The sequence below is a fragment of the Nonomuraea sp. NPDC049714 genome (assembly GCF_044465295.1).
Classification (GTDB): Bacteria; Actinomycetota; Actinomycetes; order Streptosporangiales; family Streptosporangiaceae; genus Nonomuraea.
Map to the genome: position 1 here is coordinate 1 of NZ_JBITLM010000012.1, position 55669 is coordinate 55669.

A 55669-nucleotide genomic window follows, 5' to 3' on the forward strand; every position below is an offset into this window, starting at 1 on the left:
ATGTCGCGCTACGACCCGGAACGGATGGAGTTGTCCACCCGCGACCGCGTCGCACTGGCCGCCTACACGGAGATCAAGGAAGGCCGCGGCACCCCCAACGGGGGTGTGTGGCTGGATGTGTCCCATCTCCCCCGCGAGACGATCATGACGCGGCTGCCCCGCGTCTACCAGACGCTCCTCGAACTGCAGATGCTCGACATCACCAAACAACCGATCGAGATCGCGCCGACCGCGCACTACTCGATGGGCGGCGTCTGGGTACGGCCCGAGGACCACGGCACGGACGTCGACGGCCTGTACGCGATCGGGGAGGCGGCCAGCGGCCTGCACGGCGCCAACCGCCTCGGCGGCAACTCCCTCATCGAACTCCTCGTCTTCGGCCGCATCGTCGGACAGGCCGCGGCCCAGTACTCGGCGGGCCTCGACGCCCAGCGCCGCTCGGCCGAGGCGCTCGACGCGGCGCGGGCGGAGGTGGACGACCTCCTCGTCGCCGACGGCCCCGAGAACGTACGGTCACTGCAGCGAGCCCTGCGCGACATCATGACCGAGCACGCCGGCGTGGTCCGCGACGAGACCGGCCTGCGGCAGGGCCTGGCCGCACTCTCCACGGTGGAGGCGCGCATCGACGACGTCGGCGTGCACCCGGACATCGCCGGCTTCCAGGACCTGGCGCACGCCTTCGACCTGAAGTCGGCGGCGCTCGCCGCACGGGCGACCGTCGAGACCGCGCTCGAACGACGCGAGACCCGTGGCTGCCACAACCGCTCCGACTACCCCGACCTCGATCCCGCGCTGCGGGTCAACCTCGTATGGTCCGGCCCCGGATCAGTGGCCAGGGAGACGATCCCCCCGATCCCCGACGAGATCACGGCGCTCATGCGCGAGGTCTCCAGCGTCGGAAAACTCGTCGAATAACACCACCTGTGAAGTTTCCCCCGAAAGGACGACGATGAGCCCTGTAGTCGTGGGCGTGGACGATTCCGACGAGAGCCTGCGAGCCGTGGAGTGGGCCGCCGGCGAGGCCGAACGCCGGCGGCGGCCGTTGCGGATCCTGCACGCCTTCATCTGGCCGCTGCTGAAGGCACCCCTCGGACCGGCGCCGGGAGCGCCGCCCGAAGCCGGTCTCCGGCACGCCGCCGAACGTGTCCTGGCCAAAGCGCTGGACCGTGCGCGGGCGGTCGCCCCCGGCGTCGAGGTGACCACCGGCCTGCCGGAGACCGAGCCCGTCATCGCCCTGCTGCGCAACTCGCACGAGGCGGAACTGCTCGTCATCGGCAGCCGTGGGCTCGGCGAGGTGAGCGGCCTGCTCCTGGGCTCGGTGGGCGCCCGGCTGGCGGCCGAGGCCGCCTGTCCCGTCCTCGTCGTACGCGGGCCCGCCACGCCACACGGACCCGTGGTGGTCGGCGTCGCCGAGCACGACGAGAGCGAGGCGTTGCTCGACTTCGCGTTCGCGCACGCCGCCCGGACGGCGAATCCCCTGATACTCGCGCACGTCAGCGCCGGGAAATCGGCCGCCCCGAATCGCACGGCCCTGCCGGAGCACGTCCTGGCCCGGTGGCGGGAGCGCTTCCCCGCCGTCACCATCGACCACGAGTCACTCACCGGCCGCCCGGGTAAGGAGCTGACGCACGCCGCGTCCCAGGCATCCCTCCTCGTGGTCGGCTCTCATCACCGCCACGAGCTCAGCGCGCTGCTGCACGGCTCGGTCAGCCAGACCGTCCTGCACCACGCCACCTGCCCGGTGGCGATCATTCAGGTCAGACATGCCGGTTGAGCTCGCGGGCACCTCTCAGCAAGGAATTTCGGCTGCTGTCACGAGTCCTGAGGGCTGTCCGGTCTCAGCTGGCGAGTGGGGCGATCGATTCCCCCAGACGGCAGGAAGAGCGCCATCACCTGGCAGCTCGCTCGCCGCCGGACGCGGTCAGCTCCGGGCGGAGAGGTCATCGACGTGAGCCGGCCCGCCGGGAGATCGGGGAAGCGAGCACCGAATCCACCAACCCTGGCCTGTCCGTTTTCACCGCCAAGGGTCTCGCGAGCCGATCACGGAGTGTTAGGCCGTAGCCACCGTGCCTTCGAGCAGCGTGCTGCGGATCTGTTTGCGGGACACGATGCCGAGCTTCACGAAGATCTTGCGTAGGTGCCATTCGACGGTGTGCGGGCTGATGAAGAGCTGAGCGCCGATCTCGGGGTTCGTCAATCCGTCGCCTGCCAAGCGTGCTATCTGCGATTCCTGGGCGGTGAGAGTGATGTGCACCTCGACGGAGCGCTTGCGTATCGTCTCGCCGGTGGCCTGGAGCTCACGCCGGGCGCGTTCCGCGAACGCCTCAGCGCCCATCTGGCTGAGCATCTCGTAGGCGATGCGCAGTTGCTCGCGTGCGTCGGCGCGGCGGTTCTCCCGGCGCAGCCACTCGCCGTAGAGCAGCCGAGTGCGGGCGAGTGCCATCCGGACCTCGGTGCGGCTGAGCCGCTCAATCGCCTCGCGGTACAGGGCGTCAGCGGCCGGTCCTTTGCTCACCTGAGCGCGCACGCTCGCCGAGATGCCGAGGGCCCAGTCGGTGCCACTGGCCTGTGCCATCTCGTCGAGTAGCTGGGCGGCGGCCGCGGCGCGGGCCGGCCTTCCGCTCCGGGCGGCGGCCTCGACGAGCTCGATCATGGACCAGGTGGACAGTCCCAACTCCTTCGGGTGCTTGCAGCCTCGCTCGGCCGCAACATAGGCCTCCTCGTAGCGGCCGAGGCCGTTATAGAGCACCGCGTTCGCCCATTGGGTAGCGGTCGCCACCTTTCCTTCCCCTTCGAGGACCGTATCTCGCGTGATCGCTTCGATCACCTCACGTGTCGCGGCTTCCCGGCCTCTCCACGGCTCGAGCACCAGGGCCCCGTACTGGGCGTTGAAGCGGCTGCCCGTCACGTCACCGATCGTCATCGCCTCGGCGACCAGCGCATCCGTGAAGGCGAGCTCGCCAGCGAGTACCCGATTCGACAGGAGCAGCAGAAGAGCCGACGGCAGTACCGACAGATCCCCCGTTTCGCGCGCCAGATCGACCAGCTTCGCCGAAAGCACATACCAGCTGTCGAAGTCCCAGGCGTTATGGGCCATGCGGCAGGCAAGCGGGAGCCAGCCAAGGCCCTCTTCCCTGGAGAGTCCTTCGGTATGGCGGGTGGCGCGATCCGTCATCTGCCCGGGCTGACGACGTTCTCAGCAGCGGGAACGTTGTACGCCGTCCCGTCCGGCATGGGTCCGACGACCCCAAGCCGCTCGGGGTGTGTACCGCGCCGGCCGACGGTTCACCGGCCCGTTGAGCCACGCCACGTTGGCATCCCCAGATGCAGGATGGTGGCCGCCCCGGCATTGACCGGGGAGTCGCTGCCCGTGGCGAGTCCGCCACGGCGATCGACCGAAAGGTCTCTCGCCGAGCGGAGTGCTGGTGCCCACAGTCACGGGCGCACGCAGCTCGCCGCCGCCGCAGTTTCCGTAAATGTGCGCGTCCGGATACGGGATGAAGAAATCCAAAGATCCGTCACGAACAGGCCCGGCCGTCCTGTCATAGCTGCAGAACCGTCCGTCATCAACGCGACGGATGCAGGAGCAGGTGCGGACATGGAAAAGGGGCCTGACCCAAGACCCTGCGATACGTGGTCATTGGGGGCGGCCCGGACGCCATCAGCTGAACGCACGCCGGCCAGGTAAATGTCACCCTGCCCGATTTCCCCAGATGACCACCTCTTCGTGGCGCCGTTCGGAGGGGGACGGCGCCACCCTCACTCTCACACGATGAAGAAAAGGACTCCCCCAATGTTCCGACGCTCGAACACCGCCTTCGCCGCCGTCCTGGTCGCCCTGACCGGCACCCTGGCCGCCCAGCCCGCGAACGCGACCGTCACGCACGGCACCAAACCCACCGTCGTCCTCGTTCACGGCGCCTATGCCGACGCCTCCGGCTGGAACGGAGTCATCGCCCGGCTCAGCAACGACGGTTATCCGGTGCTCGCCACCGCCAACCCGCTGCGCGGCCTGGCCTCCGATGCCGCCCACCTCAAGAGCCTGCTCGCCACCGTGGACGGGCCCATCATCCTGGTCGGCCACTCCTACGGCGGCGCGGTCGCGACCAACGTCGCGGGCGACGATCCCGACGTCAAGGCCCTGGTGTACGTCTCAGCCGTCATCCCCGACCAGGGCGAGAGCGTCTTCGACCTGTCCACCAAATACCCGGGCAGCCAGATCGGCGACAGCACGATCAAGACCGTACCCCTGACCTCTGGCGACGCCGACGTCTACATCAAGACCGAGAACTTCCCCGACATCTTCGCCGCTGACCTGCCCCGCTCCACCAGCGCTCTCCTGGCCGCCACCCAGCGGCCGATCACCTACGGCGCGCTGACCGAGCCCTCCGGCGCGCCCGCCTGGAAGACCGTACCGTCCTGGGCCCTGATCTCCCGCGAGGACCGCATCATCCCGCTCCAGGCCCACCGCTTCATGACCGCACGCGCCAAGTCCCGCACGGTCGAGGTTTCCGGCTCGCACGCCGCGCTGACCTCCAAGCCCGACACGGTCGCCCAGCTCATCAAGACCGCAGCCCACGCCACTAACTGATCATTTCTCGACGGCGTCGCTGTCACTGTGCTGCGGCGTTCGCCAAGTCCTGGCACCCCGATGATCCTGGCCTTCGCCCTACCAGTACATGCATGTCACATTTCGTCGCCCCGTCCGGTCGTTAGTAGGAAATGTAACCGAGCATGGCGCGCCTTTGCGGTCGCCCTGGTAACCGGCGTCTTCCCCCATCTTCTCCGTCAACCCGTCCGTGACCCGCGCAGTCGTCCTCGACTCCAGAGAATGAGGCAGAAATGTCCGAACAGCCGCTAGACGGAGCCGTCGCGCTCGTCACCGGCGCCAGCAGCGGTATCGGCGCCGCGACCGCGCGCCGTCTCGCCCGCGAGGGCGCGGCGGTCGCCCTGGTCGCCCGTCGCCGCGATCGCCTGGACCAGGTCGCGAGCGACATCGCGAAGTTGGGCGGACACGCGGTTGCGGTTGAGGCCGACATCACCGAGCCGGAACGCGCCGAGGACGCGGTGCAGGACACGCTGGACCGGCTCGGGCGCCTGGACATCCTGGTCAACAACGCCGGGATCATGCTGCTCAACCCGGCCCTGCACACCACCATCGAGGAGTGGGACCGGATGATCTCGCTCAACGTGGCCGCGCTGCTGCACATCACGCACGCCGCCGTCCCGCACCTGATCTACGCCGCGTCGACATCGCCGCGGCAGGTGGCTGATCTGGTGAACGTCAGCTCGACCGCCGGGCGAGCCTCCCGGCCTGGGAGCAGCGTCTACGCCCTGACCAAGTCCGGCCTGAACGCGTTCACCGAATCCCTTCGCCAGGAACTGTTCAGCGAGCACGTCCGGGTCAGCGCCGTGGCGCCCGACGTCGTGGACACCGAACTGGTGAACCACCTCAGCGACACCATTCGGGACGCGGCCCGCCGGCAGATCGCCGGAATCGAAGCGCTGCGGCCAGAGGACATCGCGGACGCGATCAGCTACATCGTCACACGAGAGCGGAGGGTCGCCGTCAACGAGATGCTGATCCGTGCCGGCGACCAAGCATGGTAGCCGTTCCCACCCGAGCGCGAGCTTACGAAGGCCAATGCCGGCGCGCTTCGTCGCCGTCGCCGCTGAGAACGACCGGACAACCTGCTCAGCCATGAACACCCCGACGACACCCCCTTACCGAAACAAGCAGGAGGCAGACAGATGAGCAGCAACTACGACGTCATCGTGATCGGCGGCGGATCGCCTGGGGAGCACTGTGTCGGCGCCCTGGCCGAAGGCGGACTGCGCGTCGCGCTCGTGGAACGGGAACTGGTCGGCGGGGAGTGCTCCTACTGGGCCTGCATCCCGTCCAAGACGCTGTTGCGTGCGGGCGAGGCGGTCCACGGCGCGCGGGAGGCGGCCGCCACCGCCGAGGTCGACGCCGAGCAAGCCCTGGCCTGGCGGAACTTCATGGTGTCCGACTACTCCGACGCGGGCCAGCAGCGGTGGCTGGCCGCAGGCGGCATCGATCTGCTGCGCGGCACCGGCCGGCTCGCCGGGCCGGGTGTCGTGGAGGTGAGCGGTGTCCGCTACACCGCCGATCACATCGTCATCGCCACCGGCGCGTCACCCGTCATCCCTCCTGTCCCGGGCCTGCGGGAACTGCCGGGCGTCTGGACCAGCCGCGAGGCGACCAGCATGAGGGCGGTCCCGCGACGGCTTCTCGTACTCGGCGGCGGTGCCGTCGGTGTGGAGATGGCCCAGGCGGTACGACGTCTGGGCGGCGAGGTGGTCCTGACCGCGCGGGGCCGGCACGTCCTTCCGCGCGAACCCGCACCACTGGGCGAGGCGCTCGGCGAGGTTCTGCGCCGCGACGGGATCGAGGTCGTGCTCGGCCCGCAGGTCGTCGGCGCCCGGCGCGACGATGAGGAATACGTTCTCACGCTCGACGACGGTCAAGAGCTGCGCGGCGACAAGCTGCTCGTCGCCGCCGGGCGGCGCCCACGCGTGCACGACATCGGCCTGGAGACGGTCGGTGTGAGCGCCGACGGCCATGGCATCCCGGTCGATCGGCGTTCGCGCGCCGCCGAGAACCTCTGGGTCGTCGGCGACGCCACCGGCCTTTGGATGCTGACCCATGTCGGCAAATACCAGGGCGAGGTCGTCGCGGACAACATTCTCGGCACGCCCCGCGAGGCCGACTACACGGCCGTGCCCCGCGTCGTCTACACCGACCCGCAGGCCGCATCGGTCGGCGACGCCGAGGCACGCTTCAGCGCCACCGTCCCCCTCTCCGAGGTGGCCAAGACCGCTACGTACACCCGCGCCTATGCGGAATCCAACGGATTCCTCACGCTGCTCAGCGACGGCCGCGTGCTCACCGGCGCCTACGCTCTCGCCCCCGAGGCGGGCGAGTGGCTGCAGCAGGCGACCGTCGCGATCCGCGCCCGGATCCCGCTGGACGTGCTGCGCGACACCATCCAACCGTTCCCCACCTTCTCGGAGATCTACGTCGCCGCGCTCAAAGGCCTGCACAACAAGATCACAGGGGCCGGGGAACCAACCCGGCAGGAAGCGTCATAGACCTTACGACCCGCACCCGGTGCGTCAGCAGTGGAAACCTAAGGATCAGGACGGCCTGCTCGACGACGTGATGCTCAAAAGCGAGGCACACGCCCAGTGGCCGACGATCAAACTCAGAACCGCACCCGGCGCGAGTGGAGCCGCTGCGACCCGTACGGCATTTTCCGCGCTTCCTGGAGCCGAGACCCAGGGGGCGCCGCCCCCACAGAGAACAACACGGTCGAGCAGGTTGTCGCCGCCGTTGTGACTGTCGCCCGGACCCAACTGAAACATCCCGCTCATATCGACCTGTCGTTCACGAGGTGAAGATCATGACCGTTCATCAGATTCATCAGCACCGGGAGCTCCGATCCCCTCTGAGCTGGACCGCCCACGCCGCCTGCCAGGACGCGGACCCCGGCCTGTTCTTCCCGATCACCTGGGACGCCCGGCCGAGCCTGCCCACCGATCAGGCACGGCGCATCTGCCAGGCCTGCCCCGTACGGCCGGCCTGTCTCGACTGGGCCCTGAGCACCGGTGAACCGGACGGCATGTGGGGCGGCACAACCCCGGAGGAGCGCCGCCGGTTACGCGCCCGCCAACGGCGGGCCACAGCCTGACGACGTCCGAGTCGAAGCTGATGGATCGCAAAGAAGCTCCCTGCGGCTGTCACGAGTCCGGAGGCTGTCCGGTCTCAGCTGGCGAGTGGGGCGATCGATTCTCGCTCGTCCACGCGACGCAGTTCTTCGAGTTCGCCCACGCGATCGCGGATGAGGCCACGGTCGATGGCAAGGTGCACATCGCGCCCGTGCGCTTCCAGCCCATGGCGGGCGACGACGTAGCTCAGGCGGTCGCCCGGGTCGCGGTGGGGTCGCCGCTGAACGGCCGGGTGGAGGTGGCCGGGCCCGAGCAGTTCCGGATGGACGAGTTCTTCCGCATCGCCCTGGCCGCCTGGGAGCCCGGTGACGGCGCCACCCTCGGCCAGATCCGCTACCGCGACTGGCTCGACCGCGCCACCACCGGCAAATAGACAAAGACCGCCCTGCGCAAGGCGGTTCGATCTGTGACACCCGCCGTCTTGTCCTGGCCGCAGGACCGAACGTCGCGGTCGTGAGACACCGTTGAGCGGAGGAACCTCATCACCCCTGGCTCGCCCGCCGGCCCTTCGCGCTTCGCACCTCATTCGCCCGGTGCGACGAACCCATCCCCGCAAACACGCTCGGAGGAGAGATGAGCAGCCCCACCGATGAGAACAACTTCCTGCACGAGCTCAAGGTCGTGGTCGCGATCGCACTGACCACGGCCGAAGCGAGTCATTCGCAGAATCCCCGTGATCTATCCGTCACCGAGTGGCTGTTCGATCCCATCGAGATCGAGCGCGAGCGGGTGGGACTGCGCGGCATTCTGGCCGCCATCACGGAGCTGGAGAACGGGTCCCTGTTCCGGCCCGCTACCGAAGACAGGCGCAACCGACCGTCTCAGCCTTCGCCCACGGACCTGTCGATCCGCCATGAACAGGCCAGAAAGCTGCACCTGTGACCGACCACGGACACCCCCTCGAACCCAATCCCGAAGACGGCGGGCAGCCCGCCAACCAGAGCACGACCCAGGGGCGGCGATGACGCCGAACCTGTCCACGGCCCCGCCCGAGTTGACCGACCCGCAGGCGCCGCACTTCAAGCACTTGTTCGTCCTGGTGGACGACGAAGAACCAGCCCAGCGCCAGGACCACAGCTCCTCCTGCGTCCGTCCTGACCGCGGCTGGCCATCCGAAAGGGGCCGCGGGCGATCATGTTGCGCGAAAACACCCCTTCTGACAATCGTCGAGCAAGGCGAGGGCACGGCTCGGGGCGAGGTCTGGGACGGGAACCAGGACATTTCCCACCCCGATCGGGACGAGGTCGCCCACTACTACCGCTTCCAGGAACTCAACCTCGGCCGGCGCTACCAGCGCGGCGACACCCCGCAGACCGGGCCCACCGGCGAGCCGATCTCCATGAATCCGGACGGCGTACGTCCGATGCGGCCCAACCCGCGGCCAGCCGATCATGCCCCGGGCAGCGCCATCCGTACCGCGCGGGAAGAGTTCAACCACACCTACTGCACCCTGTTGAACCAACTGGAGCAGACCTTCAACGGCAACCCGAAACTGCTCGGGGGCGCCGTCGGCACCATGTACGCACCCAAGGCCCAGGCACAGGCCCTGATGGTCATGCCTGTCAATCCCCTGAAATCGTGGAGACGTTCTATGCCACAGCGGTCCTCAGCAGGGCCGATGAAGCTTGTCTCTTCTCGATCATGTGACGTTCGAAGGTAATGGGCGGCAGGCCGTCATTGGCGCTGTGCCGCCGGATGGTGTTGTAGAAGTCGGCTATCCAGGTCGCGATCTTCAGGCGTGCCTCGGCCCGGGTGCGGAACCGGTGGCGGTGCACGTACTCGACCTTCAGTGTGCTGTTGAACGCCTCGGTCGCTGCCCGCCTGGATCACCGGGCTGGCAGTCATCTCGGCCAACCTCGGCGCCGTCGAGGTCATCGGCATGTCGGCCAACGGCGCCGAGTACGGCATGCCGACCATGCACTACTACTGGATCGGCGCGGTCCCGGCCATGCTGTTCCTCGGCATCGTGATGATGCCCTTCTACTACGGGTCCAAGGTGCGCAGCGTCCCCGAGTTCATGCGCCGCCGCTTCGGCCCTGGCGCACACCTGGTGAACGCGATCACCTTCGCCATCGCGCAGGTGCTCATCGCAGGGATCAACCTGTTCCTGCTGGCCACGGTGGTCAACGGTCTGCTCGGCTGGCCGCTGTGGGTGGCCCTGCTCCTCGCCGCCGCGATCGTCCTCAGTTACATCACCCTCGGCGGGCTGTCCGCGGCCATCTACAACGAGGTCCTGCAGTTCTTCGTCATCGTCGCCGCACTGCTGCCGCTCACCCTCATCGGGCTGCACCGCGTCGGCGGTGTCAGCGGCCTGGTCGAGAGGATGCGGACGGCCGTGGGGGGTGGCGCCGAGCAGCTCAACTCGTGGCCGGGCAACGAACTGGCCGGATTCGGCAGCTCGGTCCTGTCCGTCATTGGCCTCGTCTTCGGCCTGGGCTTCGTGCTCTCCTTCGGCTACTGGACGACCAACTTCGTCGAGGTCCAGCGCGCGATGGCCACCAACTCGATGCCGGCCGCGCGCAGCGCGCCGATCATCGCCTCGTTCCCGAAGATGTTCATCCCGTTCATCGTGGTGATCCCCGGGATGATCGCAGGGGTACTGGTTCCCGAGGTGGTGCGGCTCAAGGCGGGCGATCAAAGCGCGGGGATCACGTACAACGACTCGATCCTGCTGCTCATACGCGACGTGCTCCCCACCGGGCTGCTGGGCATCGCCCTGACGGGCCTGCTCGCCGCGTTCATGGCCGGTATGGCGGCCAACATCTCGGCCTTCAACACCGTCTTCAGCTACGACCTGTGGCAGCAGTACGTGAAGAAGGGCCGCTCCGACGGCTACTACCTGAAGGTCGGCCGGTGGGCCACGGTCGGCGCGACGCTCCTGGCAATCGGCACCGCCTTCATCGCCGCCGGCTACGGCAACCTGATGACCTATCTCCAGACCCTGTTCGGCTTCTTCAACGCTCCACTGTTCGCCACCTTCATCCTCGGCATCCTCTGGAAGCGGATGACCGCGACCGCGGGATGGGTGGGGCTGGTGTCCGGGACACTGGGCGCGGTCGCCGTGTGGCTGCTCAACGAGTTGGACGTCATCCACTTGCCCGGGCAGGGAGCGGCCTTCGTGTCCGCGGGAGTGGCTTTCGTCGTAGACATCGCGGTGAGCGTCCTGATCAGCTTGCTGACCTCCCCCAAGCCGGTGAGCGAGCTGAACGGGCTCGTCTTCTCGACGAGATCCAAGGAGCAGCGCACCGATCCTGCGGCGAGCCGCGTGCCCTGGTACCGGGCGCCGGTGAAGCTCGCGGGCATCTCCCTGGTGCTCGTCACCGCCCTCAACGTGATCTTCCGATGACCACTGTTCTTCACTCATCAGGAGCCGGTACATGACCAACAACCAGCCCGCCACAAGGGAAAACGCCGAACCACGCAAGGTCGGCGCCTTCGACATCCGCGTCGTCATCGCCGGACTGATCGGGTTCTACGGCATCGTGCTGATCATCATGGGGCTCGCGGTGGACTCGGCCGCGGACCGAGCCAAGACCGGCGACGTCAATGCCAATCTGTGGGCCGGCATCGGCATGGCGGCCGTCGCCGCCGTCTTCGCGATCTCGGTACGCCTACGCCCTCTCATCATCAAATCTCCCGCACAACCCACCGAGAAGGCCGTCGCCACCGGCCCCTGATGCATTTCACTACTGTGGTTCAGCGAGGAGAGCGGCCTCTGCTTGGTTTCTGTCGCTCATCCTGAAGGACTCTGCTGGTTAACTCGCTTCAGGCGGTCAGGGCTGGCTCGAGTTGGGCCAGGTGGCTGGTGCGTTCGTCGCCTCGATACCGCAACGGAGGACGTACTTGTCCCGCCTGGCGGGGGTGGTGTGTTCGGCGGGGGCGGCATCGAGGGTCTCCTGGATCGCTTGGGGTGCAGGGTGAGGTGGCGGCCGCTGTGCTGGGCGCTGGTGCATAGGGTCCGCTCCGGGCAGGGACGGCAGGTGCTGGGTGGGAAGGCGCCCACGATCATCGGGCGGTTCTTCTTCCGACAGCAGGCCGCGTCGGGCTAGTGAGCCGGTTTTGAGATTCGGTCGCAGTAGCGGCAGATGCGGTCGATGATCTGATCGGCGGTCTTGGTCCACGGGTACGGCTAGGCGTTGTGGTAGCCGGCATCGGCCCTGGCCCGCCAGTGCGTGAGAGCCCGTCCTACTCGGTCCTGCTCGTCGAGAAGATCGGCCAGCATCGTGTTCGCGGAGCCTTCACCAGAATCGGCCCGGGCGCGCCAGAGCACCAGCGCGTCATCCACTCGGCCCTGTCCGACCAGGAGCGTGGCCAGGAGTTCGGCCGCCTGCCCACTACCGGAGCGGATGGCGTGGTGGCACAGAGCTTGAGGAGCCCGGCGTTTTCCGGGCTCCTCAGGGATTACCTCAGTAGGCCAGGCGAAGGAGCACAGCTGATCATCCTGCCGTACGCGTTCCGTCTTCTGGGTGGCCGGAGCTCACGCTGCCAAGCGAAGCCCTCACGTCACTTCTTTCTCGCCACAATCCTCGGCCACCCCATCGTGCGGCCGGCATCCACGGCGAGCCTGCGGGCCCACTCTGCGCAGGCCGGGCGCGCTTGCGGTGCGGCGGCCAAGGCGGCCAGCTCCTGCCAGCGTAGGCAGTGCTTCCACCCGTCGGGCACCAGATCGGCGTGTTCCACAGTCATGGGACCTGAGCGCTCCAGATGGTCGCGCCACCAGCCCGGGCTGTGGAATGCCTTGTGGTCCCAGGTCCACATGTCGGCCAGGTGCCCCGGCGGCCCGCCGTCCAGTTCCTCGGTCACCCCCAGCGCCACGATGCCCAGCACGCCGCCGGGGGCAAGGAACTGCTGCAGGTAGCCGAGATAGAGGTCGTCGGTGCCGAAGTACTGGTAGGCGTCCAGGCTGATGATCACGTCGAAGTACTCGCGGGCGAACCTCAAATCGTGCGCCTCGACGCGGACCGGTATGACCTGCGACTCCACACCGGCCTCGACGATCAGCGGCCATGTCTCGGGACGCAGCCACATGTCGGCGGCCACGACATCGACCCCGAACTCCCTGGCCAGGAAGATCGAGCTGATCGCCCAGCCGCAACCCAGGTCCAGCACTCGCATGCCGGGGGCCAGGTCCAGCAGGTCGGTCAGCGACTCGGCCAACCACAACGGGTTGGGGCCGTCGGCGTATCGGCCCTGCCAGACCGGGTCGTACGACGCCGAGCGCGGGAATTGGGGATGGATCAGTTTTTCGACGGCCAATTCCGGGTCCGTGCCATCAGTTAGCAAGTCGCGTGCTCCGATCCTGTTCGGGGGATGCCGGGACCGTGCGGTCCCGCTGTCGCGGCGGTGCCGCGCCGGTCTTGTGGACCCGGCGGGCCGCCCACCAAGGACGTGCGCCACCAGGTTCGTCCAGGTAGCCGGCCGCCTGCAGCCGGAAGAGCCGCGCGTAGACGCCGCCGGCCGCCATCAGCTCGTCGTGGTCGCCCTCGTCCACGATGCGTCCCCGGTCGATGACGACGATGCGGTCGGCGACGGCGCCGTACGGTGGAGAAGCGGCGCGCGATCAGCAGCGTGGTGGAGCGGCCGGCGAGGTCGGCCAGTCGTGCGAAGATCAACGACACGTCGCGGAACTCGATCCCCTTGCGCAGCAGGCCGGGGAAGGCCGTCACGGCGGGCCGCGGCGCCGCCACCCGGATGTCCAGGAACTCGATCAGGTTCGCCAGGTGCAGGCTGTCGTCGTAGAGCTTCGCCAGGCCCTGGAACAGGCTCCGGATCGAGGTCTGGATGAGGATCACCGAGGTGACGTACGCCATGAGTTGCCCCGCCTGGCCGCTGCGCGTCGTGTCCTGTACGACGAGCAGCACGGCAATCCCCACGGCGACGGCTCCGGCCAGCGCGAGCAGGGCGCACACGACGAGCCGCCGTTCACCATCGTAGAACCCCCGGCCGACACCGTGGCCGGCAGACCGGCGAAGAACTGGTACGGGCGGCCGCTCGCCCCGGTCCTGGCGCGGGCCAGCGGGTCGTAGACCTCGGTGTCCTCGAAGTGCCGCAGCTCCAGCGTCAGCGCCTTGGCCAGGATCCGCTCGGTGACGGTGTTGTCCAGCCGGAGGTGCAGCAGCGCCTCGACGTAGCGCTGCCAGACCGCGAGCAGCACGGCCGCCGTCATCTTGATCGGTACCACCGCGGCCAGCAGGCGCACCATGCGCACCAGGACCCTGTCCGCGGCTCACCGGCGCCTCTCGGCTGCCGCGCCGGTCAGGTCGGCGGCGGGGCGGTTGCGGATCGCGCGCCGGCTGAGCGACCACAGCGCCCGGCACAGCCGCTCGCGGTCGCGGTCGATCCCGGCGAGCCGGATCGACTGGATGTGCGCCAGGCTCTCGACGACGTTCTGCTCGGTGCCGGTCAGCAGCCGGAGGGAGGCGAGCTCGCGGATCCGCCGGCTCGCGTCGGCGAGCGGCTGCCGCTGCCGGGCGAACACGGGCCGCAGCACGGCCTGATACTCCGCCGCGCGCGGGTCGGGACGGCGCTCTCCGGGGGTAAGGACCTCGCAGAGCAGCGGCCGGAGCTCGCGGAAGCGCTTGCGGGCCGTGTCGGTCACGTGCGCTGCGCCGTCATGCGGGTGCGGGCCGGCGCCCCAGGCCTCGTACAGCTCGTGCAGCGCGGCCACCTGCACCACGTCGGGGTCGAGCCGGCCGCGCCCGGCGTGCAGGAGGCGGACCAGGTCGGCCGCGACCTCGCTGCCGGCCCAGAACGCGGTCTCCACCGCGTCGATCGCGTGCCCGCCGCCGTACCGCTCCACCTCGCGGTCGTAGCTGCAGAACGCGAGATCCGTGGCCTGTCCGTCACGGACGAGGCCGCGGACCCAGGCCGCGCACTGGGACATGACCTCGGCGGCCAGGTCCTGGGCGGACGCATGGAACCGCAGGCGCAGGTGCGGTAGGGGATCGGCGTACCGGATGAAGAACCAGCGATCGGTCAGGCGGTCGAGGTCGGCCAGCAGCTTCCGCAGCGGCCCGGCGATGATCCCGTCGTGCTGGTCCGACGCCGCGTACAGCTTCAGGTGGACCCATTCGTCGCCGGGCAGCCAGCGGCGTGTGACGGCGGGAGGCGCGGCCGCGCGGGGGACGCTCGGCTCCGGCATCCGCGCGCGGTCACGCAGCACCAGCGGCACGACGAGCTCGGCGTGGTAGGGACGCCCCGCCCGGTCGCGCAGCCACAGGTCGCCGGGCCCGGGAATCGCTTCGAGCAGGCGGATCGACTCGCCGGGCTCGCCCGGCCGGGTCACTTGGCGGTGCAGTTCGTCCACCCACAGCGGGTGATCCAGATCGAGCAGCAGCCGATTGTCGCGATGGGTCAGGTAGACGTGGCGGGGGACCTGCCACCTCCTCCGCCACCTCTGGCAGGCGTGGAAGAAGTCGTCCGGATCCTCGACGGCCGAGAAGGTGGCGGCGGTGACCGTCCACTGGGCTGGATGCACCACCACATTGCCCCGGGTCAGCCGCGGCAGGAAAGGCGCGCCTGCCGCGCCGCCCCAGTCGAACATGCACGCCGGAGTGTAGCCGTCCTCGGAGAACTCCAGCAGGGCCCGGCAGATGTTCGGCGCCTGGGCGACGTTCACCGCGTGGGTCTGGCTGACCGACAGGGGACGGCCCAGCGAGACGGACCTCAGGTAGAAGTGGTTCGCGGCGGCGCCGAGCACGATGTCGGCCAGGGGGATCCGCCGCACCGGCGGCCCGGTCGGCTCGGCGTTCACGCACACTTCGTAGTCGCGCGTAGGGTGATGGCCGGCCAGGTTGCCGCTGCGGTTGTTCCTGATCCCGTAGTTGAGCTCGGCGAACACCGTGTCCGGGCGCAGCGTTTCCTCCAGCCGCTGCTGGGCGCGGATCCGTGCCACGGCGGCCTCGTCGAACAGGTCGAAGAACCGCCCGAAGGCCTGCCAGCCCCCGTAGTTCCCGATGGTGTTGAGCACCAGCCGCCACCGGCCGTCGCGGATCGCCTCGGGCGAGCCGGCGGCGATCTCGAAGAAGATGTCTTGAGAGGTACGCGGGCGGCTGTGCGCGTCGTCCGGACGCCAGACGGTGAGCCGGTCGAGCAGCTCGTCACCGAGCTCGACCGCGAGCAGGCCGTCGCGGGAGGCGCGGACCGCCGTCTCCACCAGGGCGCGGTCGCGCTCGAGATGCTCGGGCTCCGGCTGCCGCGGCCACAGGCGCCCGAGGACCGGCTGGCGGTACCTGCCGGGCGGCCCGAGGCCGGTCTCCGGGTTGAGCACGTCGAGCAGCGGCAGCTCCACCTCGGCGCCGTAGTGCTCCAGGAAGACGTGGTGGTAGTCGACGATGTGCGGCCGCCGCTGCCGGGCGCACCCGAGCCTGATCAGCAGCTCGGCCGCCCCGGCCGCCGCCGCGCCGATCTCCGCCGGCAGCGTCGCGGGCTCCAGCGCGAGCGCCGTGTCGAGCTGGAACGTCGGGCCGGTGAAGCCCGGCGTCATCGCGCGCTGGCACGCTTCCAGCCGGGCCACGTCCGCCGGGCCGGTCCGGCCGGCGCGCCGGTCCACCTCGTCGGCGAGCTGCCGCATGCGGATGAGGCCGTCGACGACGTCGTCGTGCACGCCCTGGTCGATCAGGCGCTTGACCAGGTGGACCTCGGGCAGCGGCTCGGTCGGCGCGGGCAGCAGGTCGGGCAGGAGGATGCCCAGGTCCCAGAGCTGGTCGAGCAGGCGGCCGATCTTCCCGGGGGGCGCGGCCGGGAAGCGGAGGGCCAGCCCGGCCGCCAGCTCGCCGAAGGTCGGCGTGTGCTCCGCCAGCTCCAGCGCCACGGCGAGGGGGCGGCCGACCGCCAGTTCGATCCGCCGGGACGCGGTCCGGTCCGGGTCGTCGAGCCTGTACAGGACGATCCGCGTGCCGGAGCGGTGCAGCAGCGCGTTCACCCGTACGCCGAGCCTGTCGCGGACGGCCCGGTCGCGCCCGAGCCGGTCGGTCAATCGGGCCAGCCAGACGTTGTCGGCCCGGGTCCGGGTCGCCCGCACCGGGTCGGCGGCCAGCGTCGCGATCTCGCCGGTTTCGGGGGCGCTGTGGAACGTGCCGGTGGCGACCCCGGCGAACAGCCCCATGGGGGTGGGCCGAGTGGACATCCTGGTCAGGTACCGGAGCAGGGCGGCGTGCCGGCGGTTCGCGGTCTTGCCGTCGCCGTCGAGCGCGGACAGCGCGGCGGCCAGATCCGGACTCGCAACCTGGACCGCCTGGCCGACGCGGGGCGAGGCGGCGAGTTCGCGAAGGGTCCGCCGACCCTGGTCGCGCGCCTCCGCCAGCGCGGCTCTCCCGGCGGCCGCGGCATCCGGAGGCGGCACCGCCGCGCTCTGGCTCAGGCCGGCGAACGTGTCGGCGGGCAGCACAGGCGCGCGGAGCATGAACAGCTCCGATGCCGTGTACAGGTTCGTGCGCTCCGCCTGCCCGCTGTCGGGGTGTGCCATGCGGCTCGTTCTCCTTGCTCTCGCGTTGCCTCTGCGGCGCCCGTCGGACGCCGTGCTCGCTCGCCGTTCCGGCCCGGATCAGCCGGCCAGCAGGGCGTGGGCCCAGCGGGGTGGCACCCGCTCGGCGACGGACAGCAGCGCCAGCGCGACGCCCGCTGCACCATCCAGGAGTCCGGGGTGGTCGATCCAGGCGCCGTCGGGGCTGGCGGCGAGCACCGAACCCGGCTCACCGGCCATCTGCGGCTTGTAGTCCCGCACGATCAGGGGGTGGCTCGGGTCGCAGCCGCCGAGCAGCCGGTCGACCAGGCGCTCCAGCGCCGCCCTGGCCGCCGCGCTGCCGGCCCGCGTGGCGAACTTCCCGCAGATCAGCAGCACTCCCGCGAGACCATGGCACAGCCCTGGACCGGTCCTGCGCGGCCGTGCCTCCATCTGGAGCAGGGCGGCCTCGAAACCCTCGATCGCAACGGCCCGTACGGACTCGTCGCCGAGCGCCTCGGCGGCGTCGAGCAGGGCCGAGGTGATGCCGGGAGCGCCGTAACAGTACGCGGGATCGGCCGCCTGCCCCAGGTGCGGCGCGACCTCACCCGACGCGTCGAACGGCATGACCCGCGACCAGGTGCGGCCGTGCTCGCCCTGCCAGGAGGCCGCAACGAGCTGGTCGGTGAGGGCGCGGATCGCCTCGCGCAGGCCGGGAGCCCGGTGATCGGCCAGCCATGCCCGGCTGAGCGCCGCCAGCGGCCCCGGAACGCCGTGGGCCAGGCCGAGGTCCACGTAGCCGTGGGGATAAAGCTCCCTCTCCCCTTCCCGTCCGTAGTTCTCCGGCGCGATCCGCCATGGCGTCCACCGGGAGGTGATGAGCGCCCCGCCGTCAGGACCGTCGGTGGCGCAGCGGGCGACGAGGCGCTCGACACCGCGCGCGGTGATCCGCTGTACGACGTGATCAGCGGGCCGGCGGCAGGCGTAGCCGAGGATCCCGGCCAGCCCGCTGATCACGTCGTAGTCATGCACGATCAGGGCGCGGCCGGCGGAGGGGCCGAACCGGTCGAGCTGTTCGGCCAGCCGGGTGTCCAGGCCGCGCAGCGTCCGGGCATACCGGTCGTCCTCGTCGCATCCGGCCACGGCGAGCGCGATGCCGGTGGTTCCGAGCGACAGCCCGGGGCGCCGCAGCGGGCGCTCGCGGGTGCTCGAGGCAGCCAGCTTGAGCCACTGATGGGCCTGCGCCCACCAGTGGTCGGATGAGTCGGGGCAGGCTCGGGCGGCGTGCGCGAAGGCGAGCGCGCTGCCGGCGGCGCCCGCGTACAGCGCCGCACCGGGCTCCCACACCGGACGGCCGACCATCGCCGAGGCCGCCTGCCCCGCCTCGACGACCAGCTCCCTGTCGCAGAGGCGGTGCAGGATCTCCACCGCGACCTTGCGGGCCCTCGACGCCGTCGCGGAGGACAGCAGATCGGCGTCAGTCATAGTGGAAGATCTCCAGGAGATGGCCGAATCGGGCGGCGAAGAGCCGGTGGTGCTCCGCGGTGAACACCGCCCGCCAGGCGCCGATCTGGCCGCGGTGGAAGCTGTAAGCGTTGCGGTTGAACACCTTCTGGGCGACGACTTCGGGATCGATGTCGGTCCCGACGTGCTCGGTAACCCGCCGCACCGCGGCGACCTGGCGTTCCGCGCTGCCGCCGCCCTGCTCGCCGACCAGCTCCTCGAACGACACGGCGCACACGTCCGGATGGTGGAACAGGCTGATGGCGGCGTCGAAGTCGGGCAGCAGCGGGATGGCCGGGTCGCGGAGGAGGTAGGTGATCCGATCGGACATGGTCGGCATGTTCCGCAGGATCGGGCGGAACACGGCGGCCTCGGGCTGGCGGCCGAGCGCGTGGCCGCCCTCGCCGGACAGGAACGTCGCCATCGAGATGAGCGTGTCACGCGGGTCGCGGTAGCCCAGGACCATACGCGGCCCGGACGGGCTCTCCCACTCCCTGAAGAACACGGGATCCACCCGCCAGATGTCGAGCGCGTGGAACGTCCAGCAGATGCCGGGCGGAGTGGTGGCGAAGGGCCGCCCCCAGGCCTCCGGGTGCATCGGCACGGGCTGGTCCAGCTCGGGATAGGCCAGTTTGGTGTGGCACACGTTGCCCGCGGCGAGCTTGGCCCGCCACAGTTCGGCGACCTGGAACCAGAGGAGGTTCGTGGCCTGGACGAACCCCTCGCGGTCCGCGCGGTGGTCGAGCCTGGCCACTTCGTCGGGATGCATGTACTGGTCGGCCAACTCGATCCGCTGGCGCAGGCTCAACGCCACCACGGCCTCGCGCGGCGGGACCGCCTCACCGTCGGTGTGGTAGCCGAGCAGGATCATCAACTCCTGCAGAAGATGTGTTCCGCTCTTTCTCGGGGAGACTGCTATGACCCGCCCTGCGGGCATGGAAACACCTCTCATTCGCTGGTCGCCGGCCAGGGCCGTCCCGCCGCGACCGGCTGGGCGGCGGGTCGCGGCGGGCGGGTCACCTGGTGCTCAGCAGCACTTGCTGGCCCACGAGGTGATCGAGACGCACGGCACACAGGAGTGCCAATGGGTGTGCCGTCCGACGGGCTGGGTTCCCTCGGGCAGGATGGAGATCTGGAGATCCAGATCGAACTCGTCGAGGTCGTTGATCGTGGGCTCGGTCTGCGTGATGGTCACAGCAGTCGCCTTTCTTCTGTGTCGTGCCCGGTAGGGCGTGATTGTGTGAAGAGGAAAGCTTGCGGTGCCGGGTCCGCCGCCCTCAGGACGTCGCCGGCGGCCCCTCGTGGCGAGTGACGACCATGCCGTCGTCGACGAGCGCCAGGAGGGCCGCGTCCACCTGGCGGAGCGCCTCGGCGGGCGGGACGACGTCGGCGACCGACTCGGCGTACTCCTTCCTGATCGCCGCGCCGTCCCGGCCGTCGCAGAGGCTGTACACGAGCCAGGCGGAGGAGTTGAGCCAGCGCACCCGTGGAGGGTCGGCGAGTGCGACGACGAGCCGTCGCTGCTCCGGCAGCGGCACGGCGGCGATCGGGGCGACGCCCTGGAACGTCGTGCCCGCCTGGCCGCGGGGAGCGGCCGGCGCGAGCAGGTCGAGAGCCCTGACCAGCCATGCGGTGAGCTCGTGGCCGTAGGCGGTGAAGAGTTCCGATCGCTGCGCGAGTTGCTCGACGAGGTAGCGGGCGCGCAGTTCGGGCGTCGAGTAGCGCGCGCCGCCGAAGGTCGCGCGGCTGAGGGCGGCGTCCGCCGGCGGCTCCCCGAACCGTCGCCGGATCTCGGCGCCGGCCGAGCGGGCCAGGCCGTGGTAGACGGCGAGATGGACGTACACGTGCAGGGCGAACAGCACCCGCATCAGCGACCACGCCTCCCGCCGCCACGGGATCGGTACGACGTCCGATGTCGTGTCGACGTGGTCCAAGACCACCGCGCCGCATCGGATGATCTCAAAGAGGGTGAGGTGGAGGCCCTCGTGCAGCAGCGCCCCCGCCGCGTCCCAGACGTTCTGAAGCTTCTCCGGCGCGATGAAGACGGTGGACGGGAAGCGGTCACCGCCGGATACGGAGTGCAGCGGCCCGTCCGTCCCCTCGTCCCGCGCGAGCCCCACCATGCCGACGTTTCCCAGGACGCCCGGTCCGACGGCCGGCATCAGGGCCGCGAGCAGATCCGCCGCCTCTTCGATCATCGTGAGTCCGGCGGCGGAGGGCTTGATCGGCACGGCCGCTGACCGGTCGGGGAACTGCTCATCGAGCAGGAACCACAGGCGTTCGGCGACAGGATCACCCCTGCGCCGGCTCACCTCGGTCCACACCCAGGCAGAACCGGTCGAGCGCCAGGCGTAGCCGCCGGCTCCACCGGCCGCCCGGCTCACCGCGTAGCCGCCGTCCGCCGGCAGCAGGCCGGGCAGGAGCGGGCCGGCGTCCGACTGCGCGGTCAAGGCCTGCAGGTCGCTCTCGAACGCGTTCCGCAACACCGGATCGCGGCTCATCACCCGCAGGTCCGCGTCGGACGAGGCCGCGCACCGCCGCACCGCCTCGGACGTCTGCGGCCTCAGATCGGCCAGCATGGTCAGGCCGACTCGCAGCCGCCCGAGGACGCGCCGCTCGATGGCGGCAGAGTCGCCGTATTCGGCATCCGTGCCGAGCAACCGCTCCACCTCCTGCCAGATGTCGCGCCGCGTCATGCGGAACTACCTTCCTCTCCGATGCTCATGGGCTCGTCCGGGGAGGTGGCCGGGTGCCGGCAGCACCCGGCCACCGAATCACGCGCTGGGGCGGTGCGGTCCACGGTCACGCGGGTACCAGCCGCGCTCGGCCGGGTTGTCCGAGGTCACGGTCGGCGCCTCGAGCGACTTGCTGGAACGGATGAGTTCGCGAGGATCGGGCAGTGATGTCATGATCACTAATTTCCTTTCGGATCGTCGATGTTGTGCGGGTTAACCACCGGTTGCTTCAGACCGGCTTCACGCGCTGTGAGCGCATGTCGTGGCCGGCTCCGTCATCGCGGTCAGGATCTCGCCGCCGCCCGGGACGGCTCCGCGACTTGCGCGGGCAGCTCATCGCCGCCCAGGCGGCGGTGGACGCCGTCGGGTACCGGGTGACAGCAATCTCGCGGGTATGCCGGCAGGCGGGACTTAAGGAGGTACCGCTGGTGGCGAATCGACTGCGTCCGCGTCGGCCACAGGCTGGGCGTCGCCGACGAAGCGATCCAGCTCTCCACCACTGAGCAATCGCACGGGAGCGGGCGCACGCTCCGCCCACTCGGCCGGCGTCCGCGTCGGCAGACCGCCGTTCGCGCCCGCGAGTAGGAGATTTCCGATCCGGTCGCCGTGCAGCACGTCCGGCTCACAGAACAGGTACACCTCGCCGAACACCGCACGTAAGGTCGCAACCTGACGACGCGCGAATTCGAAAGGTACCGAATCCAGAATGTTCAGCGCGTAGTGCCCGCCCTGATTCAGTGCCCCTGCCACCGCGGTGGCGAACTCCAGACTCGTCAGCCGCGCGGGTACCCCGGTCCGGATCAACACGTCCGTGACGATGAGGTCGTAGGCTCGCGGGCGCGCGAACCACACGGCGTCCCGCGCATCCGCGATGCGGATTTCTATCGCGGCATCGGACGGCAAGGGCAGCACTCTCCTGACCGTCTCCATCAGCGCGGCATCCCGATCGACGACCAGCTGAGCCGACCCCGGCCGGGTGGCGGCCACGTACCGCGGGAGCGTGAGGCCGCCACCACCCAGGTGCAGGGCCCTGATCGGCGCACCAGGGTCCGCGACGCAGTCTGCGATCGACGCGAGCCACCGCACATACTTGAATTTCAGATGACGTGGGTCGGCGAGGTCTACATAGGACTGCGGGAAATAGTCGAACAACAGCACCCAGAATCCGGGGCGATCGGGATCCGGCGTCAGGTCGACCGCGCCGAAATCGGTCGACACGCTCACCGCACCTTTAGGTGGTTCATAGACAGTCATGAAGCAAAGGACCTTTCTGGCGACCTGACGGCAATGCACGCACGCCCGTTCATGAACCGACCGGCGGGCTCCCCCGAGACCAGGGGGCCATATTCCAGGTAGCAGGTTCTGACAGTAGGTATTCCCACTATGCCTGAGCATAGGTCGACATGAGTGACAGATCCAGGCCAGCGGCAGTCCATTTACCGGACATTTCAAGCCTCGGACATCCGTCCCCGTATCTCAGAGTGTCGCGCGAGATTGCCACCCGGCCACGCGAATGGCCCCTGAACTGCTCGACCATCTGCGGCGCACCACCTCACCGCGTCAACTCATGAGACAGGTGCCCGGCAAATGTCCGGTAGATGTCCTCCTTGTGTCCTTTCAATTCGCGGCCTTCGCATCAATACTCATGAGGTAGAGCGTCCGAGAACGATCACAGAGAGGTGACAAAGGCATGAGAGCTGCTTTAGCGTCGACGGGCGACAGACTCCTCGCGTTCCTCGCGCCCAAGGCGGTCGCCAGCGCGGGAGGGTGTGAATATGAGAGAAGTTGCCGCGTCCAGTCATGTCGAATAGGGGGCGACGTATATCCTCGCGCGCTGTACATCCTGTACAGCAACTGCGACTTGGTGGTCTCGGGTTGCTGTCCTTAGCCTCCAGCAGGCTATGATCCTGGAAATTTTGCTTGGTCCCGCACCTGCCGTGGGTGGAGGTCCCTTCTAGGCCGTCGCCGAGGTCGTCAACGGCGTCCTGGCAGATTCAGGCAGCATTCCGACACCGTCGATCGACCGAAGCGTGTTTTATCGGGACCAAGCAAAATTCCAGGCGCAGTCGATCCCCTGAGAGGTCGGTCGATCGCCATGAACACCAACTCCCATCGCCGCGATCAGCGGAGGGCAGGCTTCGAAAAGATCCACCCAACTTTCGCCCACGCCGGGAAAGAGTCGGAACATTGATTGCTTATATTGGCTTCGGCTGCCGTGTGTTACTTGCGGTGGTGTTCATCGCCGCGGCGGTAAGTAAAGCGCGGGGGCGGCGTGATCGAGCTGAATTCCGGGCGTCGTTGGGGGCGTTCGGCGTGAAACCGCGCTGGAGATCTGCTGTCGCCGCGGCGGTGATCATGTGTGAGCTGGCCACAGCGGCGCTGCTGGCGGCCGATGTCACCGCCCTTGCGGGTCTGGGTGCCGGGGCGGCGCTGTTGATCGTCTTCACGATGGCGATCAGCTCAGTTCTGCGGCAGGGTACGCCGGCGAGTTGCCGGTGTTTCGGCGCGTCGACGCAGCCGCTGGGCAGGCGGCACCTGGTGCGTAACGCGATCTTGTTGCTGATCGCGGCGATCGGCGTTACGGGAACCTCGCCGGCTACAGCCCTGGGGTGGAACCCGGCAGCTTTGATGGTGTCCGGGTTCGTGGCGGTGATCTTGGCCGCTTTGGTCATTTCTTATGACGATCTTGTATCGGCGGTCCTTTGAAGACGTCGAAGCCGGGTCGCCGTACCTCTGAGCACGTGGTCATCCGAAGGAGGATGGATCGATGGATGTGGTGTTGATCGCGGCGGTTGTCGTGGTCGGCGTGCTGGGTGGGCTCAACCTGTTGTTGATGCTGGCTGTTTTACGGCGGTTGCGGGAGTACGACGACAAATGGGCACGCGCGGGTATGGATAACCTCGCGGAGCGCAGACTCCTCCCCGAGCCGGGAACGCGGATCGCCGATTTCACCGCGACCACGCTGGACGGCGCCGACATCACCTTGCGCGATCCAGCCGGTGTGAGTGGTGTGACAGGTCCGCTGCTGGTCGGGTTCTTCTCCACCGGATGCCCGGCCTGTCACGAAGAGCTTCCCCGTTTCGTCGAGTACGCCGCCACCGTGCCGGGCGGACGGGAACAGAACCTGGTGGTGATCTCCGGACCGGCCGACGAGGTCGCGGACATCATCGAGACCGTCTCACCGATGGCCCGCGTGGTGGTCGAGCCGGAGGAGGGCCCGCTGATGACCGCGTTCAGCGTGCGGCGCTGGCCCTTGTTCGTCTTGCTCGGACAGGACGGCACAGTCCAGACCGGCGCCGGCAGCGTGGCCGCTCTGGCGCGATCGCAGCAGGCCGTTTCGGTGTGATGCGCGCAGTTGATCAGGCTATGGGTGATATGGCTGAGTACGCGGCGGGCGAGTCGAGCTGGCGGGAACGATGTGTGATCGCGCTGGGACTGGCCTGGCGGGCCCGGCCCGCACTGCTTGCCGCGCAGCTGGCCGGGGCACTGGTCATGGGCGCCACACCCGTCGCGGTCGCGTGGCTGACCAAACAGATACTGGATGAGCTGCTGGGACGACAGCGACCCATCGGCTGGCTGCTCGGGCAAAGCGCCCTACTGGCCGGGCTTGGACTGATCGCGGCGGCCTTGCCGCACCTCTTCCACTACGTCGATGCCGAAATGGGCCGCTCCATCCGGCTGCATAGCCGAGACCGGCTGTACGCGGCGTTGTCCCGCCTGGCCGGGCTGTCCGGGTTTGAGAACCCGGTCTTTCACGACCGGATCCGGCTGGCTCAGCAAGCCGGTGAGATGTCACCCCAAACGATCCTGGACGCATCACTGGGCGGCGTGCGCACCGTGGTCACCATGCTGGGGTTCACCGGCTCGCTGCTGGCGGTCAGCCCTGTCATGGCCGCGGTGGTGCTGGCCTCGGCCATCCCGGTGGTCGCCGCCGAGTTGCGCTTGAGCGCCAGGCGAGGCCGGATGATGTGGACCATCAGCCCGCACGAGCGGCGGCAGGTGTTCTACTCCCAGCTGATGATCGACCGCACCGCCGCCAAGGAGATCCGGCTGTTCGGTCTGGCAGACTTCATCCGCTCGCGGATGCTGAGCGAGCTGCGCCAGGTCAACGCCGCACAGCGACGGCTGGACCGGCGGGTGTTCCACACCCAGTTCGCGCTGGCCGCGCTGACCGCTGCCGTCTCCGGCGCCGGCCTGATCTGGGGCATCCTGCAGGCACGCGCCGGTCTGCTGACCCCAGGCGATGTGATCGTTTTCATCGCGGCCGTCGCCGGGGTGCAGACCGGGTTGTCCGGGCTGGTCACCCAGTTGGCCGGCGGGCATCAGGCGCTGCTGCAGTTCGGCCACTACCTCGCCGTCCTCAACGCCGAGCCGGACCTGACCGCACCGGCCCACCCGGTGCCCGCGCCGCCGTTACAGGGCACGATCGAACTGCGCGACGTGTGGTTCCGTTACGACCCGGACAAACCCTGGGTGCTGCGCGGGGTCGACCTGCTGATCCCGGCCGGCTCGCTACTGGCCCTGGTCGGTGTGAACGGTGCCGGTAAGAGCACCCTGGTCAAACTCCTGTGCCGGTTGTATGAGCCCACCCGAGGCTCGATCAGCTGGGACGGCATCGACATCCGTCACATCCCCGTCGCCGACCTGCGCGAACGCATCGGCACTGTCTTCCAGGACCACATGAACTACGACTTCACAGCTGCGGACAACATCGGCATCGGCGACCTGCCCGCCCTGCACGACCGGGACAAGATCCGCGCCGCCGCGGCATCCGCCGAAGTAGACGCCACCATCACCGCCCTCCCCCATGGCTACGACACCCTGTTGAGCCGGATGTTCTTCATGAACTCCGACTCCGACGGCTCCACCACGGGAATGACCTTGTCCGGCGGCCAGTGGCAGCGGATCGCCCTGGCCCGTGGTCTGATGCGCGACCGCCGCGACCTGCTCATCCTGGACGAACCCAGCTCCGGCCTGGACGCCGAAGCCGAACACACCATCCACCAGCGGCTGGTCGAACACCGCCACGGCACCACCAGCGTGATCATCTCCCACCGGCTCAACGGGGTGCGGATGGCCGACCGCATCGCCATCCTCGACGACGGCCGCATCACCGAACAAGGCACCCACGACGAACTGATGGCGTACGACGGCACCTACGCCCGGCTCTTCCGCATGCAGGCATCGGGCTACGACACCGGCCACGAGCCGCACCCGATCCCATGATCGCCCTGACCTGCGCGCTGGCGATGATCGCAGTGTTCCTGGTGTCGACCGTCCTCGTACGGCGGCGCATCGTGGTCGTCACCGTGTCCGGGACCAGTATGACGCCCACTCTGCACCCCGGCGAGAAGCTCCTCGTTCGCCGGTGCGGCATCACCGCGTTGAAGGTCGGTGACATCGTGGTCCTGGAACCACCACGCGTACCCGTCTCCCCCGAGGTCACGGTCCTCGCCCGCCTGCCGACGCGCACGCAATGGCAGATCAAACGAGTCGCGGCACTCCCCGGCGACCCGATCCCCCTACCGGCGCAGAAGGCGGCAGGCACCCTGCGGGCCGTCCCCGACGGCACGTTGATCGTCCTCGGCGACAACAACGCGAGCAACGACTCCCGCCTCAACGGCCCCTACCCCGCCGACCGAATCCTCGGCATCGCCCTCAGAAGATTGGCAGGAGCCACCTCCCCCGAGGCATGACTCGCCGCCCCCCTGAAGCGCGGCTACCTGGCGGAACCGCGCCGTGGGCAGTGCGTACGCCGGCAGGAAGACCAAGCGCAGCCGCCCGCCGGTGCGGGGGAAGTCGCGGACCGCTCGGGCGGTGTGGATCGAGGAGCCGCCGACGATCAGGACGATCGGCCGGATGATGGTCCGTAGCAGCTGCGTGCAGAACCCGAGGCACGCCCAGCGGTCCATCGAACCGTGCCCCAGCCGGTAGCGCAGTGTGCCGTCGCAGGCGATAACCGAGAAGGCGATCCACCGTGCCTTCACCGGCGCCCTGTGCATGCCGCCGGTCGCACTCGACGCCTGGTCAGCACATATCACCCAGCGTCACAGAACCTTCTGATTGCTTACGATTTCTGTCCGTCTCGCTGTGATCTGCGGAGACGAGGCTGGGCCGACTGTGATGGCTCGCCGGGCTGTCGACGGTCGTGTCAAGATGAATCGGTAGCCGGATCACACGACGAGGAAGGCTCATGGGAGACGATCCTGGTGACGCGAGTCCGAGCCTGGGCTCTCTCCTCCGGGGCTGGCGGGATCGGGCCCTGCTGAGTCAGGAGCAACTCGCCGCTCGAGCGGGCGTCCACGTGCGCACCGTTCGACGGCTCGAAACCGATGCCGTCGAACGGCCCAGGAATACGTCGATCCTACGTCTGGCCGAGGCTCTGGGGCTGGACACGCAGGAGCGGGCGATGATCATCACGGCAGCGCACCGGGAAGGTGAGAGGGCGGCGCCGGCTGAGGTCGACGCGCCGCCGGTGTGGCACGTCGTGCCCCGGCAACTGCCGGTCGGCGTGACCGGGTTCGCGGGCCGTGCCGACACTCTGACGGAGCTGGATCGGCGGCTCGGCGCAGGCCCGAGAGGGATCTGCGTCGTGTCCGGCACGGCCGGTGTCGGCAAGACATCCCTGGTACTGCACTGGGCGCACCTGGTTCGGGAGCGGTTCGAGGACGGCGAGCTGTACGTCAACCTGCAGGGCTTCGGCCCGGCCGACGAAGCGGTCGATCCGCGGGACGCGCTGCTGGCCTTCCTGGAGGCCATGGGCGTGCCGCCGCAGCGGATCCCCGAGGATCTGCCGGCCCGATCCGCGCTGTACCGCACGACTCTGGCCGGCAGGCGCGTCCTGGTCGTCCTCGACAACGCCCGTGACGCCGAGCAGGCCCGCTGGCTGCTGCCGGGAGGCGCGGACTGCGCCGTCGTCATCACCAGCCGACGCCAGCTCAGCAGTCTGATCACCGAAGAGGGGGCCGGGCTGATCTCGCTGGACGTACTGACGCTGGAGGAGTCCCACGAGTTGCTCGCCCACCGCCTCGGTCGGCATCGGGTCGAGGCCGACCAGCAGGCCACCGACGCGATCATCGCCGCGTGTGCGCGGCTTCCCCTTGCCCTGGCGATCGCCGCGGGCCACGCGGTCACCAGGCCTTCTCTGCCGCTCGACGTCCTGGCCGCCGACCTACGCCGGGCCACCGAGGACCTAGGTAGGCTCACCACCAGAGACTCGGCCACCAGTCTGCGGGCGGTGCTGTCCCGCTCGTACGCCCTGCTGCCCGACGACGTGGCCCGCCTGTTCCGGCTGCTCGCCGTACACCCTGGGCCGGACATCACCCCGGCGGCCGTCGCCAGCCTGGCAGGCGTCGACCCGGCACAGGGCCGGCGACTTCTCGACGCCCTGCTCGACGCGAGCCTGGTCACCGAGGTCGCGCACGGCCGGTATGCCTTCCATGATCTGCTCCGCGCCTTCGCGCATGAGATCGCGAACGAGACGGACGAGCCAGCCCGTGCGGCTCGCCGCGTAATCGAGCATTATCTGCACACGGCCTACGAGGCGGCCCTGCTGCTGGACGTGCTGGCCGAGTGGATGAAGGTCCCGGAAGCGGCCTCCCCGGGCGTGCGCGCCGAGGAACTGGCAGATCATCGGCAGGCGCTGGCCTGGTTCCAGGCCGAGCGGGCGGTCCTGCTCGCCGTTCTGCGCCAGGCCATGGCCGGCGGCCTTTACTCCCATGTCATCCGGCTGGTGTCGGCCGTCCAGGACTGGCTCTTGCGGCAAGGTCACTGGCAGGAGTACATCGACTACGCACACCTGGCGCTGGAGGCGGCCGTCCGCCTGGGCGATGACCGGGCGCAGGCGGCCGCGCGCCGGATGCTCCTGCAGTTGTCCGCCGAACGCGACGGTCTCGACCAGGCGCGCATCCACTTCCGGCACGTCATGGCGCTCGCCCGCGAGGCTGGCGACCTGGCCGAGGAAGGGTTTGCTCTCTTCGACATGGCTCTGGCCTGCTTGAAGAGGGATCTCCCCGAGGAGGCGCTGCGGCACGCGGAGGCGGCCCTCACTCCTCTGGGCGCCGTCGGCCTGGCCGCCACCGAAGCCCGCGTCCTGAATGTGATCAGCTGGTGCTGGTGCCTGGTGGGCGACTACGAACAAGGACTCCGCGTCGGTGGGAAGGCGCTGGCCATGGCCGACGAACTCGGCGACAGATCCGGCCAGGGCATCATCCTGGACACGGTGGGCTACATCCACCATCAGCAAGGCGCCCACGATACGGCGATCGTGCATTACCGGCGCGCGCTGGCGTTATGCCGTGAGCTCGGCCACCGCCATGCGGAGGGCGAGATCCTCCTCCACCTCGGCGACGCCCGCCACGCCACCGGAGACCACACCCAGGCGGAGCGTTCCTGGCGCCTGTCCCTGGCCATTCTCCAAGCGCTGAAGCACCCTGCCGCCGATCAGGCCCGAGCCAGACTCCGGGATCATTTCGCCTGAGTGCCCGTGTACAAACTGATCCCGCGCTTGCTGCGTGAGGCGGATATAGGGCGAAATGGTGGCGTAGAGCAAATCTTCTGCGACATAGGGCAACTTTCCGTCAGGCGGCCCGGTGGTACTCGTTGATGGCTCCGCTGAGCACCTTCGGCGCTGAATTCGGCCTTCCTGCGGCACCACGACGTGCTCGTCTTGATCGGCAGGCGCACAGCCAGGATGTACTGGCGCTGGCCGCTGAGCGTGACAGTCTCGATGAAATCGCAAGCCGGCAGGGCCTCGGCTTGCGAGCGCAGGAAGTCGGCCCAGGTGCTGGACGCCCGCTCGGGCGCCGGATCGAGACCTGCCTGCTTGAGGATCTCCCAGACCGTGGACGGTGCGACCTTGATGGGTCAACTCCGATGGCCCACTGGCAGGTCCGATTCCAGATGGCGTGACGGACTGTCATCTTCAAGGCTGCCAGACAACAAGTGTCTGAACGCAGCGAAGATGACAGTGGAGCCTGCTCCTAACCTGGGCGCTGTCACTTCGATAGGCGTCGAAATATCGGTGCTCGCGTCATCGAAGTTGGCAGTACCCGGTCGAAGATCGCATCCCCTTGGGGGAGGGCTATGACTCCGCGAGGAGGCTTCAGGGAGTCGGACGCCGTGCGCTTGAAGCCAGGAGAGAATCAGCTCTCGGAGCTCGCGTTCTTGGTCCACCCTGCGGAAGAGTCCGCATCGTACATCGCAACGACTAACCGGCGATCTTGCGATAGGTGGCGCCAGGGTGTAACTATTGCGCCGATCGCCAGGTTGCACACCCGCTGGCCTAGTGAGTCGTCGCCGGTTTCGTCAGTGGGCGTTACGCAGGCGCAGGAGATGCCCGGTGATGTGGTCACGGGCCGCGGTGACAGCGCGAACTGCGTGATCGTCGATGCCTTGTGGCGGGCGGGTGCCCTTGAAGAGCAGCGTGGCGTAGCCGTGCGTGGTGGACAGGTGCACGTAGACGAAGTCGGCGGTGTCGGCCCAGGAGGTGTCGGCGGGCAGCACATCCGCGGCCAGGCGCATGAGGGCGGCCGTGAGGTGGCGGCTCTGTTCCTGGACGGTCGGACGATGGGGCTCGGCGAAGTCATAGGAGTAGACGAGGTCGAGGCCGGCGCGGTGCTCCAGGACGAAGCGGGTGTAGGCGCCCGCGGTGGCAGCGAGCCGGTCCACGGGATCGGGCCCCGCTCGCTCGGCCGCCTCGACGAGAACGTCGGTGATGTCGCTGATGATGGCGGCCGCGCAGGCGGCGAGCAGTGCCTCCCGATCGGGGAAGTGACGGTACGGCGCGGCCGATGACACGCCGACGCGGGCGGCGACCTTCGCCACGGAGAAACCGGTGACGCCCGATTCGGCCAGGAGCGCGCGACCCTCGCGGATCAGCTCGGGACGCAGGTCGCCGTGGTGGTAGCCGCGTTTCGGCGGCGTGGGTCTGCTCACGGCGAACGATTCTTCCTCCCTTTCCAATGTTAGAGTACTCTTACTTAATGTTAGAGCAGTCTTACATCTGCGGGAATGAGAACGCATCATGGAGCAACGGACCCTCGGACGGCAGGGGCTGGCGGCGTCGGCGCTGGGATACGGCGCGATGGGCATCTCCCTGGCCTATGGGCCGTCGGATGAGAACGGGGGGATCGCGACGATCCGCCGGGCCCACGAGCTGGGCGTGACGTTCTTCGACACGGCCGAGCTGTACGGGCAGGGCGAGAACGAGCGGATCGTCGGCGCCGCGCTCGCCCCGATACGCGACGAGGTCGTCATCGCGACCAAGTTCGGCTTCGACTTCACCGGCACCAGAGAGGGCGGTGTCGACAGCCGTCCCGAGCACATCCGCGAGGTCGTCGACAACAGCCTGCGTTACCTCGGCGTCGACGTCATCGACGTGCTCTACCAGCACCGCGTCGACCCCAACGTACCGATCGAGGACGTGGCCGGGACGGTCAAGGAGTTCATCGACGCCGGCAAGGTCCGCTACTTCGGGCTGAGCGAGGCGGGGGCGAACACCATCCGTCGCGCGCACGCTGTACAGCCCGTCTCGGTCCTGCAAACCGAATACTCCCTGTTCGAGCGGGACGCCGAGATCCTCTTCCCCGTCCTGCGCGAGCTCGGGATCGGGTTCGTCGCCTATTCGCCGCTCGGCCGGGGTTTTCTCACCGGGCAGGCCAAGCCCGGCGCCGAGTACGACCCCACCGACATGCGCACCTGGGACGCCCGCTTCCAGCCCGGCAACTACGAGAAGAATCTGGAGGCCACCCAGCGGCTCGCCGACCTGGCCGCGACCAAGGACGCCACCGTTGCCCAGCTCGCCCTGGCCTGGCTCCTGACCCAGGGCGACGACATCGTTCCCATTCCCGGCACCCGCAGCATCCAGCGGCTGGAGGAGAACGTGGCCGCCGCCGACCTCACCCTCGACGACACCGACCTGAAGCGCATCGCCGAGATCCTCCCGACCGGCGGCTTCGGTGCCCGCTACCCCGAGGGCATGCTCCCCACTTGGGACTGACCCCGCTGACCGTTCACGACCTTCTCTGAAGCAGCGGGCAGGCCGCTGCCGTCCGCAGCCGCGCCCGCGGCACCCGGCACGGTGATGCCCGATAAGGACACCAGATAGAACAGGCACCACGTCTAGGCTGGTCACGTGAGTGTTCTGGTCGTCACAGGGACGGACGCGGCGGTCGGCCAGACCATGGTGACGGCGGCCGTGGCCGCCTTGGCGCTCGGCAGGGGGCACTCATGTCGCCATGGTGCCGAGATCGCGAAGGGCGACCAAGGTGATCAGTAGGCGCCGGGTATGGCAGCGCCGAGGATCGGACTCCCCGCAGCCCGAGGTTGTCCTGGGCCGCATCCGGGTGCCCCGGCTGGGGTCCGGCAGACCGGGCACCCGGCCGAGGCGGGTGCGCGCTGACAAGGCGTACGCCTCCCGGAAGAACCGTGCCTACCTGCGCAGACGTGGCATTCGCTGCACCATCCCGGACAAGGCCGACCCGGCCCGCAACCGAAGGAAACGCGGCTCCCGCGGCGGCCGTCCGCCGGAGTTCGACCCGGAGGACTACAACGCTCGGCACGCGGTCGAGTGCGGCATCAATCGCTTCAAAGGCACCGTGCCGCGGCCACGAGGTACGACAAGCTCGCGGTCCGCTAGGAGGCAACCGTACCGGTAGCGGCCATCAACGAGTGGCTGTGACCAGCACATCTGACGCCATGCCCGCTCCGAGGCGGCCAGCAGCTGATGAACCGCTCGCCCAAGCCTGAGCGCTACGGCGTCTGACGGGGGGAGACCTGTCGACGCCGGTGTTGTCAGGCAGACGTCAGGCAGAAGGGGTGGCCAGCCGGATCCAGGAGTACCCGCCAGCGTCCGTCGCCGGGCTGATGGTCCGGTTTGGCCGCGCCGAGGTCCAGGGCCAGCTCTTCCATCGCATCGAGGTCGTCAGCGCGGAAATCCAGGTGGAACTGTTGTGGCACGTCCTGACCCGGCCACTGCGGAGCCCGGTATCCGTCAACCCTCTGGAATCCCAGATCACAGCCGGAGTCGTCCGTCAGAGCGACGAACTCGTCCGAACTGAAGAGTTCGCGCATCCCGGTCAGTGCACCGTAGAAGTCCGCCAGCGTCTGCGGGTCGGCACAGTCCAGAGTCACCCCTCGCAGTACAGCGCCTGGCATCATTCGCTCCTTCGCGTCCGCGCGTCTGTCTCCGTGCGCCGCCGCTGCACGCGATCACCGGCCACAGCCACACCGTACTCGCCACATCCACCGCTGTAGTAGCGGTTTACCTCTGCCTCAGAGCAACGGGTGGCTGCGTACAGGCCCTAGGTGAGACGCACGCCAGGTCCAGTTAGAAAGGACAACTGTCATCTCCGATTGCTCACTGCCAAGTGCACCGCCAACCCCGATGACTCCAGACAGAGGGCAATTCGCCCAGGTTGCCCTTGACGAATCAAATGAACGATCTTTTAATTCGTCCATGGGCCGGATCGCGGGCGTCACCGCCGCCGAGACGCGGGCGCGGCTGTTGCGGGCCGCCGCCGACGTGTTCGCCCAGCGCGGCTACGACGGCACGCGGGTGGCCGACATCGCCGCCGCCGCGGGCGTGAGCAACGGCGCCCTGTACGCGCACTTCGGCTCCAAGGCCGCGTTGCTCGTGGCGGCGATCCGCGCGCACGGGCGGCAGTTGCTCGCCGATCTGTTCGCCGCCGAGCCCGACCGGCCGATCACGGACCTGCTGGTCACCGTCGGCCGGTTGCTCCCCCGCCGGGGCGACGACTCCTGTGACCTCATCGTCGAGGCACTGGTCGCGGCCCGTCGGGATCAGGACGTGGCGCGGCCGATGCGTGACTACGTCGGCGAGCGGGCCGACTGGCTCTCCGAGCTCGTCCGTATCGGCCAGTCCAGTGGTGAGCTCGACCCGGCCGTGTCGCCGGCGGCGGTGGCTCATTTCTGCCTGTTGCTGTCGATGGGCAGCGCCCTGATCACGCCTGATCTGCACACGGTCGACGACGCGGAGTGGACCGACTTGCTCACCCGTATCGTGACCGTTCTGGCTGTACCGTCATTACCCGCACAGAGGGAAGCATTGTAGTGAAAGCGCACATCGACCCCGAGCGATGCCAAGGGCACGGCCGCTGCTACACCCTGGCCCCGGACCTGTTCGGGGAGGACGACGAGGGGTACGGGACCGTCCCCGGTGACGGCCTGGTGCCGTCGGCCCAGGTGCACACGGCACGCCTGGCGAGGTCGAACTGTCCGGAAAGCGCCATCGACCTGTCCGAGGAGACTTGATATGGCCGTCGACGACCGTTTCACCCGCGATCATCGAGAGCCGGACGACGATCGGCCCGCCGGGACGCGCAACGAGGTCATCACCGGTCCGGTGGCCGACTGGGCGACCGACTTCTCCCATACGGAGCCTGAGTGGGCCGCCGATCCGTACCCCATCCAGGACGAGCTGCGGCAGCGCTGCCCGATCGCGCGCACCGAGAGGTTCGGCGGCGGGTGGCTGCCGACGCGCTACTCGGACGTGGCGGAGATCGCCTACGACACCGAGCGCTTCTCCTCGCGCTCGGTCGTCATGAGCAACTTCCGGCCACCGGTCGAGCTCGCGCCGATGGGCGTCACCCCGCCGATCTCGTCCGACCCTCCGTTCCACCACGGCGCGCGCAAGCTGCTGCTGCCGGTGTTCACCCGGTCGGCGGTCGCCAAGCGGGAGGAGTCGACCAGGGCGCTGTGCCACTCGCTCATCGACGCCTTCGACGGCCGGCTCACCGTCGACGCCGCCCACGACTACGCGCAGCACATCCCGATGCGGGTGATCGCCGACATGCTCGGCTTCCCGCCCGAGGACGGGCCGCGGTTCCAGGAGTTCATCGAGAGCGCGCTCGAAGGCGTCAACAGCCCGCCGGACGAGCGCATGGAACGGATGAACCTGCTGTTCGACTATCTGTACGAGCAGATCCGCGACCACGTCGACGACCCACGTGACGACCTCACCACCTACTTGATCAACGCCGAGCTGTACGGCAACAAGCTGGAGGCCGAGCACGTGGCCGGCACGATGGCCTTGCTGCTCATCGCCGGCATCGACACGACGTGGAGCGCGATCGGCGCCTCGCTGTGGCATCTGGCCAAGACGCCGGCCGACCGCGAGCGCCTGGTCGCCGAGCCGGAGCTGGTGCCGACGGCGGTGGAGGAGATGCTGCGGGCCTACGCCCCGGTGACGATGGCGCGGCTGGTGAAGCAGGACATGCGCTGGCATGACGTCGACATGAAGGCCGACGACTGGGTGCTGCTGTCGTTCCCGGCGGCCAACCGTGACCCGGCGCAGTTCGACCGGGCGGGCGAGGTCGTCATCGATCGTGAGGTCAACCGGCATGCCGCGTTCGGCCTCGGCATTCACCGGTGCGTGGGGTCCCACCTGGCCCGGATGGAGCTCCGGGTCGCCCTGGAGGTCTGGCTGGAGCGGATCCCCCGGTTCAGCCTCGACGACCCCGAGGCGGTGACCTGGGCGAAAGGTCAGGTTCGCGGACCTCGTACGCTGCCGCTGCGCATCGGCTGATCCCGCGCCGCCGCGACGCGGGCGTCGATGGAGTCCAGGACGAGGTCGAGGCCGAAGGCGAAGCGGTCCAGCGCCCGCTGCAGCGTGTAGGGCAGGGCGGTGTCCGACACGGCGAACGCCCCGGCCTCGCCCAGCGCGGCCAGCCGGGGGAAGCGCCCGGCCATGCGCTCCCCCAGCAGCGGCGCGCGCCGTTCCCACCACTCGTCGTCGCTGCTGCCGGTCCGCGCGGGCGCCTGCTCGGCCTCGACGACCGCCGAGGCGGCGCCTCTGGTGTACGCCTCCACCGCCGCGACGCATCCCGCCACGTCGATCGCCGCCAGGCCGTGCCCGTCGAGCAGGGCCATCGCGGCCTCGTAGCGGGTGACGACGTTCGGGCCGAAGACCGTGCGCGAGGTCGCCACCTGCAGCAGCCAGGGATGGGCGCGGAAGGCGGCGAGGTCGGACCGCGCCAGGTCGCGCAACCCGGCCCGCCGACCGGCGTCGGCACTGGGCAGCGGCTGACCGCCCGCGACCCGGTCGACCATCAGCTCCAGCAACTCCGCCTTGCCCGGCACGTAGGTGTACAGCGACGCCGTGCCGATGCCGAGCCGCTGCGCCAGGGTCCGCATCGACAGGGCGGCCGGACCGGCGCTGTCGGCTTCGGCGATCGCGGCGTCGACGATCCGCGGCAGGTCGAGCCGCTGCCTCGGCCCGCGCCGGGGCGCCGGCAACCCGTCCCAGAGCAGCGCCATGGTGCGCGCCGCGTCACCCCGCCCCGCGTACTCCATCTCACGACCTCCAGAAAAACTCCGAACAGTGTACGGTGTCAACATGCGCACCGAGTACACCATCCCAGGCCTGCCCTGCCGGGACCTCGACGACGTCCTGCCCTTCTACACCGCGCTCGGTTTCGACGTGACGTACCGTCAGGAGCGCCCGAACCCGTTCGCCGCCGTCCGGCGCGGCGGCATCGAGCTGCACTTCTTCAGCGTCCCCGGGTTCGATCCCGCTGACTCGATGGGCAGTGTGGTCGTACTGGTCCCGGACACGTGGGCGCTGCACGCGGCGTTCGCCGCCGGGTTGCGCGAGGCGTTCGGGAAGGTGCCGGTGTCCGGGATCCCGCGGATGACCCGGCCTCGCGCCAGGCAGGGCGCGCCCGGCGGGTTCAGCGTGGTCGACCCGGGCGGCAACTGGCTGCGGATCCACCGGCACGGAGACGAGGAACCGGCCGCGCCGCAGAGCCGGCTGGCACGCGTGGTGGCCGCCGCCGTGCGCCAGGCCGACTCGCACGGCGACGAGGCCGCCGGGGTGCGCGTACTGGAGAACGGGCTGGCCCGGCACGCCGACGCGCCGCCCGCCGAGCGGCTGCCCGCCCTGGTCTACCTCGCCGAGCTGCGGCTGCGCACCGGCGAACGGGAGGCGGCGGCCACCCTGCTCGCCGAGGTCGGCGCGCTGGAGCTGTCCCCCGCCGACCGCGAGACCCTCGCCACCGACCTCGCCACGGCCGCCGAGCTCACCGCCGAACTGCGCGCCTCCCAGCCGGCCGGCTGACCTTCACAGCGGCCAGAGCCGCGCCCTTTCAGCGCGCCGAGCCGCTGACCGGGGTGGTCATGTGGATGATCATGGCGTGCAGATAGGCGCGGAAGTCCTCCAGTTCCTCCGTGCTCGGCGGCCGTCCGCGCCGCCCCTGACCGCGATGCGGGTCGAGGTACCGCATGCCGCCGGCCAGGAACCCGTACACGCACCACACCACGGTCCAGAGCAGATGCTCGGCGTCGATGTCGGCCGGTATGAGGTCCCGTACGGCGTTGAGCAGGAGGGCCGACAGCGGCCGCGAGTACAGGTCCTCCAAGCCGGGCACGTCGGCGGCGTCCCCCATCCATCGGTGCAGCCACAGCGCCAGGATCTGCGGATGGGTGGCGTAGAAGTCCAGGTAGGCGTCCGCCAGCTCGATCAGCCCCTCCCTGGCCGGGGTGAAGGCGGCCACCGCCGCGTTCAGGACCTCACGCTCGGCGCGATGCGCCCGCAGCATCACCTCCGCGTACAGCTGATGCTTGCCGCCGGCCCGCGCGGTCAGCCACTCCACGTCGACCCCGGCGGCGTCGGCGATCAGGCGCATCGACGTCCCGTCGAACCCCAGCTCGGCGAACAACCGTGCCGCGACGCCCACCAGCCGGTCCGCCTCAGGATCCATCGTCATGGTTCATCACTCTAAGTGACGGACAATCTTCCTGTGCGAATCGACCGCCTGATGACGGCCGGATGACGGCCGGCGGGCGCCTGCTCAGGCGGTGCGGCCGAGGGCGCGGAGCTGCCCGGGGGTGAGCGGGGAGACGTTCTGGTCGACGGGGTTGTCGGAGTACTGGTGGATGGCCCAGGACTTCCAGTCGGCCGGCGGGGTGACCGTGCCCTTGGCCTTGCTGTAGTGGGCGACCCAGAGCGGGTACTCGGCCAGCCCCTTGCCGTAGGTGTCGGCGAAGTTCCAGCCGCTGTAGAACATCGGGGTGATGCCGGTCTTGTCCTTCACGTGGGCGAGCCAGGTCTTGGCCCAGCCGTTGACCTCGGCGACGGAGCGGCCGTCGGTGGTCTCCAGGTCCAGCACCAGCAGGTCGCCGGGCTTGGCGGGCTGGGAGTTCACCATGGACAGGAAGTGCTCGGCCTCGGCGATGGGGTCGTTGGCCGGGTGGCCGTAGTGGTAAGCGCCGCGGACGATGCCCTTGGCGTCCAGTTCCCGCCAGTGCCGGGCGAAGGCGTGGTCGCGGAAGGTCACGCCCTCGGTCGCCTTGATGATGCCGAATTCGGCGGGGCTGGCGTTCCAGTCGTGGTCGGGCTGGTAGTTCGAGACGTCCTGGCCGTACGTGAGCGGGACGGTGCGTTCCTGGGCGACGGGCGCGTTCTCCGGCGGCGCCGCGTGGGCGGGGCCTGCCATGGCCAGGCTCGCGGCTGCGAGGGCGAGTCCGGCGAGGGCGCGGGTGAGGGGTGTGCGCAGGCGGGGGTCGAGCATGAGGGGGTTGACTCCTTGCTTCCATGCCGCCTACCGGGTTAGCTGACGGGTTCGGGCTGGGAAGTGCCCTACGGGCGCAGCTGGGCTGGCGTCCGATTCACCCCGGAAAAGAATGGGTCCCCGGCTCCGCGTGAGCGGATTAGGCGGCCGCGCACTGCCCTGGCTGGCAGGGGGTCCCACCAGGGCAGCGCGCGGTCCGGTCAATGATTCGGCAACGGATGGTCTAGGGGAGCCCCGTTCCGGCTGCCGTAATGACCGAGAAGGTATATAACCCCCAATGTCCCCGCAAGAGGGACAAACATCCACATAGACCCCGACTCCATCTGTCGGACGCCGCAACCCCTTGCCTGTAAGGGATTCCCGCCTCTAGGTAGATCTTTGACCGAGCAGGGGGCGCGACGGTCAGCCGTCCATCGCCTCGGCGAGTGAGCGGGGGCGCAGGTCGGTCCAGTGGGCCTCGACGTAGTCCAGGCACGCCTGCCGGGTGTTCTCCGCGAAGGCGACCGTCCACCCGGCGGGGACCTCGGCGAAGACGGGCCACAGCGAGTGCTGCCCCTCGGCGTTGACCAGAACCAGGAAGCGGCCTTCCGCGTCGTCGAACGGGTTGGTGCTCATGTACGGATTCCTCCTCGGAAGCAGTCAGGGACAGAGGATCAGCGGGACGCCGCTCGCGACAGGGCGTAGGGGTTCGGGCTGCGCAGCCGGCCGGCCATCGACTGGACGATCTCGCCCACCCGGACCGCCGTGTTGGACAGCAGGGTGGAGGTGAGGCCGTGGGTGTGCTCGGTGGCCCCCTGGACGTAGATGCCGCAGCGCATCGCCGGCGACGTCGCGATCCGGTAGTCGCGGCCGACCCGCAGCCCGCCGCCGGGAAGCCGCTCGCAGTGCTCGCCGATGGCGCCCAGCAGGGTCAGCGGGTCGGCCGGGCGATAGCCGGTGGCGAAGACGACGACGTCGGCGTCCAGCGGGGCACGCTCACCCGTCGGCAGGAACTCCACCGTGGCGCGCACCTCCGTCTCGCCCGGTTCCACCTCGACGAGCCGGGAGGCGTTGAGGATGCGCAGCCGCTCGGTGCCCCGCACCTTCTCCTGGTAGTGGCGGCGGTAGAGCTCGTCGATGACCTCCAGGTCCACCACCGAGTAGTTGGTGGAGGCGTGGTAGCCGAGCAGCCGCGACTTCACCTCGTCGGGGGCGGAGTAGAAGTGGTCGACCGCCGTGGGGTCGAAGATGCGGTTGGCGAAGGAGCTGTCGTCGGCGGGGGTGTAGCCGTACTTGGCGAAGACCGCGCACACCTCGGCGTCCGGGAAGGTGTCGTGCAGGTGGCCGGTCACCTCCGCGGCGCTCTGGCCGGCGCCCACCACGATGATCCTTCGCGGGTCGCGCAGCCCGGGGAGCCGGTCGAGCAGCTCCTCGCTGTGCCAGACGCGCTCGTCGCTCACCATGCCCTCCGGCAGGACCGGTTCGAGCCCGGCGGCGACGACCAGGTCACGGGTGCGCCGGGTGGTCAGCGTGCCGTCGCTCTGACGGACGACCACGTCCAGGTACTCGACCGTCCCGGCCACGGCCACCGGGGTGACGGCGACGACCTCGGATCCGTACTCCACCTGATCGGCGAAGGGCGCGGCCGCCCATTCGAGGTAGTCGTGGAACTCCATCCGGGAGGGGAACATGGTCTTGTGGTTGATGAAGTCGAGCAGGCGTCCCTTGTCCTGCAGATAGGTGAGAAAGCTGAACTCACTCGCCGGATTCCGCATGGTGACCAGATCCTTGAGGAAGGACACCTGCATGGTGGTCCCTTCCAGCAGCATGCCCCGGTGCCATCCGAAGGCGGGCTGTTTGTCGAGGAACACGGCGTCTATCAGATGGCCCGTCCGCGCATGGTGCTCGCGTAAGGCGATCGCAAGGGCGAGGTTGGACGGCCCGAAGCCGATGCCTACGAGGTCGTGGACGTGCTGATCCGTAGAGGACAATGTAGCGCCTTCCTGGCGGGCCGATTCAGGGGTGGATGACCTACCTGAATTAGGTTAGCCTGACCTAATTAAGGCGAGCCTAACCTGATCGGATCCCCTCGACAAGGAGACACCCATGCGGGTCGTGATGTTCGGTTACCAGACCTGGGGGCACCGCACCCTCCAGGCGCTGCTGGACTCCGAGCACGAGGTCGTCCTCGTGGTGACACACCCACAGAGCGACCACGCGTACGAGAGGATCTGGAGCGACTCGGTCGCCGAGCTGGCGCAGGCCAACGGCGTCCCGGTGCTGCTGCGCGACCGGCCGGACGACGAGGAGCTGATGACCCGGCTCAAGGACGCCGACCCCGATCTCATCGTCGCCAACAACTGGCGGACCTGGATCCCGCCGCAGATCTTCCGCCTGCCCCGCCACGGCACCCTCAACGTGCACGACTCGCTGCTGCCGGCCTACGCGGGCTTCTCGCCGCTGATCTGGGCGCTGATCAACGGCGAGGAGGAGGTCGGCGTCACCGCGCACATGATGGACGAGGACCTGGACGCCGGCGACATCGTGGTGCAGCGCGCCGTGCCCGTCGGGCCCGAGGACACCGCCACCGACCTGTTCCACCGCACGGTCGACCTGATCGGCCCGATCGTCGCCGAGGCGCTGGACCTGATCGCCTCCGGCCGGACCGACTGGACGCCGCAGGACCGGTCGAAGGCCAGCTTCTTCCACAAGCGGTCGATCGAGGACGGCGACATCGACTGGACCTGGCCCGCGGAGGACATCGCCCGGCTGGTCCGGGCCCAGTCCGATCCGTACCCCAACGCCTTCACCCACTACAACGGGCGCCGCGTCCGCGTGCTCAAGGCCTCGGTGTCCCAGGGCGTCTACGGCGGCACCCCCGGCCGGGTCTTCATCCGCGAGGGCGGCGGCGTGGTGATCGTCGCCGGCGCGGAGGCCCGCCGGGGCCGCAGCCATGGGCTGGTGATCGAACGCGTCCGCACCGAGGACGGCACGGACCTGCCCGCCACCGAGCTCTTCCGCACCATGGGCGGCTATCTCACCCGGGGGGCATAACACCGCGATAGGGGCAAATTGCCAGCTCTCCTCCCGGGAGTGTCACGCATACCGTGACAGCGTCGCCACTCCCGGAGGAGCCCCCCATGCCAAGCCCCCTTCGACTCGCCCTCTCCCTCCTGCTCACCCTCTCCTTCCTTCTGATCAGCTCCCCCGCCCAGGCCATCACCCTGGTCAGGGTGCTCAGGTACGACGCGAGCCGGGCGGCGGAGTTCCGGGGCGCGGTGGACCAGGCCGCGCAGATCTGGAACTCCAGTGTCGCCAACGTCCGGCTGGAACCGGGCACACCCGCCCACTTCACCGTGCGCGCCGACGACGGCTGGCCCCGGGCGCTGCCCACCAGCCTGGGCCGGGGCACGATCTGGATGGGCAGGCAGGCAACCGACCAGGGCTACAACCCGGTGCGCATCGCCGCCCACGAGATCGGCCACATCCTCGGCCTGCCCGACCGGCGCACCGGCCGCTGCTCGGACCTGATGTCCGGCTCCAGCGCCGGGGTGAGCTGCACCAACCCGAACCCGAACGCGGCCGAACGGGCCGAGGTGGACGGCAACTTCGCCGGTAGCACGCCGCAGGTGACGTTCGGCAACGTGTACGTGAACCGCTGACGACCGGCCTCACGCTCCCAGACCGGTGCGGTCGGGCACCGGCGGGCCGGGCCTCAGCGCAGGACCTTGACGGCGAGGGCTGCCACGACGTCGACGACGTCGGCGGGGGCCTTCGCGTGCGCGCTGTGCCCCTGCCCGTGCAGCACCACGCGCACCGTGTCCGGCATGGTGCGGGCCAGGATGTCGAGGCGGTCGCCGAGATGAGCCGGGCTGCGGTCGCCGCCGAGGAGGACGGTGGGCGTCTCGATCATGGCGTAGGCGTCGAGGCGGTCGCCGAGCCGGTGGATGGCGAGGGCGTCCTCGATCTGACCCGGGACGAGGGCGCGCATGCGCGGATGGACGGCCACGAACAGCCCGACCAGCCGGGCCTGGCCCGCCGGCAGCCGGACGATGTCACGTACGAAGATCTCCAACGCCTTCCCCGGCCTGCCCGCGGCGAGGGCCGCCTGGGCGCGCTCGATCGGCTCGCCCCAGGGGGACGAGGTGGACGGGGAGGGCGGCTCGTACAGGACCGCGCCCGCGAACGCCGACGGCGACGCCGCCATGGCCTCCAGGGCGACCACCGCGCCCGAGGAGTGCCCGACCACCAGCACCGGCCCCCCGATCGCCGTGGCCACCGCCAGGACGTCCTCGACCTCCTGGGCGATCGTGCACGGCGGGCCGCCGAGGTCGAGCCGGTAGCGGCGGCGGTGCAGGCGCACCACGCGGAAGCGCGGCGCGAGCCGTTCGCCCACCTTCCGCCAGGCCGAGCCGTCGTCGAGACCGGGGCCCAGGACGAGGACGGCGGGGCCCCGGCCCGCGTCCAGAGCGCGGACGTCCGTGCCGTCGGCGGAGGTCACGGTGATCATCGGCAGTCTCCTTAGCGATGCTAAGGAGAGCTTAGCACCGCTAAGCTGGCAGGGATGAGCGAGAGCAGGCGGGCCGGGCTGACCCGGCAGATGATGATCGACACGGCCTTGGGCCTGCTGGAGGAGGTCGGCCTGGAAGGACTCACCGTGCGCCGGCTCGCCGCCGAGCTGGGCGTGCGGTCGCCCGCGCTCTACTGGCACGTCCGCACCAAGCAGGAGCTGCTCGACGGCATGGCTGACCGGATCGTCCTGGAGGCCAGGATGGGACCGCCTCACGACGGCGAGTCGTGGCAGGACTGGCTCGCCCGCCGAGCGCGCGCCTACCGCCGGTCGCTGCTCGCCCATCGCGACGGCGCGCGGCTCGTGGTCAGCGCCACACAGCTGAGCGCGGCGGCGACACGCCTGCTCGACGAGGAGCTGACCGCGATGACGAGCCGCGGCTTCTCACCGGTGCCGGCGCTGCACACGATCACCGCCTTCAGCCGCTACGTCACCGGCTTCGTGCTCCAGGAGCAGACGGCGCCCCGCCCGCCGGCCGAGGCGCCGCAGGACCGGCTCGCCGCGCTTGCCGCGATCCTGGACCGCGGGGAGTCATCCACCCTGCTCGTCGCCCTGCGCGAGGGCGGCTCCTCCCTCGGGGAGAACGCCTTCGAGCACGGTCTGCGGGCGCTCATCGACGGAACGGCCGCGGCCCTGTCGCGGCGTCAGCCCACCGCCCCGGAACAGTCGCCGTCCGAGGTGAACGCGTCCGAGGTGAACGCGTCCGAGGTGAACGCGTCCGAGGTGAACGATGTCACGAACGGCGGCACCGGCGGCTTGTAGCGCATGGACATGCGCAGGCGGGTACGGCCGTCCGGGTGATCGAGGGTGACCTCGTCGCACACGCAGCGGATCACCCACAGCCCGAATCCGTGCGTGGAGGTCGGATCGACGTGCGCCGCGGTCAGGTGCTCAGGCAGCAGGGTGCCCGCCAGGTCGACGACCTCGACGGTCACGCCGTCGTCGTCGCTGGTGGCGCTCACCGTGCCGGCCGCGCCCGCGTGGTCCAGGACGTTGGTGACGGCCTCGTTGACGGCCAGCGTCAGGTTCTCCAGCCGGCCGCCCGAGAGGCCGGCGTGCTGGGCGAACAGGCGTACCAGGCCACGGATCAGCCCCAGGTCGTAGGTGATGGGGCAGCGCAGCTCGAACTGACCGCTCATGTCTTCACCTACCGGATGCGGGGGCAGGACGCGCGTAAAGCATGTTCCCTCGGGCAGAAGCTCAAACGACCCGGCACTCGGGGCGGGCGGGGGCACGCGGGGCACGGCTGACGGGCACAGCTCACGGGCACGCGCGACGACCGGCGCGGACACGGGTGACCGCCGGAGACCGTCCCCCAGCATCGATGGTGCCATGCCGAGTGCGTTCATGGCCCGCTTGTGTCAGATTCGCGGGATTTCGCAGCACTGATGCCCGTACGGGTCGCGTCCTGAAGTCGACCAACCCGGAGGCGCGATGATCTACGAAACTCACGGACAAGCCCAGGTGACCCACATTCCCCATCCGCCCGGCCTGCGGGTGACGGGCGAGATCGACCGGAGCAATCGCCGCCTTCTGGCCGACGGTCTGCGATGGGCGGCCCGGCAGGGCGGTCAGGACATCCGGCTCGACCTCGCCGGACTGACCTTCATCGACGTGGCGGGGCTGCGCCTGATCCTCGCCACCGCCGCCGCCCTGTCCCCTGTCCGCCGGCTGATCCTCGACCCGGCGCCGTCCCACGTACGAGAGCTCCTCGCGCGGCTCGGCTGGAGCCTGAGCGCCGACCTGCACCTGTACGTCCCGTCACCGCCGCCTCTCGCCGATCCGCACCCGCGTCCTTGAAGGCCGGCTTCGAGCGGCGAGGTGACCGTGGCCGGCAGGCCGGCAGGAGGCGCATCGCGGGTCGTCAGCGCGGGTCGTCAGCACGGGTCGTCAGCACGAGTCGTCAGCACGAGTCGTCAGCACGGGGAGGACACGGCGACGTTCTGGTCGGACAGGCGGATCACGCGGCCCTCCACCATGAACAGCGAGGTCCCCGCACTGCCCCCGAGCCGGAGCACGCACCCCGCCGCCGGGGACGGCCTGGCCGGGTCGGCGGAGCTGAGCCGCACCGGGGTCACCCTGATCGCGGACATGCCGAGCAACCCGAAGTCCACCGGCCGGCCGGCCCGCGCGTCGGCTGCGAACCGGTCCCCCAACCGGAACGGCAGGATCAGCAGGAACACCACGATGAATCCCACCAGCGCCCCGGCCACCCCCCGCAGCCAGTGGCGTCCGTGCAGCGGCAGCCGGACCTCCATCAGCGACCGGACCTCCGTCCCCACGGACAGCACGAGGTCGGTCGACCGCACCAAGGTGGCCCGCCCCTGCAGCCAGCGGGCGGCCAGCAGCACCGCCAGGGCCGCCAGGCCGACCAGGAACGCGCGCGCCACCAGCCAGGTGAAGGTGATCCCGACCTCCTCCGGCTCCACGCCCAGGCTGCCGTAGAACCGGGCCATCAGCACCCACCCGAAGCCGTAGGACAGCCCGGCGACGCCGGTGGTGATCTGCGCGGCCTGCCCGGCCCACTCCGAGATCCAGGCCCACGTCGGCCTGTTCACACGTACCTCAGCAGCACGAACACCGCCAGGGCCGCCCCGATGACCAACCCGATCAGGAAGGCCAGCCGGTCCGCCGGTTCGGTGGCGTCCGGGTCCCCGACCGACGCGGGCTCGACCACGGTCCCGGTGGTCTGGGCCAGCGCGCCGCCCAGCGCCCGGTCCCACTCCGACAGCGACGGCCGGTCATCGGCGGAGCCGTGCGCCCTGGTCACCATCGGCGTGAGCGCGGCGGGAAACCGATCGGGCGGCAGCGGGTCACCCGGATGCCAGTAGGGCGAGACCAGCGTGCGCGCGGCCAGCAGGCCGAGCACGTAGGACGTCGACGCCCCGTCCGGCCGGTCCACTTTCCGGGTCAGCACCCGGGGATCGGTCCAGTCCACGGTGGTGTAGAGCGGCTGCCTGCTCGGCTCGGCGAGCAGCCGCAACGAATCACAGTCCAGGACGAACACGGCGGGCGGGTCGAGCTTCCACAGCAGGTTGTGCGCGGCCAGATCCTCGTGGACCAGGCCGCGCTCGTCCAGCCAGGCCAGCACGCCCACCAGGTCGCGGAGCAGCTCCACCTTCTGCCGGTCCGTGGCCCGCTGGACGCCCAGCCTCTCGGCTCGCTTCTCGTACAGCAGGAAGTTGAAGTCCCGCACCCGGGTTCGGCTCGCGGACAGCGTGACGTGGAAGTCCTGTGCCGCGCGCACGATCAGCACGCCGGCGACGCGGTCGCCGTCGCACACCACGGCGACCGGCCAGGCCAGGCGCGTCCGCGCGAAGGCGGCCGCCTTCGGCGTCAGCTTGGCGTGCGTGTCGACCAGCCGGTCCAACTCGGCCGCGTGGTGCGAATCGCCGTACCTCTTGTACAGCAGCGTCTTGCGCTGTCCGAGCACGGTGTGGACGGTCGCTGAGCCGCCGGTGGCCAGCACTCCGCCGAGCCCGACCTCGGCCTCGGTGATCCGGGCAGGCACGGGCGCCCAGGCTTCGGCGCTCATGCGTCGTCCGGGCGGATGAGGCGCCGGGACGTCGCCAGCGGGGCGAGGTGATCCATGAGCCCGGCGCAGATCTCGCTCATCAGCGGCTGGTCCGGCGCGTCGCCGAGCGCTCGGATGAACGTGGCCCGCATCGCGCCTCCCATCTCCTCGGCTTGCGAGTCCCGCAGGCCGATGGTGAACAGGACGATGTTCGGGTGGGCGTGCCGGTAGAACCTGGCGAAGGCCCGCTCCCAGCCCGGATCGGCGGGCACGCCGTCGGTCACCAGCAGCACCAGCGGCCGGTAGGCGAAGACGCCCGACGCCATGTGCGCGGCCGCGTCCGTGTTGGTCAGGTCGGTCAGCAGGTCGAACATGGGCGCGAAGCGCGTCTCCCGGCCGGGGACGAGTTTCGGGAACTCCTCGACCTCGGTGATGTCCACGAGCGGTAACACACACCGGGCGCTGTCGGCGAAGGCCACGGCGCACACCCGCACGCGGTCGCCCAGGAGCGGCGAGTACAGCAGCTCGTCAGCGAGGGCGGCGAGCGCATGCTCGAACTCGACCAGCCGCCCCGCCATCGACCGCGACGTGTTGATCACCAAGTAGATCGGCATCACCCTGCGCATGAAGCCCTCCCACCGTACTAGCGGCCCGCCCGCCACCGCCGTTACAGGGAGAGCGGGAAAACAGTCAGCCGGCGAAGCCGTCCACGGCGGCGTGCAGCTCTTTGCGCAGGGTGTCGCTTCCGGTGTGTCCGGAATCCTCCACCACCACGAGGCGCGCGTCGGGCCAGGCCTGGGCCAGTTGCCAGGCCGTCTCCAGCGGCGAGCCCAGGTCGAACCGGCCGTGGATGAGCACGCCGGGGATGCCGGCCAGCTTGTCCGCCCCACGCAGCAGGACGCCCTCCTCCAGCCAGGCCGCGTTGGAGAAGTAGTGGGCGCAGATCCGGGTGAAAGCGAGCAGGTCGGCGGGCGGGCGGTCGCTGTAGGCGTTCGGCTTGCCGTTGACCTCCAGGGAGATCACCGTGTCCTCCCACGTCGTCCAGTCGTGAGTCGCCTTGGCCCGCACGCCGGGATCGGGGTCGGACATCAGCCGGGCGTAGGCGGCCAGCAGGTCACCGTCGCGCTCGGCCTCCGGCACGCCCTCGCGGAAGCGCTGCCACTGCTCGGGGAAGAAGCGGCCGACGCCTCGGTAGAGCCAGTCGATCTCGGAGCGGCGGGTCATGGTGACGGCGACGATGACCATCTCCGACACCCGCTCCGGATACGCCTCGGCGTAGGCGAGCATCAGCGTGGACCCCCACGACCCGCCGTACAGCAGCCACCGATCGACGCCGAGGTGCTCGCGCAGCCGCTCCATGTCGGCGATCAGGTGGTGGGTGGTGTTGGTGGACAGATCGACGGCCGGGTCACTGGCGTGCGGCAGGCTGCGGCCGCAGTTGCGCTGGTCGAACAGGATGATGCGGTAGCGCTCGGGGTCGAAGGTGCGGCGCTGGTTCACGCTGCAGCCGGAGCCGGGGCCGCCGTGCACGACGAGCGCCGGCTTGCCCTCGGGGTTGCCGCACACCTCCCAGTAGACGAGGTGACCGTCGCCGACGTCGAGATGCCCATGGTCGTAGGGCTCGATCGGGGGATTCATCGGATCATCCTACAGAACGCAGACGATCTCCCCGCCGGAAACCGGCCGGGAGATCGTCGCGCGTGCGGGGGTCAGCCGGTGAAGCCGACCTGGGTGTAGTCCCGCCAGTGGTAGCCGAAGGCGCCCCAGTTGGCGAGCGTCTTCTTGGTGGCCTGGATGTCGGGGCGCTGGTACAGCGGAATGGTGTGCACCATGTCCCAGACGAGCTTGTCCGCGGCGTTGGCCTTCTCGAAGGCCTTGACCGGGTCCATCTCACTCACCGCGGCGTCGATCGCGGCGTCCACGGCAGGGTCGCTGGCCTTCGGGAAGTTGCTCTCCGAGCCGGTCTTGTAGATCTGCTGAAGCGAGCCGAGCGGGAGCGGGTCGCCGATCCAGGAGAACGGCACCAGGTCGAAGTCGCCCTTGATGATGAAGTCGGTGAAGAACTTGTCATCGGGGACCGGCCGGATCGTGATCTTGATTCCGGCCTCCTTGAGCATGGCCTGCGTGAGCTCGCCCTCGGTCTTGGCGTACGGCACGCCCGCCGGGACGACGAAGCTCAGCGCGAACTCCTTGCCGTCCTTCTTGCGGTACTCGCCCTCCTGCTTCCAGCCGGCCGCGTCGAGCAGCTGCTTGGCCTTGTCCAGGTTGTACGTGCCCAGGTCGCCGGAGTTGTCGACGTAGCCCTTGTGGTTGTTCATGAAGACGTGGTTGTTGAGCGCCTGGATCGGCCAGTCCATGTCCTTGAGGTCGGACTGGGTGATCACGTCCCGGTTGATCGCGTACTGGACGGCCTGCCGGACCGACTTGTCCTTCAGGAAGTCGCTCTGGTTGTTGACGGTGATGTGCCGCCAGTTGGGGCTGAGCGCCTTGCGGATGTCCACGTCGGGGACTTCCTTGGCCCGCTTGAGGTCGGCCGGGCTGCCCGGCGGGACCTCCACGCCGTCGAGCTCGCCGTTGGCGAAGGCGTTCACCTGCGCGGCGGGCGTCTCGATCGTCCGGAAAATGATCTTGTCGAGCTTGGCCTTCTTGCCCCACCACTTGTCGTCACGCACGACGGTGAGCGTCTTGGTGCCCTCGTCGATCTTCTCCACCTTGAAGGGCCCGGCGGTGACCGGAATCTTCTGCAGGTAGTCCTTGTCGTACGCCTCGGGCGTCTCCAAGTGCTTGGCGGGGTGCAGGAACGGCGAGCGGGAGAACAGGTCCTGCCACTCCGGACGCGGCTTGGCGTAGGTCACGATGGCGACCTTGTCCGTGTCGCCCTTGGTGATCGACTCGATCTGCTCGTAGCCGTCCGTGGAGGCCGGCTTGAACTTCTTGTTCTCGCCGTTGTTGGCCTTCCAGGTAACCTCAAGGTCCTTCCAGGTGATCGGCGTACCGTCCGACCACACGGCCTTGTCGTTCAGCGTGTAGGTGACGACCTGCTTGCCCCCTGACATCTCGTTCTTCACATCGGTGAGGAAGTCGGGGTTGGGGGTGTAGTTGGCCTCCTCGTCGGCCACCATCAGCTGCGGCATGATCGTGTCCATCATGTCCGCGGTGTCGGCCTGGTTGCCGTCGACGTGGTTGGTGTTCCACTGGCTGGGCCACTGACCGACCGTGAGGGTCAGCGTGCCGCCCTCCTTCACCTGCTCGTACGGCACGGGGTTGATGCTGACGCCCGGCGTCTGCGACATCTGCTCCTGTGCCTGCTGCGACTGCTCGGCCTTCGGCGCCTGAGCGCCGCCACCACCGCCACAGGCCGCGACGGCCATGGCGAGGACCGCGAGTCCCGCTCCTGCCCGATAACGAACCTTCACAATTCCTCCTGATCTTCCGAGGCCGTGATGACCTCGATCTCTTCCGCGTAGTGACAGGCGACGCCGTGATCCGTGGCGTTCGCGTGCCGAGCGACCAGCGGTTCCTCGTCCACACAGCGCCGCTGCTCCGCCTGGCTGAGCCGGGCGAACTTGGGGCAGCGGGTGCGGAACCGGCACCCCGATGGCGGCTCCGCCGGGCTGGGCAGGTCACCTTCGAGCAGGATGCGCTTGCGTGAGCGTTCCAGCGCGGGGTCCGGCAGCGGGATCGCTGACAGCAGCGCCTGTGTGTAAGGGTGCGCGGGGCGGTCGTAGACGTCCTCGACGGCGCCGATCTCGGTGATCTTGCCGAGGTACATGACCGCGACCCGGTCGGCGAGGTGCCGGACCACGGCCAGGTCGTGCGCCACGAACAGGTACGACAGCCCCAGAGTGTTCTTCAGCCGCTCCAGCAGGTTGATGACCCCGGCCTGGATGGACACGTCGAGCGCGGAGACCGGCTCGTCGAGCACCAGCACCTTCGGGTCGAGCGCGAGCGCGCGGGCGATGCCGATGCGCTGGCGCTGGCCGCCGGAGAAGTGCTGCGGGTAGCGGGCGGCGTGTTCCGGCGCGAGCCCGACCAGCCGCAGCAACTCGTCGACCCGCTCGGCCACGTTCTTGCGCCCGTGGGCGCGCAGCGGCTCGGCGATGATGTCGCCGACCGGCATGCGCGGGTCGAGCGCGGCCATGGGGTCCTGGAAGACGATCTGCAGCTCGCCGCGGAGCTCCTTGTGGGCGGCCTTGTCCAGCGTGGCGCTGTCCTTGCCGAGCACGACGACGCGGCCGCGCTGCGGCGCCCGAAGCTGCATGATCTGCTGCAGCGTGGTCGTCTTGCCGCAGCCGGACTCGCCGACCAGGGCCAGCGTCTCGCCCTGCGCGATGTCGAAGCTGATGCCGTCGACCGCGTGCACCGTGCCGACGCGGCGCTTGAACACCGCGCCCTTCATCAGCGGGTAGTGGCGGATGACGTCGTCGAGCTCCAGCACCGCCGGGCGCTGCTCGCGCGGCACGCGTACGGCATCGCTCGCCGGGATGACGGGGACGGGGAAGACGTCGGCGCCGGTCAGGTTCTTGTGCTCGATCTCGCGCGAGCGGATGCAGGCCACCTGACGCCCGCCGCCGATCTGGACCAGCGGCGGCTCCTCGTCGTCGCACGCGTCGACCTTCATCGGGCAGCGCGGCGCGAACGGGCAGCCCGGTGGCAGGTCGACCGGGGAGGGCGGGTTGCCCTCGATCGGGACCAGCGGCCCCTCCTCGCCGTCGATCCGGGGGATCGAGGCGAGCAGACCCATCGTGTACGGCATGCGCGGCCGGTAGTAGATGTCGTCCACCTGGCCCTGCTCGACCGGCCTGCCCGCGTACATGACGAGCACCCGGTCGGCCATGCCCGCGATGACGCCCAGGTCGTGGGTGATCATCACGATGCCGGCGCCCGTCTCCCGCTGGGCGGTCTTGAGCACCTCGAGCACCTGGGCCTGGATGGTGACGTCCAGCGCGGTGGTCGGCTCGTCGCAGATCAGCAGGTCGGGGTCGTTGGCGATGGCCATCGCGATCATGGCGCGCTGGCGCATGCCGCCGGAGAACTCGTGCGGGAAGGACTTGGCCCGCACGTCCGGATGCGGAATGCCGACCAGGTCGAGCAGCTCGACGGCCCGCTTGGCGGCCTTGTCCTTGGGCAGTTTCTGGTGCACCCGGATGGCCTCGGCCACCTGGTCGCCGATCGTGTAGACGGGGGTGAACGCCGACAGCGGGTCCTGGAAGATCATGCTGATCGACTTGCCGCGGACCTTGGTCAGCCTGCCTTCGTCGAGGCCGAGCAGTTCCTGGCCGTGCAGCTTGACCGAGCCGCTCACCGACGCGTTCGGCGCGAGCAGGCCCATGATGGCCAGTGAGGTCACGGACTTGCCGGAGCCGGACTCGCCGACGATGCCGAGCACCTCGCCTCGGGAGACCTCGTAGCTCACCCCGCGCACGGCCTCGATGCCGCCGGGGAAGGTGACGTTGAGGTCGCGGACCTCCAAGATGCTCATGAGTTGCTCCCCGGGTCGAGTGCGTCACGCAGTCCGTCGCCCAGCAGGTTGACGCTCAGCACCAGGACCACCAGCAGACCGGCGGGGAAGGCGAACAGCCAGGGATAGCCGGTGGCGTTGCGGGATCCTTCGGCGATCAGGGTGCCGAGTGAGACGTCGGGGGGCTGGATGCCGAAGCCGAAGAACGACAGCGCCGCCTCGCCGATGACCGCGGCGCTGACGTTGAGCGTCGCGTCGATGATCAGCAGGGAGGACAGGTTCGGCACGATGTGCCGGAAAATGATCTTCCAGCGCGGGATGCCCATGTAGACGGCGGCCAGGACGTACTCCCGCTCGCGCAGTGAGAGCGTCATGCTGCGCACCACCCGGGAGGTGATCATCCAGGTGAACGCCGCGAGCAGCGCGACGAACCAGAGCCAGGAGGCGCCCTTGAGCCGGGGCGAGACGATCGCGATGATGAGGAAGCTCGGCAGGACGAGCAGCAGGTCCACGCCCCACATGAGCGCCTTGTCCACCCAGCCACCGAAGTATCCGGCGAACGCTCCCACCAGGGCCGCGAGACCGGTGGAGATGAGCGCCACCAGCAGCCCGATGATGATCGACTTCTGCATGCCACGCAGCGTGACCGCGTACATGTCCTGGCCGATCGTGGTGGTCCCCCACCAGTGGTCGGCCGACGGAGGCGACAGGAACGCCAGGAAGTCCTTGTCGGTCCAGTCGTACGGGCCGACGTACGGGCCGACGTAGGCGAGCGCCACCAGCAGGATCAGCGCGATGGCGCCATAGCGGGCCTGCCTGTTGCGCAGCAGCCGCGCGAATACGACCTTCGAACGCACCTAACTCACCCGCACTCGGGGATCGAGGGCCGCCACCAGCAGGTCCGAGAGGAAGGCTGCGGCCAGGACACAGACGGCGGAGAAGAAGCTCACCGCGGCGACGGCGTTGACGTCGTTCTGATGGATCGAGTCGATCAGCCAGGCCCCCATGCCGTGCCAGGCGAAGATCTTCTCGGTGAACGTGGCTCCGGTGAGCATCGTCCCGAACGCGAAGGCGAAGTAGGTGGCCGCGGGGATCAGCGCGGTCCGCAGCGCGTGCTTCAGCAGCGCGGTCCTGCGCCGCAGCCCCTTGGCCATCGCCGTGCGGACGAAGTCCTGGTTCAGCACGTCGAGCATCATGCTGCGCTGGATGCGGCTGTAGAAGGCGATGGAGCCGAGGCTGAGCGAGATGGTCGGCAGGATCAGGTGGTTGAGCCGGTTGAGGAACTGGTCCCAGCCCGTCAGCCTGGGGTTGTACTCCCCGGTGTACTCGATCAGCGTGAACCCGAGGCCTCGGTTGAGGTTGTAGGTGCCGATCGCGAGCAGCGTGGCCAGCACGAACACCGGGATCGCCATCACCACGAAGGAGCTGACTCCGATCAGGCGGTCGGCGAATCTGTACTGTTTGACGGCCGAGTAGGCGCCCAGCGCCACCCCCAGGGCGAAGCCCACGAGCGTGCCGACGAGCAGCAACCGCAGGCTGACCATGATTCGCCGGCCCATCTCGTCGTTGACCGAGCCGCCGTTCCAGGTCTTGCCGAAGTCACCGGTGACCACCCCCGACACCCAGGTCGCGTACCGCTGCAGCACGGGTGTCTTGTCGTTGAGGTTGTACTCGTCGAGGGTCGCGTCGATGACGGCCGTGGGGACCGGTGGCTGACGCCCTTCGTAGGCGGCACGCGGGTTCATGGTGGTCGCGGCGAGCATGTAGGCCAGGCTCGCCGCGATCGCGACCAAGATCACATTTATTGCCAACCTGCGAAGCAGGTACTTGCCCATCACTCTCCGTCCACGTTGGACGGGGCCGGTGGTTCGGGATGAAGGCGGCCCCCACAACGAAGACGCCGCCTGACATCATGGAAATCCATTGATGTGAAGACGACGTTCGAGTGAACAATATCTGGCTATACGTAACGGTCAGCAAGGGTTAAATATAACAGTCAGATTACCGAGCTTCGACTCGGCGCCCTTGTTCGACCCATCCGACCTGCAGGAATACCGCCCCGAGCTAAGATGTCGCAATATAGGGACATTGTCACGAGATCCAGACAATGCACGACAGAATGCGGAAGCATTTCGTGATCAAACCCCTCGGGTAAGCGGTTCGACCGGATGACGCCGAGCGCTTATCACCCTATTCCGGCATCCCCCTCGCTACGCGCGGCGGCCGCTACCGATCCGCGTGACGCCGGGCTCCGGGCACCGGGACACGCGACCAGTCGATGTCCGAGCCGAGATGGAAGCTCGGATAGGCCGGCTGGTTGTACCCCGTCTGCTGCCGGGCCACGTCCGCCCGATACTGCGGATCGTGCATGAGGGTGTAGAGCTTGCGGTCCGTCACCTCCGTGCTGACGTACATCCGGATCGCGCCGCTGTCGGCGGTGCGCACCAGCAGCTCCTCCCGCCAGTCGCCGAGGACGTCGGCCACCAGGGCGGGGTTGCCCTTGGTCCCGTTGTTGGCCAGCGTGCCCTCCGCCGTGAGCAGCGTGCCACGCGCGCGGTCGTCGATGGTCGGGGGCGCCGGGGTCGTGGTGGCCGTGCCGTTGACGATCTGGGTGGTCATGTCGGCCGCCCAGCGGATGCTCATGTTCGTGCCCGGCGCGTCCCTGCCCAGATACTCGCCCCGCGCCGACCACAGGCCCGCCTGGACCGTCTGGCCGGGCGGCATCGACGACCAGGCCTCCAGGCCACGGACGGCGGGATCGATGTCGCCGACCATGCCGCGCCCGGTGTCCACGCCGCTGTAGCCGCCGAAGAGCACCTCGCCGGTGGCGGCGTCGCGCATCGCCCAGCCGTAGGGGGCCGACCGGCCGCCCTCGTGCACGGTCCAGATCTCCAGGCCGTCGCGGTCCGGGTCGAGGTCGCCGACGTGCATCGCGTCACCGTGCCCCAGCCGCACGCGCCTCCCGGGCACGTCGCTCTGCGGCGGTCCTTCGGCGAAGGAGGAGTAGAGCAGGTCGCCGTCGTCGTCGATGGTCGCCGCGCCGTACACGACCTCCTGCCTGCCGTCGCCGTCCACGTCGGCCACGCCGAGGGAGTGGAAGCCCTGCGTGGTGATGGTGCCGAACCCGGGGTCGGAGCCGTCCACGCCGTGCGGGGCGGCGTTGAACGGGTTGGCCATCGGCACGTGAC

At 69.3% G+C, this 55669-nt stretch carries 57 protein-coding genes, 1 pseudogene and 1 riboswitch (1 of these 59 cut by a window edge); of the genes and pseudogenes, 27 read left to right on the forward strand and 31 right to left on the reverse strand.

The window, feature by feature from the left end; translation table 11 throughout:
• Together ACIBQX_RS36835 and ACIBQX_RS36840 are read left to right on the forward strand one after the other, a co-directional pair.
• Positions 1-915 (forward strand): FAD-binding protein (locus tag ACIBQX_RS36835; RefSeq protein WP_397012899.1); only part of this gene is annotated, 915 nt, incomplete at its 5' end.
• 34 nt (positions 916-949) lie between these two features.
• Complete coding sequence (locus tag ACIBQX_RS36840) at positions 950-1774, forward strand: universal stress protein (protein WP_397012901.1); 825 nt, start codon at positions 950-952, stop codon at positions 1772-1774.
• 276 nt (positions 1775-2050) lie between these two features.
• On the opposite strand, the gene ACIBQX_RS36845 is transcribed toward ACIBQX_RS36840, so the two are convergent.
• Positions 2051-3175: a LuxR C-terminal-related transcriptional regulator gene (locus ACIBQX_RS36845; protein WP_397012903.1), complete on the reverse strand. Its 1125-nt coding sequence runs from the start codon at positions 3173-3175 to the stop codon at positions 2051-2053.
• Between the two features lie 618 nt (positions 3176-3793).
• Between ACIBQX_RS36845 and ACIBQX_RS36850 the strand changes: the two genes are divergently transcribed.
• The 7 genes from ACIBQX_RS36850 (at position 3794) to ACIBQX_RS36880 (ending at position 9409) form a co-directional block, all read left to right on the forward strand.
• On the forward strand, positions 3794-4591 hold the full coding sequence (locus tag ACIBQX_RS36850; protein ID WP_397012905.1) for an alpha/beta fold hydrolase: 798 nt from the start codon (positions 3794-3796) through the stop codon (positions 4589-4591).
• Between the two features lie 251 nt (positions 4592-4842).
• Entirely contained in the window at positions 4843-5610 is a 768-nt protein-coding gene (locus tag ACIBQX_RS36855) for an SDR family NAD(P)-dependent oxidoreductase (protein ID WP_397012906.1), read from the forward strand.
• A gap of 141 nt (positions 5611-5751) precedes the next feature.
• Positions 5752-7113 (forward strand): dihydrolipoyl dehydrogenase family protein, encoded by a 1362-nt coding sequence (locus ACIBQX_RS36860; protein WP_397012908.1) that lies wholly within the window; start codon positions 5752-5754, stop codon positions 7111-7113.
• A gap of 311 nt (positions 7114-7424) precedes the next feature.
• Positions 7425-7712 (forward strand): WhiB family transcriptional regulator, encoded by a 288-nt coding sequence (locus ACIBQX_RS36865; protein WP_397012910.1) that lies wholly within the window; start codon positions 7425-7427, stop codon positions 7710-7712.
• A gap of 20 nt (positions 7713-7732) precedes the next feature.
• Positions 7733-8122, forward strand: coding sequence for a hypothetical protein (locus ACIBQX_RS36870; protein ID WP_397012911.1), 390 nt, complete (start codon positions 7733-7735; stop codon positions 8120-8122).
• A 200-nt stretch (positions 8123-8322) separates the two neighbouring features.
• Entirely contained in the window at positions 8323-8631 is a 309-nt protein-coding gene (locus ACIBQX_RS36875) for a hypothetical protein (RefSeq protein WP_397012913.1), read from the forward strand.
• Between the two features lie 79 nt (positions 8632-8710).
• Positions 8711-9409, forward strand: a complete 699-nt coding sequence (locus ACIBQX_RS36880; protein WP_397012914.1) for a ferritin-like domain-containing protein — start codon at positions 8711-8713, stop codon at positions 9407-9409.
• Here the strand turns inward: ACIBQX_RS36880 and ACIBQX_RS36885 are convergent.
• Complete coding sequence (locus ACIBQX_RS36885) at positions 9339-9524, reverse strand: integrase core domain-containing protein (RefSeq protein WP_397012916.1); 186 nt, start codon at positions 9522-9524, stop codon at positions 9339-9341. The two genes, ACIBQX_RS36880 and ACIBQX_RS36885, sit on opposite strands and share 71 nt — an antisense overlap.
• Positions 9525-9562: 38 nt before the next feature.
• Here ACIBQX_RS36885 and ACIBQX_RS36890 point away from each other — a divergent pair, with 38 nt between their 5' ends.
• Positions 9563-11095 (forward strand): sodium:solute symporter family protein, encoded by a 1533-nt coding sequence (locus ACIBQX_RS36890; RefSeq protein ID WP_397013475.1) that lies wholly within the window; start codon positions 9563-9565, stop codon positions 11093-11095.
• Between the two features lie 31 nt (positions 11096-11126).
• Positions 11127-11426: a hypothetical protein gene (locus ACIBQX_RS36895; protein WP_397012917.1), complete on the forward strand. Its 300-nt coding sequence runs from the start codon at positions 11127-11129 to the stop codon at positions 11424-11426.
• A gap of 452 nt (positions 11427-11878) precedes the next feature.
• On the opposite strand, the gene ACIBQX_RS36900 is transcribed toward ACIBQX_RS36895, so the two are convergent.
• The 11 genes from ACIBQX_RS36900 to ACIBQX_RS36950 all read right to left on the reverse strand — a co-directional run bounded on the left by ACIBQX_RS36900 (position 11879) and on the right by ACIBQX_RS36950 (position 22647).
• Entirely contained in the window at positions 11879-12034 is a 156-nt protein-coding gene (locus ACIBQX_RS36900) for a hypothetical protein (protein WP_397012919.1), read from the reverse strand.
• A gap of 218 nt (positions 12035-12252) precedes the next feature.
• Positions 12253-13005 (reverse strand): SAM-dependent methyltransferase, encoded by a 753-nt coding sequence (locus ACIBQX_RS36905; RefSeq protein ID WP_397012920.1) that lies wholly within the window; start codon positions 13003-13005, stop codon positions 12253-12255.
• Between the two features lie 20 nt (positions 13006-13025).
• Positions 13026-13610: a hypothetical protein gene (locus ACIBQX_RS36910; protein WP_397012922.1), complete on the reverse strand. Its 585-nt coding sequence runs from the start codon at positions 13608-13610 to the stop codon at positions 13026-13028.
• Positions 13538-13957: a hypothetical protein gene (locus ACIBQX_RS36915; RefSeq protein ID WP_397012924.1), complete on the reverse strand. Its 420-nt coding sequence runs from the start codon at positions 13955-13957 to the stop codon at positions 13538-13540. Before ACIBQX_RS36915 ends, ACIBQX_RS36910 begins: the two co-directional genes overlap by 73 nt.
• Positions 13958-13975: 18 nt before the next feature.
• Positions 13976-17215 (reverse strand): lantibiotic dehydratase, encoded by a 3240-nt coding sequence (locus ACIBQX_RS36920; protein WP_397012926.1) that lies wholly within the window; start codon positions 17213-17215, stop codon positions 13976-13978.
• Positions 17216-17293: 78 nt separating this feature from the next.
• Positions 17294-18676, reverse strand: a complete 1383-nt coding sequence (locus ACIBQX_RS36925) for a lanthionine synthetase C family protein (RefSeq protein WP_397012928.1) — start codon at positions 18674-18676, stop codon at positions 17294-17296.
• The gene (locus ACIBQX_RS36930) at positions 18669-19565 is read right to left on the reverse strand and encodes a hypothetical protein (RefSeq protein ID WP_397012930.1); all 897 of its coding nucleotides are present in this window, start codon (positions 19563-19565) and stop codon (positions 18669-18671) included. Before ACIBQX_RS36930 ends, ACIBQX_RS36925 begins: the two co-directional genes overlap by 8 nt.
• 156 nt (positions 19566-19721) lie before the next feature.
• Positions 19722-19889 carry a hypothetical protein gene (locus ACIBQX_RS36935; protein WP_397012932.1) on the reverse strand — a complete coding sequence of 56 codons (168 nt, stop codon included), beginning with the start codon at positions 19887-19889 and terminating at the stop codon, positions 19722-19724.
• An 82-nt stretch (positions 19890-19971) separates the two neighbouring features.
• Positions 19972-21390, reverse strand: a complete 1419-nt coding sequence (locus ACIBQX_RS36940) for an aKG-HExxH-type peptide beta-hydroxylase (protein ID WP_397012934.1) — start codon at positions 21388-21390, stop codon at positions 19972-19974.
• Between the two features lie 78 nt (positions 21391-21468).
• Complete coding sequence (locus ACIBQX_RS36945; protein ID WP_397012936.1) at positions 21469-21603, reverse strand: hypothetical protein; 135 nt, start codon at positions 21601-21603, stop codon at positions 21469-21471.
• Between the two features lie 237 nt (positions 21604-21840).
• Complete coding sequence (locus ACIBQX_RS36950; protein ID WP_397012938.1) at positions 21841-22647, reverse strand: spermidine synthase; 807 nt, start codon at positions 22645-22647, stop codon at positions 21841-21843.
• Positions 22648-23370: 723 nt separating this feature from the next.
• On the opposite strand from ACIBQX_RS36950, the gene ACIBQX_RS36955 reads away from it, so the two are divergent.
• The 6 genes and pseudogenes from ACIBQX_RS36955 to ACIBQX_RS36980 all read left to right on the forward strand — a co-directional run bounded on the left by ACIBQX_RS36955 (position 23371) and on the right by ACIBQX_RS36980 (position 29908).
• Entirely contained in the window at positions 23371-24135 is a 765-nt protein-coding gene (locus tag ACIBQX_RS36955) for a MauE/DoxX family redox-associated membrane protein (protein WP_397013477.1), read from the forward strand.
• Positions 24136-24196: 61 nt separating this feature from the next.
• Positions 24197-24775: a TlpA family protein disulfide reductase gene (locus tag ACIBQX_RS36960; RefSeq protein ID WP_397012940.1), complete on the forward strand. Its 579-nt coding sequence runs from the start codon at positions 24197-24199 to the stop codon at positions 24773-24775.
• Between the two features lie 29 nt (positions 24776-24804).
• On the forward strand, positions 24805-26655 hold the full coding sequence (locus ACIBQX_RS36965; protein ID WP_397012942.1) for an ABC transporter ATP-binding protein: 1851 nt from the start codon (positions 24805-24807) through the stop codon (positions 26653-26655).
• Entirely contained in the window at positions 26652-27125 is a 474-nt protein-coding gene (locus ACIBQX_RS36970) for a S26 family signal peptidase (RefSeq protein WP_397012944.1), read from the forward strand. Before ACIBQX_RS36965 ends, ACIBQX_RS36970 begins: the two co-directional genes overlap by 4 nt.
• Before the next feature lie 497 nt (positions 27126-27622).
• Positions 27623-27826: pseudogene (locus tag ACIBQX_RS36975) on the forward strand (helix-turn-helix domain-containing protein); the annotation flags it as partial.
• 12 nt (positions 27827-27838) lie between these two features.
• Positions 27839-29908, forward strand: a complete 2070-nt coding sequence (locus ACIBQX_RS36980) for an ATP-binding protein (protein ID WP_397013478.1) — start codon at positions 27839-27841, stop codon at positions 29906-29908.
• An 827-nt stretch (positions 29909-30735) separates the two neighbouring features.
• On the opposite strand, the gene ACIBQX_RS36985 is transcribed toward ACIBQX_RS36980, so the two are convergent.
• Complete coding sequence (locus ACIBQX_RS36985) at positions 30736-31365, reverse strand: TetR/AcrR family transcriptional regulator (protein WP_397012946.1); 630 nt, start codon at positions 31363-31365, stop codon at positions 30736-30738.
• 88 nt (positions 31366-31453) lie between these two features.
• On the opposite strand from ACIBQX_RS36985, the gene ACIBQX_RS36990 reads away from it, so the two are divergent.
• Both ACIBQX_RS36990 and ACIBQX_RS36995 read left to right on the forward strand, forming a co-directional pair.
• Positions 31454-32428, forward strand: coding sequence for an aldo/keto reductase (locus ACIBQX_RS36990; RefSeq protein WP_397012948.1), 975 nt, complete (start codon positions 31454-31456; stop codon positions 32426-32428).
• Positions 32429-32563: 135 nt separating this feature from the next.
• Complete coding sequence (locus ACIBQX_RS36995; protein ID WP_397012950.1) at positions 32564-32707, forward strand: hypothetical protein; 144 nt, start codon at positions 32564-32566, stop codon at positions 32705-32707.
• Positions 32708-33222: 515 nt separating this feature from the next.
• Here ACIBQX_RS36995 and ACIBQX_RS37000 read toward each other — a convergent pair.
• A complete protein-coding gene (locus ACIBQX_RS37000; RefSeq protein ID WP_397012952.1) occupies positions 33223-33588 on the reverse strand; it encodes a VOC family protein in 366 nt (121 codons plus the stop codon).
• Between the two features lie 298 nt (positions 33589-33886).
• Here ACIBQX_RS37000 and ACIBQX_RS37005 point away from each other — a divergent pair, with 298 nt between their 5' ends.
• The 3 genes from ACIBQX_RS37005 to ACIBQX_RS37015 are packed head-to-tail and all read left to right on the forward strand — an operon-like array spanning position 33887 to position 35974.
• On the forward strand, positions 33887-34501 hold the full coding sequence (locus tag ACIBQX_RS37005) for a TetR family transcriptional regulator (protein ID WP_397012954.1): 615 nt from the start codon (positions 33887-33889) through the stop codon (positions 34499-34501).
• Positions 34501-34701 carry a ferredoxin gene (locus ACIBQX_RS37010; RefSeq protein ID WP_397012956.1) on the forward strand — a complete coding sequence of 67 codons (201 nt, stop codon included), beginning with the start codon at positions 34501-34503 and terminating at the stop codon, positions 34699-34701. Before ACIBQX_RS37005 ends, ACIBQX_RS37010 begins: the two co-directional genes overlap by 1 nt.
• Position 34702: 1 nt before the next feature.
• Positions 34703-35974 (forward strand): cytochrome P450, encoded by a 1272-nt coding sequence (locus ACIBQX_RS37015; RefSeq protein WP_397012958.1) that lies wholly within the window; start codon positions 34703-34705, stop codon positions 35972-35974.
• Here the strand turns inward: ACIBQX_RS37015 and ACIBQX_RS37020 are convergent.
• On the reverse strand, positions 35932-36741 hold the full coding sequence (locus ACIBQX_RS37020; RefSeq protein WP_397012960.1) for a TetR/AcrR family transcriptional regulator: 810 nt from the start codon (positions 36739-36741) through the stop codon (positions 35932-35934). The two genes, ACIBQX_RS37015 and ACIBQX_RS37020, sit on opposite strands and share 43 nt — an antisense overlap.
• A 43-nt stretch (positions 36742-36784) precedes the next feature.
• Here ACIBQX_RS37020 and ACIBQX_RS37025 point away from each other — a divergent pair, with 43 nt between their 5' ends.
• Positions 36785-37504, forward strand: coding sequence for a bleomycin resistance protein (locus ACIBQX_RS37025; RefSeq protein ID WP_397012962.1), 720 nt, complete (start codon positions 36785-36787; stop codon positions 37502-37504).
• A 28-nt stretch (positions 37505-37532) separates the two neighbouring features.
• Here ACIBQX_RS37025 and ACIBQX_RS37030 read toward each other — a convergent pair whose 3' ends face one another.
• The 4 genes from ACIBQX_RS37030 to ACIBQX_RS37045 form a co-directional block, all read right to left on the reverse strand.
• The gene (locus ACIBQX_RS37030) at positions 37533-38153 is read right to left on the reverse strand and encodes a TetR/AcrR family transcriptional regulator (protein WP_397012964.1); all 621 of its coding nucleotides are present in this window, start codon (positions 38151-38153) and stop codon (positions 37533-37535) included.
• Between the two features lie 84 nt (positions 38154-38237).
• Positions 38238-38957 (reverse strand): glycoside hydrolase family 25 protein, encoded by a 720-nt coding sequence (locus tag ACIBQX_RS37035; RefSeq protein WP_397012966.1) that lies wholly within the window; start codon positions 38955-38957, stop codon positions 38238-38240.
• Between the two features lie 12 nt (positions 38958-38969).
• A riboswitch (cyclic di-AMP (ydaO/yuaA leader) is annotated at positions 38970-39113 on the reverse strand.
• Between the two features lie 246 nt (positions 39114-39359).
• Positions 39360-39572, reverse strand: a complete 213-nt coding sequence (locus tag ACIBQX_RS37040) for an MbtH family protein (protein ID WP_397012968.1) — start codon at positions 39570-39572, stop codon at positions 39360-39362.
• A gap of 38 nt (positions 39573-39610) precedes the next feature.
• Entirely contained in the window at positions 39611-40927 is a 1317-nt protein-coding gene (locus ACIBQX_RS37045; RefSeq protein ID WP_397012970.1) for a lysine N(6)-hydroxylase/L-ornithine N(5)-oxygenase family protein, read from the reverse strand.
• Between the two features lie 115 nt (positions 40928-41042).
• On the opposite strand from ACIBQX_RS37045, the gene ACIBQX_RS37050 reads away from it, so the two are divergent.
• Positions 41043-41990 carry a methionyl-tRNA formyltransferase gene (locus ACIBQX_RS37050; RefSeq protein ID WP_397012972.1) on the forward strand — a complete coding sequence of 316 codons (948 nt, stop codon included), beginning with the start codon at positions 41043-41045 and terminating at the stop codon, positions 41988-41990.
• A gap of 86 nt (positions 41991-42076) precedes the next feature.
• The gene (locus tag ACIBQX_RS37055) at positions 42077-42598 is read left to right on the forward strand and encodes a snapalysin family zinc-dependent metalloprotease (protein WP_397012974.1); all 522 of its coding nucleotides are present in this window, start codon (positions 42077-42079) and stop codon (positions 42596-42598) included.
• Positions 42599-42651: 53 nt separating this feature from the next.
• Here ACIBQX_RS37055 and ACIBQX_RS37060 read toward each other — a convergent pair whose 3' ends face one another.
• Entirely contained in the window at positions 42652-43446 is a 795-nt protein-coding gene (locus ACIBQX_RS37060) for an alpha/beta fold hydrolase (RefSeq protein WP_397012976.1), read from the reverse strand.
• Positions 43447-43500: 54 nt separating this feature from the next.
• Here ACIBQX_RS37060 and ACIBQX_RS37065 point away from each other — a divergent pair, with 54 nt between their 5' ends.
• Positions 43501-44268 (forward strand): TetR/AcrR family transcriptional regulator C-terminal domain-containing protein, encoded by a 768-nt coding sequence (locus ACIBQX_RS37065; RefSeq protein WP_397012978.1) that lies wholly within the window; start codon positions 43501-43503, stop codon positions 44266-44268.
• On the opposite strand, the gene ACIBQX_RS37070 is transcribed toward ACIBQX_RS37065, so the two are convergent.
• Positions 44151-44645 carry an ATP-binding protein gene (locus tag ACIBQX_RS37070; RefSeq protein WP_397012980.1) on the reverse strand — a complete coding sequence of 165 codons (495 nt, stop codon included), beginning with the start codon at positions 44643-44645 and terminating at the stop codon, positions 44151-44153. The genes ACIBQX_RS37065 and ACIBQX_RS37070 overlap by 118 nt on opposite strands.
• Before the next feature lie 295 nt (positions 44646-44940).
• Here ACIBQX_RS37070 and ACIBQX_RS37075 point away from each other — a divergent pair, with 295 nt between their 5' ends.
• The gene (locus tag ACIBQX_RS37075) at positions 44941-45306 is read left to right on the forward strand and encodes an STAS domain-containing protein (RefSeq protein WP_397012982.1); all 366 of its coding nucleotides are present in this window, start codon (positions 44941-44943) and stop codon (positions 45304-45306) included.
• Between the two features lie 116 nt (positions 45307-45422).
• On the opposite strand, the gene ACIBQX_RS37080 is transcribed toward ACIBQX_RS37075, so the two are convergent.
• From ACIBQX_RS37080 to ACIBQX_RS37120, 9 genes are all read right to left on the reverse strand, one after another.
• Entirely contained in the window at positions 45423-46064 is a 642-nt protein-coding gene (locus tag ACIBQX_RS37080) for a hypothetical protein (protein WP_397012983.1), read from the reverse strand.
• Positions 46061-47041, reverse strand: coding sequence for a hypothetical protein (locus ACIBQX_RS37085; protein WP_397012985.1), 981 nt, complete (start codon positions 47039-47041; stop codon positions 46061-46063). The genes ACIBQX_RS37080 and ACIBQX_RS37085 overlap by 4 nt, the downstream gene beginning before the upstream one ends.
• Positions 47038-47646: a VWA domain-containing protein gene (locus ACIBQX_RS37090; protein WP_397012987.1), complete on the reverse strand. Its 609-nt coding sequence runs from the start codon at positions 47644-47646 to the stop codon at positions 47038-47040. Before ACIBQX_RS37090 ends, ACIBQX_RS37085 begins: the two co-directional genes overlap by 4 nt.
• Before the next feature lie 64 nt (positions 47647-47710).
• Positions 47711-48658 carry a prolyl aminopeptidase gene (gene pip, locus ACIBQX_RS37095; RefSeq protein WP_397012989.1) on the reverse strand — a complete coding sequence of 316 codons (948 nt, stop codon included), beginning with the start codon at positions 48656-48658 and terminating at the stop codon, positions 47711-47713.
• Between the two features lie 71 nt (positions 48659-48729).
• A complete protein-coding gene (locus ACIBQX_RS37100) occupies positions 48730-50436 on the reverse strand; it encodes an ABC transporter family substrate-binding protein (protein WP_397012991.1) in 1707 nt (568 codons plus the stop codon).
• Positions 50433-52502 (reverse strand): dipeptide ABC transporter ATP-binding protein, encoded by a 2070-nt coding sequence (locus tag ACIBQX_RS37105; protein ID WP_397012992.1) that lies wholly within the window; start codon positions 52500-52502, stop codon positions 50433-50435. The genes ACIBQX_RS37100 and ACIBQX_RS37105 overlap by 4 nt, the downstream gene beginning before the upstream one ends.
• Positions 52499-53338, reverse strand: coding sequence for an ABC transporter permease (locus ACIBQX_RS37110; RefSeq protein ID WP_397012994.1), 840 nt, complete (start codon positions 53336-53338; stop codon positions 52499-52501). The genes ACIBQX_RS37105 and ACIBQX_RS37110 overlap by 4 nt, the downstream gene beginning before the upstream one ends.
• Positions 53339-54316: an ABC transporter permease gene (locus ACIBQX_RS37115; protein ID WP_397012995.1), complete on the reverse strand. Its 978-nt coding sequence runs from the start codon at positions 54314-54316 to the stop codon at positions 53339-53341. It lies immediately after the preceding gene.
• A gap of 391 nt (positions 54317-54707) precedes the next feature.
• Positions 54708-55669: the final stretch of a rhamnogalacturonan lyase gene (locus ACIBQX_RS37120; protein WP_397012997.1), read on the reverse strand. 1357 nt of this gene lie beyond the right edge of the window; only the last 962 of its 2319 coding nucleotides appear in the window; its start codon lies beyond the right edge, outside the window; its stop codon occupies positions 54708-54710.

Bases quoted from the DNA above. Each gene is read 5' to 3' on its own strand.
- ACIBQX_RS36840 (WP_397012901.1), top strand. From the start codon at position 950: ATGAGCCCTGTAGTCGTGGGCGTGGACGATTCCGACGAGAGCCTGCGA.
- ACIBQX_RS36845 (WP_397012903.1), bottom strand. From the start codon at position 3,175: ATGACGGATCGCGCCACCCGCCATACCGAAGGACTCTCCAGGGAAGAG.
- ACIBQX_RS36850 (WP_397012905.1), top strand. From the start codon at position 3,794: ATGTTCCGACGCTCGAACACCGCCTTCGCCGCCGTCCTGGTCGCCCTG.
- ACIBQX_RS36855 (WP_397012906.1), top strand. From the start codon at position 4,843: ATGTCCGAACAGCCGCTAGACGGAGCCGTCGCGCTCGTCACCGGCGCC.
- ACIBQX_RS36860 (WP_397012908.1), top strand. From the start codon at position 5,752: ATGAGCAGCAACTACGACGTCATCGTGATCGGCGGCGGATCGCCTGGG.
- ACIBQX_RS36865 (WP_397012910.1), top strand. From the start codon at position 7,425: ATGACCGTTCATCAGATTCATCAGCACCGGGAGCTCCGATCCCCTCTG.
- ACIBQX_RS36870 (WP_397012911.1), top strand. From the start codon at position 7,733: ATGGATCGCAAAGAAGCTCCCTGCGGCTGTCACGAGTCCGGAGGCTGT.
- ACIBQX_RS36875 (WP_397012913.1), top strand. From the start codon at position 8,323: ATGAGCAGCCCCACCGATGAGAACAACTTCCTGCACGAGCTCAAGGTC.
- ACIBQX_RS36880 (WP_397012914.1), top strand. From the start codon at position 8,711: ATGACGCCGAACCTGTCCACGGCCCCGCCCGAGTTGACCGACCCGCAG.
- ACIBQX_RS36895 (WP_397012917.1), top strand. From the start codon at position 11,127: ATGACCAACAACCAGCCCGCCACAAGGGAAAACGCCGAACCACGCAAG.
- ACIBQX_RS36920 (WP_397012926.1), bottom strand. From the start codon at position 17,215: ATGGCACACCCCGACAGCGGGCAGGCGGAGCGCACGAACCTGTACACG.
- ACIBQX_RS36925 (WP_397012928.1), bottom strand. From the start codon at position 18,676: ATGACTGACGCCGATCTGCTGTCCTCCGCGACGGCGTCGAGGGCCCGC.
- ACIBQX_RS36930 (WP_397012930.1), bottom strand. From the start codon at position 19,565: ATGATCCTGCTCGGCTACCACACCGACGGTGAGGCGGTCCCGCCGCGC.
- ACIBQX_RS36940 (WP_397012934.1), bottom strand. From the start codon at position 21,390: ATGACGCGGCGCGACATCTGGCAGGAGGTGGAGCGGTTGCTCGGCACG.
- ACIBQX_RS36945 (WP_397012936.1), bottom strand. From the start codon at position 21,603: ATGACATCACTGCCCGATCCTCGCGAACTCATCCGTTCCAGCAAGTCG.
- ACIBQX_RS36960 (WP_397012940.1), top strand. From the start codon at position 24,197: ATGGATGTGGTGTTGATCGCGGCGGTTGTCGTGGTCGGCGTGCTGGGT.
- ACIBQX_RS36965 (WP_397012942.1), top strand. From the start codon at position 24,805: ATGGCTGAGTACGCGGCGGGCGAGTCGAGCTGGCGGGAACGATGTGTG.
- ACIBQX_RS36970 (WP_397012944.1), top strand. From the start codon at position 26,652: ATGATCGCCCTGACCTGCGCGCTGGCGATGATCGCAGTGTTCCTGGTG.
- ACIBQX_RS36980 (WP_397013478.1), top strand. From the start codon at position 27,839: ATGATCATCACGGCAGCGCACCGGGAAGGTGAGAGGGCGGCGCCGGCT.
- ACIBQX_RS36990 (WP_397012948.1), top strand. From the start codon at position 31,454: ATGGAGCAACGGACCCTCGGACGGCAGGGGCTGGCGGCGTCGGCGCTG.
- ACIBQX_RS37000 (WP_397012952.1), bottom strand. From the start codon at position 33,588: ATGATGCCAGGCGCTGTACTGCGAGGGGTGACTCTGGACTGTGCCGAC.
- ACIBQX_RS37005 (WP_397012954.1), top strand. From the start codon at position 33,887: ATGGGCCGGATCGCGGGCGTCACCGCCGCCGAGACGCGGGCGCGGCTG.
- ACIBQX_RS37015 (WP_397012958.1), top strand. From the start codon at position 34,703: ATGGCCGTCGACGACCGTTTCACCCGCGATCATCGAGAGCCGGACGAC.
- ACIBQX_RS37020 (WP_397012960.1), bottom strand. From the start codon at position 36,741: ATGGAGTACGCGGGGCGGGGTGACGCGGCGCGCACCATGGCGCTGCTC.
- ACIBQX_RS37025 (WP_397012962.1), top strand. From the start codon at position 36,785: ATGCGCACCGAGTACACCATCCCAGGCCTGCCCTGCCGGGACCTCGAC.
- ACIBQX_RS37030 (WP_397012964.1), bottom strand. From the start codon at position 38,153: ATGACGATGGATCCTGAGGCGGACCGGCTGGTGGGCGTCGCGGCACGG.
- ACIBQX_RS37035 (WP_397012966.1), bottom strand. From the start codon at position 38,957: ATGCTCGACCCCCGCCTGCGCACACCCCTCACCCGCGCCCTCGCCGGA.
- ACIBQX_RS37040 (WP_397012968.1), bottom strand. From the start codon at position 39,572: ATGAGCACCAACCCGTTCGACGACGCGGAAGGCCGCTTCCTGGTTCTG.
- ACIBQX_RS37050 (WP_397012972.1), top strand. From the start codon at position 41,043: ATGCGGGTCGTGATGTTCGGTTACCAGACCTGGGGGCACCGCACCCTC.
- ACIBQX_RS37055 (WP_397012974.1), top strand. From the start codon at position 42,077: ATGCCAAGCCCCCTTCGACTCGCCCTCTCCCTCCTGCTCACCCTCTCC.
- ACIBQX_RS37060 (WP_397012976.1), bottom strand. From the start codon at position 43,446: ATGATCACCGTGACCTCCGCCGACGGCACGGACGTCCGCGCTCTGGAC.
- ACIBQX_RS37065 (WP_397012978.1), top strand. From the start codon at position 43,501: ATGAGCGAGAGCAGGCGGGCCGGGCTGACCCGGCAGATGATGATCGAC.
- ACIBQX_RS37070 (WP_397012980.1), bottom strand. From the start codon at position 44,645: ATGAGCGGTCAGTTCGAGCTGCGCTGCCCCATCACCTACGACCTGGGG.
- ACIBQX_RS37075 (WP_397012982.1), top strand. From the start codon at position 44,941: ATGATCTACGAAACTCACGGACAAGCCCAGGTGACCCACATTCCCCAT.
- ACIBQX_RS37085 (WP_397012985.1), bottom strand. From the start codon at position 47,041: ATGAGCGCCGAAGCCTGGGCGCCCGTGCCTGCCCGGATCACCGAGGCC.
- ACIBQX_RS37090 (WP_397012987.1), bottom strand. From the start codon at position 47,646: ATGCGCAGGGTGATGCCGATCTACTTGGTGATCAACACGTCGCGGTCG.
- pip (WP_397012989.1), bottom strand. From the start codon at position 48,658: ATGAATCCCCCGATCGAGCCCTACGACCATGGGCATCTCGACGTCGGC.
- ACIBQX_RS37105 (WP_397012992.1), bottom strand. From the start codon at position 52,502: ATGAGCATCTTGGAGGTCCGCGACCTCAACGTCACCTTCCCCGGCGGC.
- ACIBQX_RS37115 (WP_397012995.1), bottom strand. From the start codon at position 54,316: ATGGGCAAGTACCTGCTTCGCAGGTTGGCAATAAATGTGATCTTGGTC.